Raw genomic sequence first — 50,518 nt, 5'->3', positions numbered from 1 at the left:
TCTTCATCATGTCAAAGAACCTTGCTCCGGCTTCCCAGAACTCGTGGCAGCGACCGTTTTCGCTACCGTTATTCCCGATTGGGAGTGCAAAAGTGCAGGGTTAATTTTTTAAATGCAAGTGCAAGACACAAATATTTTTGAATCTTTTTACCCGACTTTACCTAAACACCTGATAACGAAAATAATATACCCTCAAAAAAATCGAAAGTTTTTGCAGGATCATTCCGAAGCAAAACATGCTGCACATCTCACGACGAATAAGCATCTGCGTTTGTGGATAAAGCCCGATCAGTTATCAAAAGGGAATAATTTAAATAATCGATTCATAATCAATCAATTAAATTACCTATAAATAAATAGACCCTACATTCTACAATTCCTGCAAATTAAAATATATAGGTTTGCCAAGGTTGTAACATAGCGTATCGCTAATTCTTACAACTACACCTACTCAGCTTCCATCACTCTTCATTCAATTGCCCCGACGGGTGCCAGAGAGCACCAAATCTAGCCAATAACCCGCACTGGGTGGCTCCATATACATCTATATCAATCCGTATTTCATGCTCGGAAGGAGCAGTGGCAGCGCTGTGCCCGTTCCGCTCGCGATCACACATTTCATTCACCACTATCCAAATTAAACGCTTTGCGTATGAACAGACCCTACATTCCCAATACACGATTAGCAGCGACATTAAATCATGTTCACACGTTGTTTTGGCTCCTGACTATTTTCACACGTTTGAATTTGTCCGCCCAAAACGTCGTGTATCAAACCCTCTATACAGGTGCGACGTTCGAAAGCCGGGCAATTAACCAAGGTTTGCCGGTTGGAAGCATAGCAGGCAGTGGCAGCACAGTCTCGGGAGGCGCAAGCTACTCGATAGCGATCGTGGTACCTCCCGGGACAAATGGCATTAGCCCGGCTGTTTCGATAAATTACCATTCCATGACCGGTAACGGTGTTCTTGGCCAAGGCTGGGAGATCGGTGGATTGTCAAAAATCACACGATGCACACGGAATATGTATTTCGACAATGAAACGAACCCGGTCGTTATGACGAATAGCGACAGGTTTGTTTTGGACGGTGCCAGGCTGATAGCCAAAGTTGGCAACTATGGCGAACCGAATACGACCTATGGAACTGAAAGCGAAAATTTTGCAACCATTACCTCTAAAAGCACACAAGGGAATGGGCCGCAATGGTTTGAAGTAACTACAAAGGACGGAGTGAAAATGGAGTATGGCAACACCCCGGATTCCAGGCTTACCGGCCAATTTGCTACCGTGCTTACCTGGGCGCTTTCGCGCATCCTGTATCCCGACGGGAATTACATCACCTTCAAATACAACACCAACGCCAGTTTCGCATTGCTCATCGATGAAATCAACTATACGGGCAATGCAGCGCAAGGGTTAGCTCCTTATAACCAAGTCAAATTCGATTACAAAATTCGCACTGTCGATGAAAACGCTGGTTTTGAAAACGACACAAAGATCGAAAGCAAGTATTTACTGGATAAAGTCACCACAAAAGCCGAGGGATCGACCGTAAGAAGTTACCAGTTCAATTACGGCCACGATAATATCAATTCCTATTTAAAAGACATCATCGAGGCAGGCTCAGACGGAACACAACTCAATGCTACCATTTTCAAATACGGCAATCCTCCCGCCGATTTCAGTACCGTTACCACAGATGGATATGATTACCCTTCTTCAACGACCATCACAGGAGATTTCAATGCCGATGGGTTAACAGACTTTCTGGAAGCCAGTCTCATCCAGAATCCTGCCGTATACAGGATGATCGTTTACGCCAAGTATCCAGCCTACAATGCGAAGCCGAACGATTTTTACGTAGTCAACGTGACGGACGCGCCCGTTACTTACTCGGTGGTGAAGAAGCAAAGCATTCCTAATTCGTTCGATTTCCTGGCATATGATTTCACGGGTGACGGCGCTGATGACGTTTTAATGACCAATATTGCCGGTTCGGGCCAGAATCGCACTTTGACCAGCTTGCGCATTTATCGTACTGTTCAGAATTACGATTGGCAAACCAATGCACAACCTGAGATCCAGTTTGATCCGCTGACCATATCCCCGTACACCGGCTATTCTAAAATTCATCCCACCGGGCACTTCATTTTCCCGGGTGACTACGATGGCGATGGCATACAAGACATACTGACCATGTTGGGAAGTAGTGCCCTCAACTACAATTGTCATCTATATAATGGAAAGGTTCAGCCCGATTTTGGATCCATCGTTATTTCAGGCGTATTCTCATTAGCGGTCAGCGATTGGCCCACCGCCGACAAAGTCCACGTCGTGGATTTCAATGGCGACGGCAAAAGCGATATCATGCTGATCAAAGGGACCAATTGTGAAGTTTTTACATTCGACGGTTGGACCGCACGCCGCATTCACTACTCAACCAATTATTTAACCAAAGACCATCTTAGCTATTTCGGTGATTTCAATGGCGACGGCAAAACGGACATTCTTGCCAAATTAACCACCTCTGGCGCGTGGAAAGTAGCAATCTCCAATGGTGTAGGTTTCTACGAATCACCCTTTACATTTAATACAACTCCTGATACCGATCCTTTCACGGGTGACCAGCTGGGTATCGCCGATATCAATGGGGACGGCAAATCGGACATTTACCATGGGTGGCAAACAGCGGCACCTTCGAATTTCGATGTCTACTACGCCAAGGGCTATTCGAGTGCCGGGGTTAGTTTTTATCGTATAAATAGTAGTTACGCAGTGAATTTGGGTGCCCCGCCTCCGATGATTGGTGATTTCAACGGCGACCGCCGCGCCGACATTATCAACTTCAAGAATACTGCCATACCAATGGACGTCTTCTATTTCAAAAAAGAAGGCAGGGAAAATTTGCTCGAAAAAGTCAAGAACGGCTACAACCACGTTACTGAATGGGTTTACAAAAAGCTCACCGATGAGAATGGCTTCCACATCCGCGGAAACCTGACGGCCTATCCGTTTAATGCGATACAGCCGGCGCTGTATGCTGTTTCCGATTTCAAAATGCAGAACGGAATTGGTGGCTACAACACCATTCAATACACCTATGAAGCGAGTAAGCTGCATCGTGCAGGCAAAGGCTTTCTCGGATTTGGCAAAATAACGGCCAACAATCTGGCAACAGGGATCAAAACCATTGCAGAAAATGAATTCAATACCACTTATTACACAGCGATCCCCTACCGAACTTCGATTCACCTTGCATCAACCAATGCCCTGCTTAGCCAGACAACCAACACCAATGTAGCCGTTTCTCCGGCCGCCAAACGTTTTTGGGTAAAAACAACCAATATCCTTGAAAACAAGGTACTGGAAGGCAGAACGACAACTACCATAAATGTGTATGACGATTTTGGCAACGTCAAGCAAAGCACGGTCAGTAATGGAGTAGAAACTGTTTTCACTGATATCATTTACGGAGCCTATCCGGCCGGGGTAGTAAACAAGCCGACGTCAGTAACCGTTACAACTACCCGGTCGGGGCAACCTGCCTTCACCGTTTTGACAGGGTATGGTTATAATGGTATTGGGCAACTCACTTCGAAAACAGATTTTTCGGGCCAGCCTAAAAACGTTGTCACTACCTATGAATATTTCCCATTAGGAAACCTGAAAAAGACGACTATTACACCGAATGGCCCAAGTGCTTCTCCTCCACGCTTTACCTCGTCCATATACGATCTGAAAGGCCGCTATGCCGAATCCAGTGTGAACGAGCTCAGCCAGAGTTCCACTGCTACATATGATCCCAAATGGGGCAAACCATTGACCTCAACGGGCGTCGAGGGGCTCACTACAACTTATCAGTACGATGTATTCGGAAGGCCGACCGTTACAACGATCGCTGCGCCAGCCGCCTATAACATCATGCAAAGCTACGGATGGGACCTGGCCAATGGCTCGGTATGGTACAGCCTGGTTTCACATCCTGGTAAACCGAATGTTAAAATATGGTACGACCTGCTTAGCCGCGAAATCAGAAGAGAAACCGAAGGTTTTGGTAACCAGGCCGTCACACAGATCCAAACCTATGATGCGAGGGGTAACGTTGTATCCAATACCCAGCCATACAAGACAGGCGAAACATACATCACCACTACCACCCAATTCGATGAGTACAACCGGCCTTACAATGTCAACAGCGGGGCGATGGGCACGAAGACGATCAGTTATACCTACGCGGCGGGCGACCTTACCACCACTACGACTACCCCAACCGGTACGACCTCTCAGAAGACCGACGCCAGTGGAAAGGTAACCAGCTCGACGGATGATGGCGGAACATTGGCGTACACCTATTTCAGTCACGGTGGCGTAAAGGACATCAAGAACGGCGCAGTTACACTCGCCAGTAACCAATATGATGCTTATGGCCGTCAAACGCATTTGACCGATCCGAACGCTGGCACCACCCAGTACGACTACAATTCGTTAGGGGAGCTCGTCAGCCAAACCAATGCCAATGGAGCGACTTACACATTAACCTACGATGTTGCGGGAAGGATAGCCACCAGAGTAAAAGCCGGCGAGCCCGCAACTATTTACCAATATCGGGCCTCGGGCAACGGCATCAATCAGATTGAAAAAATAACCGGTTTTGCCGGGAATGTGGAAGATTACACTTACGATGCCTATGATCGGGTAGCCACTATCACGGAAACAGTCGATGGCTCCGCATACACCACTACGTATACTTACAATAATTACGGGGATATTGCCTCGGTGCTGTACCCTTCCGGGTTTGGCACCAATCATGCCTATGATGCAAATGGTTACCCGGCAACCATCAAGAACACCAATAGCTCGGTAACCCTTTACACTAATACCGGCATGAACGGCCTGGGCCAGAACACAGCTTACACGCTGGGCAATGGCAAATCTTCGGTGATTAACTACGACTACGGCATTCCGAAGCTGTTCTCCACAGCCGGGGTCCAGAACCTGGAACTGACTTGGGATTATCCCAAAGGCAACCTCACCAAGCGCAAGGATTACATCAAAAACAAGGAAGAAAGCTTTACCTACGACAACCTCAGCCGCCTGCTAACGGCCACCGTGGCGGGCAAGCCCGTGCAGACGATTACCTATGAACCTTCGGGCAACATAGCTTCAAAAACCGATGCCGGGCAGCAATTCAGCTACCACCCTTCAAAACTCAATGCGCTCGCGGGCATCATCGCGCCTACCACCGCATTGCCCATGCTCACGCAGGACGTTAGCTACACGGCCTTCAACCAGCCCGAAAAGATTACCGAAAATGGTTCCGGCCAGCCTTACGAGCTCACCTACACCTATGATGCCGGTTACCAGCGCATCAAAGGCGTGATGAAAAAGAACGGCGCGCTGATCAACACGCATTACTATTTCGGAAACTACGAAAAGGACATTACCACAGGTGTTCCCGACAAGCACCTGCATTACATCCACACGCCCGCAGGCCTCTCCGCCATCGTCATCCGCGAAAACGGCGCCGACCAATATTACTACACCTACACCGACCACCTCGGCTCGCTCCTGACATTGACCGTCCTCAACGGCACCGTCATTCTCGATCAAAACTTCGACGCCTGGGGCCGGTTGCGCCATCCTGCCAATTGGGATTACACCAACGTCCCCGCGCCGACTAGTTACCTGTACCGTGGATTTACGGGGCATGAGCATTTGACGAATTTTAATTTGATCAATATGAATGGGCGGATGTATGACCCGGTGGTCGGGAGGGTGTTGAGTGCGGATAATTATGTGCAGAGGCCATATTCGACGCAGTCTTACAATCGGTATAGCTATGTGATGAATAATCCGTTGAAGTATACAGATCCGAGTGGGCATACCTGGTTGAATCGGTTTAAGAATTGGGTTGATAAACAAAATCCGGTTTTTAGAGCCTTGGTAATGTTGCCAGCATTGGCTGCCGTTGATCCAATATCATTCACCGGTTTGGATGCCATGAGTGGTGGGGCTCTATCTGTAGGTTTCATAAGGGGCGGATTCGCCGGAGCAGAACGAAACGCTAGTAATTCTCACAAAATATACGCCGGTCTAATCAAAACAGACTCTGACAAAAGCGGGCGTAAAAGAGCTTGGGAGTTAATTTCTCGATTCACTTGGCAAGGCCCTCAGACTACCGCAGGATTAATGTACTCTCAATTTGCGAACACAGCATTCGACGCTCAACGTGTGCAGTACTATGGAGGTGCAACATTTACGTCCAACCCTCGCTTTAGTAGTTCAGTAACATTAGGTTCCTTCATAAATCTGGGAGAAGATGGTCAGGCAAATGTCGGAACTCTTGGAGACGGTGGCTATACATTCATGCATGAGTATGGGCACTATTTGCAAAGCCAAGAAATGGGGATAATTTACTTAAGCAAGGTTGGCCTAGCCAGTATTACCGGCTCCACGTGGACTGAACTAGATGCGAATTTTAGGGCCGCGGAGTACTTCAATGGACAACAAGGCTTTACGTGGGACCCCAACTTCTATCCTCCTAATACATCAATGCATAAATACTCCGAATTGCCTGAAAAAAAAGCAAAGATTGAATTAGGCGAGTACCTAGTCCCTTTTGGACTCGCCATTATTCGCCTTTTCTAACAAGCACCGATATTATCAATATCTTAAAATATCGTATCATGAACTACCTAATACTTTTATTACCCCTGTGCTTTCTCGCCTGCAACGGCAATCCGAATTGTCCAAAGGGAAGTCATTCGGCTATCACTATTACGAATCAGTCCTCCAAACGAATCTATTATCAGATTTACTGGAACTATCCAGATACAGCTATCGGTCAATACAATCCTGTACATAATAACGGTATTCTTAAACCGGGTGACAACGCCATTCGAACGATAAGCCCAAATGGGTCTAAAAGCTGTTGGGAAGAAATTCTCATGAAATCAGAGGCTGAGAATATCTACTTTTTTGACGCTGACATCATCGAAAACGTGCCATGGGAGGACGTCCAAAAAAACAACACAGGCCTATTGGAGCGGAGAAAAGTTGATTTAGAATATTGCAAAAAAAATGACTGGACTATCATCTATCGATAACTCTTAAAACTCACTAAGTCGATAATACTTAACAAATACCCAAGCTCGGTTTCTGGGGAAGAGCCGGTACGTTACTCTCCCGGTTTACCTGGGAAGCTCCACAGACCGTCTTGGGTAACCTGTATTCTCACTTTAGAAATGGCACGAGACAAGTTGATAACGTGGAATATTGGCATGGGGCTACCTTAGTCAATTCCAAAAAACAGGGCGATGAGTGGGGCCTAACCCTAGGCCCTTATATCAACTCACAAAACATGATAGTTGGTGACGACATGTTTCGACACGAGTATGGCCATACACTTCAAAGCAAGTTACATGGTCCGTTGTACATTAGCCACGTAGGTGTCCCAAACTTCATTGGAGCAACACTGGATCAACTTGGTTTGCACAGTCATGACAACGAGTGGAGCGAAATTCAGGCTAATAAAATGTCCTATAAGTACTTAATGAAACGCGATCCGGAAAGTCTTAATGAAAAATTGGGGGGACAGCCTTGGAGCGATGAATACAGGCTCACCTATGTAGTAGATTGGTACTTCGCCATGTTCCCACCATCTTACCTTTCCCTTCTAAATTTTTAAATTTTAAGTGATATGAAACTACATCCACTCATTTCAATTGTTAGTATTTTGGCCTCGTCCTGTTCAAACTCCTGTGAAAAGCCAATCGGACTTCCAGTAGTATACCCACTTCGCGTTCAAAACAACAGCAGCAGCCTTATATTCTACCAGATAAGTAAGATTTATCCTGACACTTCCATACAGGATTCGCTCGTAAAAGGCGGCATTCTGCCTTCAAAACAGCAATCGTACGAGTCGCGCAAAACCTGGCCGAAATTTTTCGAGTCTCTACCAGCTGATACGCTTAGCATCTTTTTCTTTTCTCCTGATACCATTTATAAATATGGCTGGAAGCAGGTACAGAGTAAGTATCTGGTGTTAAGGCGGAAAGATATCAGCTTGAAGGATTTGGAAACCAACAATTACATCGTTACCTATCCATGAAATCCAAGCTATTCTCACTACTACTGGTCACGCTATCCACGGCAAGCACTTGTCATCGCGAGGGACCCGATTGTCACCACAATATCATTTTCAAAAATGATTCAAAAGGCACCATAATCTACGCATTACCATTTACAGACCTCAGTGGTTGTATTTTGGAAAATCGCTTTAAAGCGGAGCCAGGTGAGGAATTTGCCCTTGACCTGCCCAGATATTGCTGGGAACAGGAGCTGGCAAAAGGAAAAACCGCTGAACTGTATGTAATAGATCCCGCTAAGTTTAATGCGGGTTTCCATTTCTACGATTGTGATTCGATACAGATCAAAAACAAAGTATTGAAGCATTACGAGCTCACTCTTGACGATTTAAAGAGAAACAATTTTACTATAACCTACGAAAACTGAACATTGAACTACATTCATGAAATTTACACTATTCTTATTACTACTATCGACCATGCTTTCTTTGGCAAATAGTTGTCATCGCGAAGGTCCATCACAAGAAGATAATCTAGGAGACAACCTGCTGTTATATTGTTGAATGTTGGCCAAAAGGCACGATGGTTCTCGGCGGCGGGATAAAAGCTGTTGTCTGCAACAAAACTGCAAAAATAGTGGACTACATCTCATATCAATAGATTCTCATTAATCAATTCAATCAACTCCCCTATGAAACACACTATCCTCGATCTATCATCAAACAAAGTCTGTCTCCGATGCTCCCAGTCTGGTGAAGTGATAATGCCAGAATACCTTCCGATCAGTCAACTGCTAGTTGATAATTACAAATATTGGGTACAGAGATATGAAGAAATAAATCAAAGCGGGTGTGATAATTACTCCGTTATAGATTCCCTAGAAAAAGAAGGCATAAAATTCATGCTAAATATAAAGAAAGAGGCCTCCCACATCAATCTAGTATTTCAATCAGACACATTGACAATTGAGCTCTTTGGCGATCCTTCATTTGACATACTAGAATAACCAACTAACCAAATTAAAAGAAAATATACTGCAATCACTTAACAAACAAGATATTATCCACACTGTGAAGTATCTACTGTGCTTGGCCTTCCTCACACTAGTTCATGGACATTATTCATACGGCCAAAATCAATGTCCAACTCCCGGCTTTTCCTGCAATAGCAATCAGGCAGAATATAGCGTTGTTTCAATTGACCAAATAAACAATACCGAACCGCTTGGTTACCTACCTGCCAAAGGACACACCGGTCTGCAGAAGTTAAGTTTAAAGGCTGTCTTGCCGACAGTATGGGGAATTTCTTCTCGAAGCAATCCATCCCTGCCAGCAAATCCGGTGTGTTTGTCCTGGAAAACTTCTTTCTGAACGGTGGTTCCAATCCTGCAAAGTTGATACTTTCTATGTGGGTCCGATTTCTATTATGATCGTCCAGGATTTTTCTATGAACAACCAAATGCCTTTTCACCGTATTATTTTCCTGGCGGTGGGAGAATCGGAACGACAGGGTCAGGCGATTTCGCAATTCGAATAGGAGGTCCCAAACAGATAGATATAATTCCAATTTATCGATTCAAAATCAACCATAAAAAAGGAAATTCGATCCCTCTTGGTCTCGTCAAATAGCTAATGCATTTCCGATTGGACATCCATCGTGTCATTTTGATCATCGGTTTTGTAAATCAAACATAAAATACCTGAATTTGGTCAAGTCATACTCTCGCCTCGGTTGAGTGTAAAGTGAATTTCATTTTCCGAAAATTCATAATTATTAATAACTATACCACCATCATCATGAAAATTATACTACCCTTCGCGCTAACGGTTCTTTTGTCCCTTTCAAGTTTAGCTCAGGCTCCTACCGATTCAATGGCGATCGTGCAAAATCCACAGCTCTACACATTAAAGCAACCCGAAGATCTGAACATTAAAGGCCAGATCGACGCAGCCAGGCACTATAAACGATACAAAGGCGCGGCAACGGGTACGTTGTTAACCAGCCTGCTTTCGCCGGTAATCGGTCTTATTCCAGCCATCTTATGTTCTGCCACAAATCCTAAAATTGAAAACCTGGGCTATCCGAATGAAGAATTATTTAAGCAAGCCACATATTATAAGGCATACACCAAAAAGGCAAAGAAAATAAAACAGCGAAAGGTTTGGTCGAATTGGGGGATTGGCTTGGGAGTAAACCTGGTTGTGATTCTGGTGTTGGCTAATTAATAGTTATCCTTTCGGAGCGATTCTTTTTTCGATAAGTAGTTTTTTGAATATATATTCATAAGCCATGATATAATCCAGTCTCGATGAAAAAGAAAATCTCACTTATCTTCCTAATCGCATTTACTACGCAATTAATCATTGCTTGCTGCGATTGCCATGAGCCGTACAAGAACGAGTACAAATTCGAATACCTGTCTGCATTTAACCTGGATAACTCCGAGGCAAACTCCGTCATTTCGGAAAGTCCCATTCCGAGAAACGCCTATGGAATCAAGCTCCAACTAGGCTTGCGTGAATTGTCATTGGACCGCAATCACTTCTCTCTTTTCAGCCAGGCCAATGCTATGTGTTGCTTGTGCGGCGCTGATACAACAATAACCCCACGGGATACGATAACGTCATTAAAGATTACAACCATAAACAGATTCGACGATAATCATCTGAAAGGCAGTGATGTTACAGAATTATTTAAAGTATTAAGGCATGGAAACTATGTGGGCATCGATAGCATCATTGCACATCCCGACATCTATTTTAAAAGGACTGAGACAGAGTTTATCGAGCTATACCTTTTTACGCCACCCAGGGAAGCAGATGAATATAGCTTTAAAGTTGATTTAGCTATTTCAAATGACACTCATTTGTCAGCGCAGACAAGTGCGGTTAATCTAAAATAACATGAATAGATTACCACTCCTTCTCATACTTCTGTCGGTTTTACAAAGTGCGACGTTTGCCCAGTCGGAATACAAACCTATCAGGTTTTTCTATCGACCCTCAGTTGGAGCTGTGTTCCCTACCCGTTCGTTTCCAACTAAGGACATCCCCAGCAATTTGATAGGAACTGCATTTCACAACATATACTTCCAACCTTTCGCCCTTGGCTTTTTTTATCGGAACATTGGTATAGAAGGGCAGGTCATGTTATCTCCCGCACTGAATCCGCAGAACAGGCGTGATCACTTTGCGAAGGAGATTGGCTTAAAATATGGCAACAAGTATTATACGAGTATATCTTCCGGCTCTATGGATGATTATATGAATGATAATCCCGATCCGATAGTTCGAGGGAGTGCGGGCCCGTCGTATAAAATCGAGCGAAATTGCTTGGTTTTTATCGGACGTATGATGGTAGGCGTCGTATCCATCACGAGCGACTGGGGAAGTGTTCGGTTAAAAGAAAAGGGAACAAACGAGTTGCTGAATGTCCGTTGGGACACTCAATACCCCACCAAGGATTGCTTCTCATTTCATCCGTCTCTCACATTCGCTTACAGAGTGAGCCGAAGAATAACGTTTAATCTGGATCTGGATTCGTGGTTCTACAAGGCGGACATTACTTACAAAGAAACAACTAGAAACGCCCTCTCGGGCAATGTGACGACCAACCAATATCGATACAGTCATTTTATGAGTGATTTGAGCGCAGCAATGGGCATCATGATCATATTCAAATAGATAACCCACTGGTTCAAGCAATTTAAACTATCAACCATATGAAAAACACACTAATACTCTTCATTTTCCTGCTCATTTCGAGCGCCCAAACCTGCGCTGCGCAAGACGCCTCAAAAGTTGCCGCCCAGGAATATGAATCCTGCTGCGGCACCCAGCCCGTCGAGTTCTCTTACGAAAAGAAACGGATCTACGTCCCCAATGTATTCACACCTAATAGGGACGGCGTGAATGACTACTTCTTCCCTGTCGTAAATGATGTCGTTACGGATGTATGGGGCTTTGCCGTATACAGTATTGAGGGAGACACGATGCTCTATCAAAAGCCCTATTTCAATTCCAAAATGCCTGTGCAGGAATACGGCTGGGATGGATTAAGGCCCGACGGCTCGCGGTATAAGGGGGCATTCCGGTACAAAATGCGCGTGGACGATATGCAGGCGAACAAGCACATTGTCGAGGGGCGCGCATGCGCGATCATATGCGGGAGCGGATCGGAAGTATTTCAGACGAAAAGCGGGTGCTACTTCCCCGTTCAAGCCGGGAAGGATGGCACATTGGATAAATCGATAGCCAGCGGTGAAAAAGGCTGCTTTTGAATCAATATACGAGTATATCACACTATAAACTTTCCAGATCACATTGTATGAACACACACCTTATCAAAACTGCGCTTTTGGCCATCCTGGCCACCTTACCGGGCATGATCAATGCGCAGATCAAATTTACGTATGACAATGCCGGCAACCGGATCAAAAGGGAGCTAAATAACAGCCTTGTGCAACTCGATGCCAAAGTCCTTCTCAGAGGCGCGTACCGCCCCGGGCAGGCGAATATGGCCAGCGACTTACAAACCTATTTCAGCGCGAATTCAGGCTTATTGCCTGCCACGGACCCCTATGGAGGGAATGCGGTCTACAACAACATCGGCAATCCGGCGGGAGTAGCCGGTTCGGTGGTAGATTGGATAAAGATCGAAATTCGCGATGCTGCTAGCCCGGCGGTGAAACTTCAATCGAAAAGCCTGCTGCTGAAACCCAATGGAAGTATCGTCGACATAGACGGAATGCTTCCGAAATTCGTCGGGCAAAGTTCGCCGGTGCGGGTAGCCGTTTTCCACAGGAATCATGTTGCTATTCTGAGCACTCCCATTGCTTCTTTCAGTGCTGGCACGGCAGTCTACGACTTCACAACAGCCCTTAACAAGGCCAGTCAGCTCCCTGGCGACGCCGCTCAAATGGGCCTCATCAATGGAAAGTGGTACATGTGGGCAGGTGATGTAAATAATGATTTGGCCGTCGACTCCTCAGATATGTCGATCGCTAATAATGATTTTCTGAAAGGCACCTATGATCAGTATCTTTTTACTGATGTAAGTTTGGACGGTGGTGTGGATGCCACAGACGGGAGCATTATGAATAACGCATTTATTAATGGCTACTTTTCGACACTAGTCAATTACCTGCCATAAAGTTTTCCATGACGCGCGTGCAATCAAACAATTAACTTTCCATAGAAGTAATTTTTATATTCTGTGCGTAGTTAATCCAACCTGAAACCCGGGAAATTTCATGGCTCATCTCAGGATTCTCGTCTTCATTATAGGGTGTTCATTGCAAGCCCCTTTCCTGTTTGGGCAAAGCGCTGGCTGGTATAGTTTCAAAGGAACCGCCAATCTCAATATCAACTACAAGAATAGCCCCGGCGGCAAAACCTGGTTCATTCGCACCATTAAATTAGTTCCCGATCAGGAGACCAGGCTTAACGATACAATTCCCTCCGGCTCGGGAAGCAGAACTTATGTTTTGCCGGTAAGCTTACCGCAGAAGGTTACCCTGGCAACTTCCGGCAAGACGCTCACGCTGTTACTGACACCCGGCTCTACTTTGACCTGCAACCTGGATTTCGCAGACATCACTAAAACAAGTTTCTATGCAGCAGACAGCCTCGCCGCTATCAATGAATACTTGATGAAAAAAGACTTCTCCGCTGGCATGCCGTTCAGCGCACGGCGAGCTGGTGCAGTGCAAGCAGCAGCCAACCTGCAAGAATTTCGCCTCCAAATGGATGCACTTTATCTTGACGAACTCCAATTCTTCAACAAGCACATTAGCAGATTACCTAAGTGGTATCAGCAGTACGAATATTGGGATATTCGATATGCCGATGCGACTAGCCGAATAAATGCGATTACTACGCGGGAATATTCACAGAATGTAAAAGAGCAGCTGCCAGCACATTATTATCGCTTCTTGGATTCTCTCAGTATTGATAATCCAGCGGCCAAAAGCTGCTCTTCATACTATTACTTCCTGTACGAAACATTTAACAAAAGAATGAATGAGCATGACCTCGCAAATGGTACAAAATCCAGTTTTATAGATTACCATATTAATCAAGCAAGCAAGGAGTTGACGTCAGAGGTATCTGATCTGTTCAAAGCGTTTATTATTCAGCTGACGTTCAACCATTATAAAAGAGAAGTAGCTACCGAATATCTCAAAATTCACCCGGATATTTTCAGCAACCCTATTTGGAAGGCAGAGCTGGACGCGTACTTTAATGCGAAAGTGATCCGTGCCGCGAAGGGTAAAATACCCCCAAACTTTGTTCTGGCCGACACGAAAGATTCCCTCACGTGGCTAAAATCTTTGAAAGGGAATGTGATTGTACTGTCTTTCTGGTTTGCGGGCTGCAAGCCTTGTATCGAAGAATTTCCTGCCGAAAATGCATTAACAGAAAAATTCAGGAACAAACCTGTCCGAATCGTTAGCGTATGCTTGAATACCTCCAAGGATGTCTGGAAAGTATGGAGTAAGCGTTTTGGTCTAAAAACCATCAATCTTTGGGCAAATACAGAGTGGGAGAAGACTATTATTGAAAAGTATGACTTAGCTGTATTCCCGAGATACGTACTAATAAACAGGGATTACGAGATTGCTGAAATGAATGCGCACAGGCCAAGCCAGGGTCTGGAAACCCAAATTAATTCATTGTTGGCGAGATAAACTGAAGTTTTCAGACTGATCCCTGATCACGAGTACTGTAATTCTTATGCCAACAAAAGAAAAAAGCACTTAACAATTTCTTGCTAAGTGCTTCATTTTCAAGCTCCCGAAGCTGAGGCACAAAATAGAAATCAATGCACTCATTATCAGTAATTTACAAGCGCAAGGCTTATAATTTTTTGAGATAGGGTTTTGCCTCAAATAACATTGCGATGATACAGCATTGACTTTCAGTCAATTATATGCAACTAATAACAATATAGTGTACTTCATTTTGTGCTCCGTAACGACTCTGCCCGAAAAACGACCTAGGAGCTCGGCATAAAAATTCATTAAACTAGACCCGGAAGACCTGAGTTTCGACGCGCCAACCCCACGGTTTTTTCTCAGTTGCACTTGTGTCATTATCATTAGAAGAATGGGATAAAAAATTATACCTTGTAGGTTACTAAAATCTTCACGTCAAAGCCATATCGTTCCAAGATATCGATCATCTTTTTGTAAAATTTCGCCATGCCGCGGTAAGTTCTCTTTTTTTCTCTTGGCAGGAAGCTCCATTTAAATATTTTCCATGAACCTGGTAAAAGTCTCTTGTTCGTCGAGAATGTTTTCGTACTTCAAATTCAGCTCTTGTATGAATATCATACAAGTTATTCAGCGGCTTTTTTTGTGATACCTGATTTTTTATATTAATCGACTCTTTATGTCAGTTTTCCAAAACCCAGGTCGCTAATGAGCTTATACCTTCGAATATCACCCTTTATATCAACTTATGAAAGTATTTACGTCTCTATGGGTAAGCATATTGCTGACGACAATATCTAGCTGTTCGCCACACCTAACCGTTTCCCACCGAAATTTTGAAAAACTGAAGTATATCCGAATCGTCGACGCGTCTGGCATGAGAACTAGCGACATCATGAAGCACTCAAATCGATAAGGAAACAAACTATATTACATACTCGTGTGAAGCTAAAATAGCCGATATCGATGTCTCCAAATTCAGCAGGCCCGACAAGAAAAAGATGAAAGCGATCTTTGGCAAAAAACACAAGGAGCTGGAAAGCAACGCAGAGTCATTGTTCGAAAGCTTTCAAAAAACGCTTCTTGCACCGTAAAAAATGGTAAACATTCCGTCTCGCTTAACGATTAGAATAATTAATGCAACGGGCCCTCATGAACACCTGTCAGTATCGAAAACTACGTCCCCTATATGAAAAGCATTTTTCCAGAACAATTCCCGATCACCGAAGACGAAGCGAGGGACCTTTGGGGCAAAGCAATTTTTGCTGTCGACACCAACATCCTAATACATCTATATCGATATTCCGATGCGGCAAAAGATGAGCTCTTAGATGCACTCCAAGCTTATAAAGATCGTCTCTGGGTCCCTAACTGGGTGGCGAAAGAGTTTATCGATCAACGCCTCGACCGAATCTCAGATCACATAAGGGCTTACACCAAAGCCGATAAAGATTTAAAAGATATATTGCAATCATTCAAAAACGACCGACATCCGTTTTTACCAGAAGATCTGCAAAGTGAGTTTGACGAAATTGTTGGCCGCGTTACCTCCACGTTGACTCAGTCTTCCAAAGAGCATGAAGCGAAATTGATGAACGATGAAATCCTGGATAGAATAAATGACCTTGTAGGAGACAGCGTGGGCAGCGAATATGATCAAGAAACGCTTGACAAAATTGCAATTGAAGGAGAAGAACGTTTCAAGAACAAAATTCCTCCTGGATATAAGGACAAGGGCAAGAATGACCCAACTAAACCGTTAGAAAAATATGGCGACCTGATCATCTGGAAACAATTGATCGACAAGGCCAAAGAAACAACCACGCCTATAATCTTCATTTGCGACGATAAAAAAGAGGACTGGATACTGGAGAAGCACGGAAACAAAATTGGTCCGCTTCCTGCGCTCCGTAAAGAATTTACCGATTTAACCAAACAACAATTTCATTTGTACAACGCTGATCGGTTCGTGCACTACCATAATACCTTGACAGGAAAACCGGTCAACGAAGAGATACAAGCTGAGTTTAGAAAGGTCCAAGAAGAAACGAATATAGACTCTAAAGACAAATTTACGTTTCTTCGAACTTGGCTCTATTCGAGTAGAGGCGAAAAAGATCCTATCATCGAAATTGTAGGAAATGATGATACCGATGACTATGTATGGGAGTTTTTTGCAGGCGGATCTACCCCTTTGCTTGAATCACACTCATCATTTCCCAATAGAGATGCCTGTGAAGCCAACCTACGATTTGTTCAGGACATAGCAACCTCGCCAGAGAATATTCGGATAATACAAATGGGGTCCGGATATGAGTTGTCAGTTTTTCATCAACATTATGGCCCCATATGTCAGTCGTTACGAGAATTCTCCACCAAAGAGGAAGCATTTGAATCTAAATTAATCATTGCAGACAAATTCAAAACCGCTGCGATCGCTTATCGCCACCTTTAAACGACTGTTCCGCTCCGCAAACCGCCCGCTTTGTCCTCAAATTTCTCAAACCTAATGTGATTCGAAACCTCTCCCAGCGCAAAGGAGTTGGTTCGTTTTATCCAACCATCCTTAACTCCTATGGTGCTACTCCGCCGTGAGTCTCATCTTTCCAAATATCGTTTAATACCTTGAGGTCTGTGTCTTCCAGTGCAGAAGAAGCCTCCGGCCGCACTTGGCATGAGTATTTTCTGGGGGCGCAGTAATAATCGGTACTTTCACTCACCTGCTGGAACACCCCCTGAAATAGCCTAGCGCCTACTGTTAGATTGATTGGCGTGAAGTTGTTATTCGTTAACTCCAGTGAAATACATCCACAATACCCCGGCTGCACGATGGTCGAAACTGCAAGTCCTAGTCGGCTATACGAGCTTCGCATAAATAACATCAGCATCACATCCGAAGGAAGCCGGATATATTCCAGGCTCGTAGCAAGAATGGTTTGCGAAGGGTGCAGGATAAACGTTTCGCCAATTTGCCGACGGGATTCTTGAAAATGGTATTTGAGACCTCTCACGTTATACCCTGACTCCCCATTGTGCGATGCATTCATATAGGCTTCCCTTCCGTGAACACTCACGAGGAAGTCGTATCCGAGCCGAAAATCGAATCCCGTATTATTGAGTTGCTTCTCCGGCTCTAAAATTGGACGAATAACAAGATCGTTCGATTCCAGGCGTTGCTGTATCCTAACTTTACTCAGGATCCCGCCGCCGTACCCCGGATTAAAAGCCTCCTCATACATCAATCCCACCTCTTCCATCAAATTAGCGACCTCTCAATAAGCACAAATACGCTTATAATCAAATACTTACTTATTTGTTCTTTTTAAAACAACAACCATTTATTTAAAGGCAATAAGTTTTTAATTCGCTGATTATTAGACAATTAATAGACCGACAAATAAATCTCTGCCGTATTCTACAATTCTCACAAAATAAAATATATACGTTTGCTAAGGTTGTAACAAAGCGTATCCTTAACGCTTGGCAACCACATCTACTCAGCTTCCCTATCATTCGATTGATTTGCCCCGGCTTAAATAGAACAAAGCTACGAACCGCCAGTAGTGAATGCTCTATGACGCACCCCATCATTTTCTGAATAAGGCCTTAAATCATTTCAACGATCTGAAAAGACGATGGATTCTTTGCGTCCGTGTGAACTGCCCAATCAACTTAAATGCCCACAGAATATCCTTTCATCCACCACTATCTAAGTTTTAAACCCTTCGGACATGAAAAAATATTGCAGCCCAGAGCCACCCCTATCAGCAACATCAAGTCACATCTGCGCACTTCTTTTGAGCCTGATGGCCTTTACAAGCTTTTACTCAACTGCCCAGAATGTTACTTACCAAACTCTTTATACAGGTGCGACCTTCGATAGCCGGGCGATTAATCAAAGCTTGCCCGTTGGAAGTATCGTCGGCAACGGTAATGTCGCCTCGGGAGGTGCAACCTATTCGATAGCGATTGCTGTACCGCCTGGAACAAATGGCGTTAGCCCGACCGTATCGATCAATTACCATTCAATGGTGGGAAACGGCGTTCTGGGGCAAGGCTGGGACATTGGCGGATTGTCGAAAATCACCCGCTCCACGCGGAGTATGTATTTTGACAATGAGACAAATCCTGTCGTGATGACCAACAGCGACAGGTTTGTTCTGGACGGCACCAGGTTGATAGCTAAAGCGGGCAACTACGGAGAACCAAATACTACCTACGGGACTGAAAGTGAAAATTTTGCCACCATTACTTCTAAAAGTTCGCAGGGGAACGGTCCCGAATGGTTTGAAGTGATTACTAAAGACGGAATAAAAATGGAGTATGGGAATTCCGCGGATTCCAGGCATACCGGCCAATTTGCAACGGTGCTTACCTGGGCGCTCTCCCGTATCCAGTACCCCGACGGAAATTACATCACTTTCAAATACAATACCAACACCAGTTTCGCATTGCTGATTGACGAAATCAACTACACCGGTAATGCGGTACAGGGGTTAGCCCCTTACAATCAGGTCAAATTTGATTACAAGATTCGCACCATCGATGAAAATGCGGGGTTTGAAAACGATACGCGTATCGAGAGCAAGTATCTGCTGGATAAAGTGACGACCAAAGCCGAGGGGGCGACCGTCAGGACTTACCAATTCAATTACGGGCATGATAACATCAACTCCTATTTGAAAGAGGTCATCGAGGCAGGCACCAACGGCACACAGCTCAATGCCACCATTTTTAAGTACGGCGACCCGCCTGCGGAATTTAGCACCGTCGGTACGGACGGATATGAATACCCTTCATCGACAACGATCACAGGAGATTTCAATGCCGATGGGTTGACTGATTTTCTGGAAGCAAGCCTTATTCAGAATCCTGCCGTATACAGAATGATGGTTTACGTCAAGTACCCTGAATACATGGGACAATCCAATAGCTTTTTTGTGGATAACCTAACTGATGCGCCCGTCACATATAGCGTTGTCAAAAAGCAAAGCATCCCCAATTCATTCAATTTCCTGGCGTATGATTTCACGGGCGATGGCGCCGATGACGTCTTGATGACCAACGTTGTAGGTTCGGGTCAAAATCGCACCCTTACCAGTCTTCGTATTTACCGTACTCTCCAAAACTATGACTGGCAAACCAATGGGCAGTGGGCCATTCAATTCGATCCGCTGAACATTTCCCCTTACTCCGGCTATTCCAAAATCCACCCTAGTGGGCACTTCATTTTTCCTGGTGATTATGACGGGGATGGCATACAGGATATACTTACCATGCTGGGAAGCAATGCGGTCAATTACAATTGCCACCTGTACAATGGAAAAGTCCAGCCCGATTTCGGGTCAATTGTAATTTCAGGCGTATTCGCGCTTGCGGTAAGCGACTGGCCGACCGCAGACAAGGTATACATCGTGGATTTCAACGGCGATGGCAAAAGCGATATCATGCTGATCAAAGGGACTAGTTGCGAGGTCTTTACATTTGATGGATGGACTGCACGCCGCATTCATTACTCTATTAATATCCTCACCAAAGACCATCTCAGTTATTTCGGTGATTTCAATGGCGACAGAAAAACGGATATTCTTGCCAAATCAACCACGTCTGGTGCATGGAAGGTGGTAATCTCCGGCGGGGTTAACTTTTACGAATCACCCTTTACATTTAATACAATACCGGATACAGACCCTTTCACTGGCGACCATCTGGGTATTGCCGACATTAATGGTGATGGTAAATCAGATATTTATCATGGCTGGCAAGTGTCCCCTTCACCGACTTCGAACTTCGATGTCTACTATGGAAAGGGCTATTCGTGGAATACCGGGGCCAGTTTCTACCGAGTAAACAGTACATTCACAGTTAATCTGGGCGCCCCGCCTCCCATGATCGGCGACTTCAACGGCGACCATCGGGCCGATGTTATCAACTTCAAGAATATTTTCAATCCAATGGATGTCTTCTATTTCAAAAAAGAAGGCAGGGAGAATTTGCTTGAAAAATTAAAAAACGGCTATAACCATGTTACCGAGTGGGCTTACAAAAAGCTGACGGATGAAAACGGGTTCCATATCCGCGGTAATCTCACGGCTTACCCATTCAACGCGATCCAACCACCACTTTATGCTGTCTCCGATTTCAAACTGCAAAACGGAGTTGGTGGCTACAATACAATTCAATACACCTACGAGGCAACCAAGTTACACCGCGCGGGAAAGGGTTTTCTGGGATTTGGCAAAATAACGGCCAATGACCTGGCTACGGGCATGAAAACTGTCGCCGAAAACGAATTCAACACTACCTACTTCACAACCATTCCCTATCGGACCTCTATCTATCTCGCGTCGACAAGTACCCTGCTGAGCCAGACAACCAACACCAACGTATTTACTTCTCCGGCTGCCAAACGCTTCTGGGTGCAGACTACCAACATCCTTGAAAACAAGGCATTGGAGGGTAGAACGACGACCACGGTGAACGTGTATGACAATTTCGGCAACGTTACACAAAGTACCGTCAACAACGGGGTCGAGACCGCGGTAACCAATACTGTTTACGGAGCCTATCCAGCCGGGATATTGAACAAGCCGACATCGGTAACGGTTTCCAATACCCGGTCAGGCCAGCCGATCCATACTGTTTCGACTGGTTTTGCGTATAACGGAATTGGCCAGCTTACTTCGAAAACCGATTTCAATGGGCTAGCCAAAAATGTGGCTACCACCTACGAGTACTTTCCACTGGGGAATCTGAAAAAGACGACTGTTACACCAAATGGTCCGGGGGCATCCGCTCCGCGAAATACGTCGTCTGTATACGATCCGAAAGGCCGCTATGCCGAATCCAGCATCAACGAGCTTGACCAGACTTCCAGCGCTACCTATGATTCCAGGTGGGGCAAGCCGTTGACTTCGACGGGCATCGACGGACTAATTACTACTTATCAATATGACGTATTCGGAAGACCTACGGTTACCGCACCACCGGCACCTGTTGCATATAATATTACACAAAGCTACGGATGGGACCTGGCCAACGGCGCGGTATGGTACAGCCTGGTTTCACATCCCGGTAAGCCTAATGTCAAAATATGGTACGATCTGCTGGGCCGCGAGATCAAAAAAGAAACCGAAGGTTTTGGCAACCAGCCGATCACACAAGTTCAGGCGTATGACGCCAAGGGTAATATTATTTCTAATACCCAGCCATATAAAGCAGGCGAAACATATATCACTACCACTACCCAATACGACCAATACAACAGACCTAATAACATCAATAGCGGCGCGTTGGGTACCAAAACAATCAGTTATTCCTATGCCAGCGGGGAACTTACCACTACCACGGTTACCCCAACAGGCACGAGCTCCCAAAAGACGGATGCCAGCGGAAAAGTAACCAATTCGACCGACGATGGGGGTACATTGGCATACACCTATTTCAGCCATGGCGGGATCAAGGACGTTAAAAATGACGCTGTTACCATTGCCGCCAATCAATACGACGCCTACGGCCGCCAAACCCAACTGACCGACGCCAATGCCGGCACCACCTCGTATGATTACAATTCGTTGGGAGAACTGGTCAGCCAAACCAATGCCAACGGGGCAACCTACACACTGACTTACGATGTGACCGGGAGGATCCTCAGTAGAACAAAAGCAGGTGAACCCGCAACAACTTACCAATACCGGGCTTCCGGGAATGGGATCAACCAGATTGAAAAAGTGACTGGTTTTGCCGGGAACCTGGAAGAATACACCTACGACGCGTACGGGCGAATGCTGACGATCAAGGAAACCATAGACGGCAGTCCTTACACAACCACCTATACTTACAATAATTACGGGGATATTGCCTCTGTGTTGTACCCTTCCGGATTTGGTACCAATCATGCCTATGATGCTAACGGCTATCCGACGACCATCAAAAACACTAATAGTTCGGTAACCCTTTACACAAATACGGGTATGAATGGGCTGGGGCAAAATACGTCTTATACTTTGGGGAACGGGCAGACGACAACCATTAATTATATCAATGGTTATCCTACCCAATATTTGGCAGGAACAAAACAAAATCTCAACTTGGTTTGGGACTACTCAAAAGGGACACTTACAAGCAGGAATGACGCCATAAAAGCCAAAACGGAAAGTTTCACATATGACAACTTAGCACGCTTAAAGAACACAACAATTGCAGCGAATACCCTTACTACTAATTATGCTGCAAACGGCAACATTGTTGACAAATCCAATGTTGGCGCTTATTCCTATCATCAAACAAAGTTCAACGCTGTTACAGGCGTTACTAATCCCCCACCGAGCCCTGTGCCGTTACTGCAACAGGATATTACCTATACACCTTTCATGCAACCTGATAAAGTGACCGAAATCGGCACAGGAAACGTTCCTTGTGAACTTACTTATACCTACGGTGCGGATTACAATAGGATAAAAAGTGTTTTGAAGCAAAACGGCAACATCATTAACATCAAATACTACTTCAGCGGATTCGACAAGGACATAACCGGAGCTGCAACCAAATATGTTCACCACATAGGTTCCCCTGCGGGACTAATCGCCATTGTAACAGGGGATGGCTCAAACTTATCTGATTACAAATACACCTATTGTGATCACTTGGGCTCCATTCTAACTGTTACAAATAATTCCGGTACCATCGAGGCAGAACAAAGCTTTGACGCATGGGGAAGAAGGCGAAATCCAACAACCTGGGCACTGCTTCCCCCTACTGCTGCCACCGGGCTACCCTATTGGTTATATCGCGGCTATACTGGCCATGAGCACCTTGATAATTTTGGGCTCATCAATATGAATGGGCGACTATATGACCCTGTAGTAGGACGGATGCTCAGTCCCGACAACTATGTGCAGGCAGACGGTTCGACACAATCTTACAATCGGTATAGTTACGCGGGAAATAATCCGCTACGTTACACTGATCCGGATGGAGAGGTCTTTAAACTAGCCTTTTTTAGCGCTGTCTTAACCACAGACTTTATTAGTAACCTACTGAATGGTGTAAGCAACCCTTTGAAAACCGCCTATCGAAACTCGAACAATGTAATAAATGCTTTCAGCAACGCACTACAGGTACCCATTTACAGCAAAGGAAACACTTCAGTTACCATAGGGATTGACATGCTAAGCTTCGGAATATCGGCCAATTTCTACCATACAGTGGGCAACCTTACTTCCACCGCAAATGTGGGAGTGGGATTAATGAGCGGGGCAATGTTCAACTGGAGCGCCTCTTATGCCGCGGGGTCACTGAACATCGGCATTGGCGGCGGCATAGGGGCAAGTTATGAAATGAGATGCATTAATAACGTAGAAACGGGCAGTTGGGCATTTAGTTATTCAGCGTTCGGTGCCTCGATCAAATATAAAGGGTACGGAGCAGGTTATTATCAAACTCACTACGGCAATGTACTGGGGCCGGATGGCAAGCCTAATAATCAAGTCGTAGGCGGGGTAAATGTATTCCTGGATGATATTTCCATAAGACTAGAAAATGACTTTTTAGCCTTCAAGGATGAGGACAGATGGCGCTCAAATTCCGTGGAAATTGGGGTTGGCAATTTAGTCATTGGAACAAGGCTCTATAATAATGATCCTGACGGTGAAGGGCAAAAAACTAAGATGGGAGTGACAGATCGGATGGGATTTTCAAATAAGGGTAAGTTTGGAGCCTGGCCGAGTGGGAAAGTGTACTCGAGTCCTCTCTGGATAGGGGCGAGATTCGGTAATACGGTAGACAGGATCGGATACAGCCATCCTATGGTCCAGGATAGAACGCAAAACTGGGTGCATCGCAATGGCTTCTTTTACCTCCCTTTTGGCCATCAGAATTTTTATGTGGACTATAGTCAATTTAGATTCGGAATGTTCTTACAGACAGGGTATTATAACCCTTATTCGTTATGGGGAAAATGACTAATATACTGTACTTCTTCACACTGATGAGCTTTGAATACATTGCTCTTTCATGTCAACCAATTCGAAGTACGCGAGATAGTTTTCAGTTTTCCGCCTATTGCTATAATGGAGCGTATACCGGTCTCGATACGTTGGTCGAAACAAGGGGATACTATAAATTCGAAAAAAAATATACTAGAAATGTCGGCTATCCGTCTGTGCCAACCCCTGATACATTGACCTTTACCGCTCTATTCCTGAATGATGGAGTTTTTATCTACAACTTTATTCCAGACTATTTCGCGTCCACATCAAACAACAGATTTGGGTTTTATAACCGAGGAACGGAGTGGGGTAAATATTACATATCTGGTGATACGATAAAGGCTCAGTTTATTGAATCTCCCGGTGGAATGTCTTGGGAAATGGGGCAGTTCTGGTTCCAGATCGTGAATCAATCAACGATTCGGGAGCTAGCTTTTCAATACAGAAAGCCGATTACACAGCAAGACATGGCAGTATATCAACCAAGCGAAAATGGAAAAAATACTTCGCTTGGCCATTTCGTCAAATACGATAGCCTTCCAGACTCAAATAAAAGTTGGCTAAAAAAAAGAAGATGGTTTTGGTGTAGCAAAGCTCAATACACCGGATGGAAAAGTAGCTTATAGAAATAGAGTATTCATCTTAAATCGTTCAGAATGAAGTGTATATTTTACCTAACTCTGTTGACAATAGTCTGTTGGCATTACTCCTTCGGGCAAGACCAATATCTAAATTTTGATTTCACTTGCAAAAGCAAGCAGGCACAAAATAGCATCATTTCGATTGACCGGCGGACAAATCCCCAGTTGCTTGGATACATGCCTATTAAAGGCTATTCTGGCTTGGCAAACGTTAGATTTAAAGGCGCTCTTGCCGATAGCATTGGCATTTTCTTCGCGAGTCCGTCTGTTAATCAAGATAAAAAACGTGTTCTGATCCTGGAAAACTTCTTTTTAAACTGCGGCTCCAACCCGGCAAAGCTGATATTGTCACTGAGATTATACTCCCAAATCAGCAATGACGCCTATGCACCGGTTTGTTCAATCGATTCAATTTACCAACTAAGCGGCGATCCCTTTGGCCGGATAAGCGAACTATTCTGTGAAATATCGAATCTTGCTGATAAAGAGATCACAAAAGCAACGCCAGATACCGCGTTTGTTTCTAGGGACGGGCTGAATCATCTGGATAGTCTGGAAAAGCTTAACATACCTATGTACGTCTCAACCAAACCTGTTCCCGGTGTTTATAAAGATTACGCACATTTTAAAATGAATCAGCCGGATATCAGCACTGATATATTTATCACCGTTACCAAAAGAGGTGTCGTAGAGGTAGACAGAACATACAAAGGTAAAAAGAGAAGGGTGAAGTTAAACCCCTCAGGCATCTACGCGGTTTCTGACGGTGATCGGATACTAAAGGTTACGCCGTCCGGAGAATATTTCGAGATAGTCAAACGCGGATTTGACTTCTACTATGATCGCCCGGGGTATTTCTACGACCAACCAAATACCTATTCACCGTATTATTTTCCTGGCGGCGGGAGAATCGGAACAACAGGGTCAGGGGATTTGGCTATTCGAATTGGAGGCCCAAAGCAGATAGATATAGTCCCGACTTATCGATTCAAAATCAACTATAAAAAGGGTAGCTCAATCCCGATTGGCCTAGTCAAATAAATGGTCATGTAAACTGAAAACAAATGGGAACACGCTCATCTTCTTTAATCTGCTCTTCATCTAAGGTGCTTAGGCTTGCCCATGCTAAGAAGCGTTGCAATCCATTGGCAAAGAATACAAACCTTGCTGCGGTGTGCAGCAAACATCAATTTGAGCTATGAAAAAATACTTAAGGTTGACCCTTGCGATCATTGGAATGATCCCATTTCATGGATGCGACAATCCCGTCCAAACCTCGGCAACTGAAACAATTCAGGGAGATATCGTGTGGGATAAAAGCTTTGGAGGTGAAAACTCCGAAGAACTCTCCGTAATAATACCAACCCCGGACGGCGGATACCTGCTAGGTGGGGACAGTTTCTCTAATGTTTCCGGCGATAAGTCCCAAGGCCATTTTGGCGGAGGAGACTATTGGGTTATCAAGATAGACGCCAAGGGCAATAAAGTCTGGGATAAGACTTTTGGCGGATTCAGGAGCGATATCCTAAAATGTCTCGTAAAAACTTCCGACGGAGGGTATTTACTTGGAGGATATAGCCAATCCGGGCCAACCGGAAACAAAACGACGGGCAGCAACGCCAAAATAGACTATGACTATTGGATCATCAAAATTGATAATAACGGCGATAAAATTTGGGAAAAGACCTTTGGAATGACCGACAATGACTATTTGAGAGGTATGGTCGCTACCGAAGATGGTGGATATCTGTTGGCCGGGAATTCAAGTATCCCTGAGACGGGGGAGTCTTATGGTTCTGATGATTTTTGGGTTATTAAAATAAACGCCCTGGGTGAAAAGGTTTGGGAAAAGTCCTATGGGGGCACACAGTATGAAGCCTTGTGGAGGATAATCCCTACGAATGACAAAGCATTTTTATTGGCAGGTCACAGCAATTCCAACGCATCGGGCGACAAATCCCAGGATTCAAAAGGTGATTTTGATTTTTGGATTTTAAAAATCGACTCCGATGGCCACAAAATTTGGGACAGCTCAATTGGTGGCTTTAAAAGTGAGAGTCTGTTGGGGATAGCACCCTCATCTAACGGAGGATATATTCTTGTTGGGGCAACCGACGCAGATTCGTCTCCGTCAGGTGATGTTTCTGGAGCATCCAAGGGCTTCTACGATTACTGGGTAGTAAAGGCCAATGAACAAGGCGTGAAGGTCTGGGACAAGACGTTTGGTGGAAATCTGAATGATTTCCCGGATTGCCTACCTATTTCTTACAACGGAGGTTATTTAATAGGGGGATACAGCTTTTCCGACAAATCTGGTGATAAAGAATCGCCACTCTTCGGTGATAAAGGCGACTTGGACTTTTGGGTTATCAATCTCGATTCCAAGGGCAACAAACTATGGGACAAATCTTTCGGAGGAACAAGCTCTGATTTTCTATTTTCAATAATTCCTGCACATGATGACGGCTATCTGCTTGTCGGCAGTAGCGGCTCTCCCAAAGCGGGACAAAAAACTTCTGAAACAAATGGCTCCACAGATTTCTGGATAGTCAAAATTAAGTAAGGCAAAAAGCTTTGAATTTATCACCAAAACATGCACTTGTATGAAAAGTCCAACTTTACTTTTACTTCTATTGGGAACTGTCAATAGATTTCCAGATCAATCTAATGCAAAGACTTCGTTTGAAGGTTATGAATCCTGCTGCGGCACCCAGCCCGTCGAGTTCTCTTACGAAAAGAAGCGGATCTACGTTCCAAACGTATTCACTCCCAACAAAGACGGCGTAAATGATTACTTCTTCCCTGTTGTAAATGATGTCGTCACCGACATCTGGGGCTTTGCCATATACAGTGCTGAGGGAGACACGATGCTATACCAAAAGTCCTATTTCAATTCCAAAATGCCTGTGCAGGAGTACGGCTGGGATGGGTTAAGGCCTGACGGATCGCGGTATAAAGGAGCATTCCGATATAAAATGCGTGTGGACGATGTACGAGCGAAAAAGGACATTGTCGAGGGCCGCGCATGCGCCATCATCTGCGGAAGCGAGGCGGAGATATTCCGAACAAAAAGTGGATGCTATTTCCCTGTCCAGGCCGGTCAGGATGGCACACTGGACAAGTCGGTAGCGAACGGAGAAACCAATTGTTTTTGACGCGTCACAATATCAATCTTAACTATCTCACATATGAACACACACCTCACGAGAATGATGATTCTCGCCGTCGCAATAATTTTTCCCGGCATCATTCACGCACAGATCAAATTTAACTATGACAATGCCGGCAACCGGATCAAAAGGGAGTTGAATAGCAGCCTTGTGCAACTCGATACCAAAGTCCTTCTCAGAGGCCCGTACCGTCCCGGGCAGGTGAATATGGCTAGCGATCTGCAAACCTATTTCAGCGCGAATTCCGGCTTGCTACCCACTACCGATCCCTACGGCGGAAATGTCGTTTATAACAACATTGGCAATCCGGCGGGAGTAGCCGGTCCGGTGGTAGACTGGATCAAGATTGAAATTCGCGATGCCGCAAACCCTGCTGCAAAACTCCAGTCGAAAAGCCTCCTATTGAAACCTAATGGAGCCGTCGTCGATGTGGATGGTACTCTTCCTAAATTCGTTGGGCAAAGTTCACCGGTACGGGTAGCCGTTTTTCACAGAAACCATGTTGCCATTCTGAGTAATCCTATTGCTTCTTTCAATGCAGGCACAGCTGTTTACGACTTCACGACAGCCCTTAACAAGGCCAGCCAGCTGCCTGGCGATCTTGCCCAAATGGGCCTCATCAATGGGAAATGGTATATGTGGGCAGGGGATATAAATGGTGACGGGGCCGTCGATGCCACCGACATGACCATTGCCAACAAGGATTTTCTGGACGGTCTTTATGATCAATACCTTTTTACCGATGTAAATCTGGACGGTGGTGTAGATGCCACAGACGGAAGCATTATGAATAACGCATTGATAAATGGATACTATTCAACTTTGATAAATTATGCGCCCTAGAGTCCGCCTGTCCACCAAATATGCAACAAAAAATGCCCGACAACCCTTTGATTATCAGGCATTTAAATTCAAGTTGCTCCCGAAGCTGGGCTCGAACCAGCGACCCTCTGATTAACAGTCAGAAAAAATCGGTAAACGTCAGAAAATCGCAGTAATCGTCAATATACATATCACTGAATTCCAATGTATTATATTTTTCATGTTACCGGTGTTTACTTATATTTACTGAAAATGTTTGCAAATTGTTTGCAAATTTTCTCTCACAGAATCGCGCTTTATGGCCACTGTAACACCGAAATTGTCGCTCATCCTGGATAAAAGGTATGCAAAAAAAGATGACGTATATCCTATCAAGCTAAGGATCACTTTTAAACGTCAATCAAAATACTATCCCACCGGATATGACATGACCGAACAGGAATTTGTCCGCCAGCGGGATTGTGAGCTGCTTCGCGCCAACAAGTACATCGGCACCAAGGAATATGCGCAGCTTTCCCAGGTCAACAAGAAGCTCGAGGTGCATCTGGTCAAAGCCCAGCAGGTCATTAGCCAGATGAAGGTTTTTAACTTTGACCTTTACGAGGAGAAACGATCCGGTGGGCAGGCTAGCGTGGATGGCATTTACTCAGCCTTTCTGGCCAAAATAGCATCCCTTGAAGCAGAGGAACGGATCGGGACTGCGATAACCTACCAATGTGCGCTAAAAAGCCTTCAAAACTTCTACCCCAAAAGTAAGCTTCCCCTGGAAAGCATCACCATAAAATTCCTGCAATCCTACGAAAGGTGGATGCTCGAAAACGGAAATTCGCTAACTACCGTAGGTTTCTACCTGAGAAACCTACGTGCGGTTATGAACTCGATACTGGATAACAACAAGCAGAAAATGGATGAATACCCGTTTGGGCCAAGAAAATACATTATCCCTACCAAGAAAAACTCCAAACGTGCCCTCTCGAACGAAGACCTTAAAAAACTGATCAGCTACCACCCGGACGAACAGGAAGAAAAGTATCTTTCATTCTGGCTCTTTATGTATTTGGCCAATGGAATGAACCCTACGGATATGGTCAGGCTCAAGTACAAAGACCTGAGGTCAGACCGGATTGTGTTTCTCCGTGAAAAGACCAAAAGGACCAATCGGGAAAGCACCCTGATTGAAGTTCACCTCAATCCTGTGCTCAAAGAAATCATTGAAAAATGGGGCAATTATCCGGATCCAGACAACTATATCTTTCCTGTGTTAAATGATGTGACGAGCGCGGCAAGGGCTAAAAAAATAATTACTCAATTCGTCAAGCAAATCAACAAGTACATGCGCCGGATCGGCGAGAAACTCGAAATCGACAAGCAAATCACCACCTACGTCGCGCGCCACAGCTTTGTGACCAAACTTATTTCGGAAGGTGGCACTTTGATGGAGGTCAAATCGATGACCGGCCACAAAAGTATCACTACCACCGAAGGATATGTGGGCAGCATTGAGGACGAGCGCTTAAAGAAAATCACCAGTCGTCTTTTAAATTTCTAGCAATGAACACTATTAATCCCAAGCGTCTGGTGTTGCTGGAAAAATACGGCTTCTTTCGGTTCTTCGACCGCGATGATCTAAGCATTGCCGAATTTGCGAATAGTGAATGTACGACCCTGGAATGGTGGGGGCTAGACCTCGAGCTCGTTATCAAAGAACTTGGCCTGCTTTTAGCCGAGTGGTCATCTATCGTAAGCTTCCGCTCGCGGCTACTCGCTGAGCATACCGATTCTCAACAAATAGCGTTAGCTGTATTTTCCGAGCGGATATCCGGCATCACTTTCTTTGGCAAGTATGACCCGGATTTTGATCGTACAGAGCTTCGGGAAGTTTTATACTATGTCATTTACGGCAAGCCGTGGCTGCATTCAAATGTCTGCCTTTTCGATTACTGGATTGAATCCTGCCAACGTGCTTTGACCAAGCTCGAAGGCGAGCAAGCCCGCCATTATCTTGTTCAGCTGCGCGTGCTGGAAAGTAAATTTCACCCCATAGACGGATACAGTAAATATCCCAGAATGGGGCTTCAATTCTGGCAAAGGGCTATTGATCTTGCCTCCTATAAATCAGCGGAGTCCCAGGGCCAGCCGACAACCGTTGAACACCTGGTGCCCCGAGGCCCTCGCAAAAAGCCTCTTGGAGATATTTACGATTACTTGAAAGACCTTAATGTAGAGAAATTCAAAGAGCAACTTTACCAGCGTGGGATCCTGAGTAGCTCATATCATTTCATTCCAAGGAAAAACACGTTCCACAAGCTTACGCACATCCTGGCTTTGCCCTATATCTTGCAACACCACAAAGTAATCGACAGCAGCTTTTTTGAATGTACACAACTGGAACGGGTCGATATTTATGCAGCCAGCTTCTCTGTCGAATTTGGCAGGAACCAGCTTTCTGGCCTGGCCATCACAGACTTTATGGTCCAGCTGGAAAAGAAAAATCGGAACGATGTCGCCTGGGATTTTTATAATGAGGTGACCGCATCAGTTGAGGCTTCGCGGATTAATATCTAACGCCTGTACTCCAAATTATTTACATCTGCTTACCAAAGTCTGTTTCTTGGTCATGTCAGATGACCAAATTTGGCTTTCCCCCAGTTTTTATTTGCCATTGTTTTTCAACCGTTACCAACAATTGGCACTATGAGAACTTCACATCCAAACATTGGCCCAAAGCCATACAACACGGAAGAGGCCACCTTTGACGGCCTTGTCCAAAGGCTTGTCGAAAAGGCATTGCTTAACGTTTCTGAGCCGCTGATCGAAACAGTAGTAGAGCGGGTCATCACCCGAAAAATTAACGACAACGCCGACCATCCCATGGAAATCGAGGAAGCGGCCTTGCTGGTGAAAAAGTCAAAGCAAACCCTGTACAATTACTGTTCGCAGGGTAAGATCCCTTTTCACAAAAGCGGCAGCCGTAATATTTTCTTCCGTAAGGAACTGATCGAATGGCTCCGTTCCAACAGCTAAACCAGGGTCAAGATGAAAGCCAAGAACGAGCAGGATATTGCGGCAGCGATATCCAGGACCGGATACGTCCGGATCGCGACCAGCTATTACAAATTGGTAGACCGTCCGAACCTGGATGGTTCATTCGAAAGCAAACTGGCTCTCTGGTCGGTTGAATGCATCAAAGCAGATTATGGGAGGGATTTTGTTTCCGGGATCCCGAAACTTCATGGTTTTTGCCTGTTCCCTGACCATTTCGGTTTCAAACAGGTGATCGGCAAGTTCTATAACCTCTACCACCCGTTTGAGCACCAGGCAAATGCCGGAAGCTGCGAAACCTGCCTGGAATTCGTCCGTCACATATTTGGCGATCAATATGAATTGGGCCTGGACTATCTGACGCTGCTGCTGAAAAAGCCGCTTCAAAAATTACCTATCCTTTGTCTGGTCAGCAGGGAACGGAGCACGGGCAAGACCACCTTTCTGAATTTTCTCAAATCGATCTTTGGCCGGAACATGACTGTCAACACCAACGAGGAGTTCGGTTCCAACTTCAACGATGACTGGGTGTCGGCGCTGCTCATCGCGATCGACGAAACGTTCCTGGAACGAAAACAAGACAGCGAAAGGATTAAGAACCTGAGCACGGCCCTTAAATATAAATCCGAGGCGAAAGGCAAGGACCGCAACGAGGTTGAGTTCTTCGGCAAGTTCATCCTGTGTTCCAATAATGAAGACGGCTTCGTTTTCATCGAGCCGGGCGAAACCCGGTACTGGGTCAGGAAAATCGAGCCTTTTGCAAAAGAGAACATCGGGCTGCTGGCGGAATTGAAATCACAGATCCCGGCGTTTCTGGATTTTCTGATCAACCGCCCACTTTCGACCACCAACCAATCCAGGATGTGGTTTGACACCCGGCAAATCCAAACCCCTGCGCTGCTCAGGCTGATCAAACGGAACCGAAGCAGGGTCGAGCTCGAACTGATGGAGTCCATTCAGCATGTGATGGATGCCAAAGAGCTTTCCCAGCTCTGCTTCTGCACCGGCGATGCGTTGAACTGGCTTTCCATGCGCGGCTTGCGCGGCATAGATTCTGCGCAGATCAAACGTGTACTGCAAACAGAATGGGGGCTTAAACCCAGTCCCAATTCCAATGCATACACCCGGTACACACTGCTTTCGGATAGCAGTGTTTTTGAAAGCCAGCATCGCGGCCGCTACTATCAAATCAGTCAGCAGCAACTCGAAAAAATGATGATTTGATGAAAATAGAAGGTAAAATATTGATTATTAAGCAAATATACTTCATCAAACTTTCATCAAAGCTTCATCAAAATAAAAAAATGATGAAGGTGTGCTGTTGAAAGAGCAAAAATCTGATGAAACTGATGAAGTTTTGATGAAATACAACTAACTAATAAACAGAACGTTAAACCTAATTTTCATCATTTCATCAAAAATCAGGGGTACCTCACCCCGTAAAAAATCAAGCGCCGGAATTCCCGGTCTTCATTCACCAAAAACCATTGATCATGACTTGCGAGCAAGCCAGAGAGATCCCTATTGTGGAACTCTTGAAACACTGCCATATTCACCCCCGGTATGTGAGGGGACAAGACCATTGGTACCTCTCCCCATTCCGGGATGAGAAGACACCTTCGTTCAAGGTCAACGGCAAGCTGAATCTGTATTACGACCACGGAAGCGGCCAGGGAGGGGATGTTATCGATTTGGGCAGGCAACTGTTCCGGTGTGATACCAAAGAGCTCCTGGAAAAACTGGGCTCCGATTTTTTTTCTTTTCAACCGCAGCATGTCAAAGAGACCGGTTTGCATATACACCGGAACGTTACACAAGCACCTGATCAATCCCCTATCCAGATCACCGGTACAAAGGACTTAGGCAACAATCCTGCGATTACCCGTTACTTGGTATCGCGCAGAATCGATCTGGATATTGCGAGGCCCTATTGTCGGGAAGTTTATTATCAAGTGGGTGATAGAAACTATTTCGCCGCTGGTTTTGAAAACCGGTCGGGCGGCTATGAGCTCAGAAGCGAGTACTTCAAAGGCAGTTCTTCACCCAAGGACATCACCCATATCGAGCGCGGCCACAAATCGGTCTGTGTATTGGAGGGCTTCACCGATTTTCTCTCCCTTCTCTCACTGCGAAAACCAGAGCCAGTGCGCAGCGACTTTGTCGTTTTGAACTCGGTGAATATGGCAGAGCGAAGCCTGGATATCCTCAGAAATTACCGCACGGTTTTCGTTTACCCAGACCACGATGCTGCCGGAAACAGGTTGCTGGAAAAGTTCGAGCATGCCCAGATCAACTGTGTCGACGCTTCCGGGATTTATCAAAATTACAAGGACCTGAACCAGATGCTGGTCGCAAGCAAACAGCGTGAAGAGCAGGTCAAACAGCAAGGGCTCAAAAGATCGCGGGGACTGCGCATGTGAGTTTTATTTTCAGCGGTTCCCTAAAACCGTCCACAGATCAACTGGCGGCGATAGCTGCCAACCGTGTCCTTTTCTTGCCAAAGAAAAGGAGCAAGCGGAAGTTGGGCAGAGCCCTACTTTGCTTGCCATTTGCGCTGCAAATGGGGTTTTGCGTATCCTCCGGGGATACACCGCTGTGCTTTCGCGGGTGAAAGAAAAGAAAACAGGATACCATAGGGTATTCTCGATACACAAATTAAGGCATTTAGGCCTGTCTGGCCTATTACCATCAAACAAAGCCAACATAATGGAAGATATCAATGTAAAATCGGTCAGGTACCCTGCCACTGTCGACGAGAAGTTCGAAAAGATCGCCCTTAAACTGGGGCGGACAAAGCGGCAAGTCTTCATCCAGATGGTGGACTATTTCTATAAAAGCAAGAAAGACCCCTCGGATTTGAATGACGAGCTTTTGAAGAATGCCTTGATGAAAAGCCACAAGGATTACATTGGCTTTATCCGCAAGCAGGAAGAGATACTGCTCATCCCGATCAAGACTGAAATGGAGCGGGTAGCTGAATCGCAGGACGAAATTGTCCAGCGCTTTAACACCCAGGTGGTCAAAGCTAACGCGGACCTTCTCGACGGCCAGAACGACCTAGTGCGCAAGTTCAGGGAAACCGATGCGCTGATGGAAATGATCAGAAAAACCCAACGGAGCAAGGAGCTCTTGAAAGCGCAGTTCCTATATATCCTGGACAGCTATATCAAATCCAGGGACTCGTTTGGCATGATGACACCGGCCAGGGAGAAAGATGAGTTGATCGCTGCTACCAAAAGGCAGGTCAATTTACTGTAAATTAACAGGCCATGTTTATCAATATCACTGACAACAAGGAAGCCAACAACAAGGGCAGCAGTGGCGGGCTCGTTCATTACCTGGAAAAAGAGAACCGGCTTGACCAAAAGCAAAAAATAGAGCACTGGTTTAATGGGCAGCGAACCGGGATTCGCCCTTATGAGGTCGTCAGCAAGATCGACAACAATATCGCCAAGCTAGGCCGGGGTGATGCCAAATTCTTTTTGGTCAATATCAGTCCTAGCCAGAAAGAGATCGCGTTCCTGAAAAAGCAATATGGCGAGGATGGTGCGAAAGAACAAATGAAAGAATTTGCTGCCAGTGTGATGGATGCCTATGCCCGGAATTTTAATCGCGATGGTATCGACAGTCATCGAGACTTGGTGTGGTTTGCCAAACTCGAAAACTACCGTTACTATGGCTATAATGATCCCGAGGTCAAACAAGGGATCAGAATCCGGGGGGAACGCAAGGAGGGCGAGCAGTTGCATGTGCAGGTCATTGTCAGCAGGAAAGATGTCACGAATAAAACCAAGCTTAGCCCTATGAATACCTCGCGGGGAAAGAACGTGGAGCATTCCAAAAAGATGGGCCAATTTGACAGGGTCGCTTTCAAGCAAAGCGGAGAGAGCCTTTTTGATCGCAAGTTCGGGTTTGACAGGCAGCTTAAAGAGACGCTTGCTTACGCTAATATCCAGAAAAACGGCAAATTGGTGCAACGGGAACAGTTAAGCGTTCTAACCAAAGCTGCTTCACGTAATTACCAGAGCAAGTCAGTGGCCAACGAGCTGGCACAGGGTGTTTCTCAACGCTTGTTTGCTAACACGGCCGATATGCTGGCCGATACAGGCAAATCAACCGCGGATTTTTTGAAAATATTGCTGGAACCGTCCTATTCAGCCGGTACTGACCTTGTTCCAGCTCACCTAAGAAAAAAAGAAAGGAAAAAATCGAAAGGGCAGCAGATTTCGCGCCGAAATCTGCCTCTCGTACGCTATGACTAATATTCTTTCGTGGCCCTGATAGCTATCGCATTGCAGATCCAGGGGAAAACAGGCGTGGTTCTGATAACAATGAATTCACAATTTCCACAGACTACTCTCAAGAAACAATATGTAGGATCTTTCCTGACCGTTTCTGACTCAATCTTACTTCTAAAAGATTTTTCTGGATTACTTTTTTGGCTCTTTGGAGCGCTTTTCGACCCTTATACATCCTTCTGGAGCGAATTCGGACTTTTTCGCATCTCTTTACGACACTTTTTTCATCATGTGCTTTTAGGGTGTTTGAGGAAGTGGGGCAGGTACCACATACCGTTATCAAAACCATTTGTATTTTACCTGCGGATGCTGATAAAACACTTTACACTAATTATTGACGTTGGCAGGGATATTTCTTTTATTTGTAACCATGAGCACAGCAACAAAAACCAGTCATATTGGTCACAAGATCAGCCGGATTCGCGAACTGCGGGGACTAAAGCAGGAGTTTGTAGCCCACGAACTGAGGGTGAGCCAGCAAACTGTATCGAAAATCGAGCAGAGCGAAACGATCGATGCTGAACTGTTGGAACAGATCAGCAAGATTCTGGGAGTTCCTGCGGAGGGCATTAAAAACTTTAATGAAGAAGCTGTGTTCAATTATATTCAGAACAACTATGAAGGAGCCAGCGGCAACTACAGCGGCCTCTATAATTGCCAATTCAACCCGCTGGACAAGCTCATAGAGGCATTCGAAGACAACAAGAAGCTTTATGAACGTCTGTTGCTGAGCGAACGAGAAAAGATAGAACTTCTGAAAGACACGAAGGGCTAATATCGTTACTACTGTATAACTGGCGCAATCCGATCTATCTTTAATATGTAAGTACATAAAGCGTCTTTCTTGTGAGCCGCGTTGCTGTATTGCAAATCCTCATCAAAACCCCGCACAAGTTTTGGTATTCTCACGGTAACATATAGTTACTTAAAAACCTGAGTCCCTTCCGAATGAGTACGGGCCTATGGGCGATTATCCTCATAAGCCGAATAAATTTACTAAAATTAGGATCAGTGCTCTCTTCGTACAAGACATTGATTATGAGTAGGCAACATACTCAAGTAGTTAATAATCTAGCTCTGTTTTACAACAACATGCTCCTTTGTTTTACTTAACTGAAGCAACGGAATTCGCGAGAAAATAATGTTAAACTATATTTGCACACCTAGGCAGTGACTACTTAATTATATAAACCCTCTTTAACCTAATGGAGCACGACAACTCTAAACAACTCAAAATCAGGTTTGCCGGACGACTAATCGATCTTTTAGGTCAGCAGATGTATGGAGGAGCCGTTCCCTCGGTAGCAGAGCTGGTTGCAAATGCGTGGGATGCCGACGCGCAAAAAGTCGAAATAAGTATTCCAGCTAACATAACTGATGAACATGCTGAAATAGTAGTCAGGGATTTTGGCTCAGGTATGACTTTCGAAGAACTGAACAACTTCTATCTACACGTCGGATACGAACGGCGCCAAAGAGGCGATAGAACTCCTGGAGGTAGACTTGTGATGGGACGGAAAGGTATAGGAAAACTTGCGGGATTTGGCATCGCTGAGGATATTATTGTTACCTCGATTAAAGATGGCAGGTTAGTGGAGTTGAGGCTGAGTTACACCGAGTTGAGGCAACAGACAACAACCACCGACTACGTAATCCCTACACTTCGCGACGAGGACAGTACCGAGCCAAGTGGCGTCAAGATCACTTTTAAAGGCCTAAAATTAACCCGAAATATAAATCCAGAAGCTTTCAGCCAAAGCATGGCTCGAAGATTCGCACTAGGCTCCGAACAGATGCAAATCTTTGTAAATGGAACTGAGATTTCGAAGGAAAATATCAATCTTGAATATCGGTATCCACAAAGCGGCTGGGAGGAAATTGAAGTAGAAGGGTTCGGAAAAATCCAATGCTGGTTTGGATTTCAACGAGAAACTATCAAGGATTCAGAATTAAGAGGTATTTCAATTTTTGCCAGAGAACGAGTTGCCCAATTTACGCCATTCTTCTTCAATCTTTCGGGAGGGATAAATGGCCAAGTAGCTCTCGAGTATTTAATGGGCCAAATAAAAGCGGACTTACTTGACCAGGAAACTGATTACATCGCGACAGACCGTCAAACAGTAAACTGGCAATTTGGCAAAGCGCCAGCTCTCGAGGAATGGGGAAAAAATAAAATCAAGAGCTTGTGCGCTGATTGGAAGAAAAAACATGAGCAGAAAAATGTTGATCGATTTCAACACAACCTCGGTGACTTTTTTCAAAGAATCGATAGGCTTTCTACAATTCAGGAGAAGCAAGACTTGACATCTGCGCTTACAAAAATCGCTGGAATTGAACGAATTACCGAGGAAGATTTCAAAGTGATAGCAAATTCCATGGTTTCAGGCGTTGAAAGGGAAAGCGTGAAAAAGGTCATACGACGGATTAATGCGGCTAGCGACGAAGCACTGCCCGAATTATATGAAGCCATAAAAGAGTGGGATATCATCAGTGCCGTTGCCACTGCGGAAGTAATTTACGGTAGGATTCAGATAATTGATCAGTTTCAAATACACATTAAGAACCGAACGCCTGAAAAATCTGCTGCTGGCAAAGAGGATATGCAATCCTTCATCAAAAATTATCCTTGGCTACTTGGACATCGCTATGAACAATTGCTGCCCGCGGACTTCCATCACGAAAAGGGGCTCGACAAATGGATTGAAGATATCATCATAGGGACCAATCAAGAATATGGAGAAGCCAATAGACGTGATGGCAGAAGGTTCGACTTGCTTTGCATCAAAAATGACTGGCTAATAGTTATTTTGGAATTAATGAGACCAGGAATCCCTGAAGACTACGACCATGTCATGAGATTAAATAGGTACGTAACGAAGATAAGAACTGCGATAACGGAGAACTCCTCTCGTCCAGAATTTAGTAACAAAAATGTTTTCGGATTGCTAATTGCCGATGAGCCAAGCAAAGATGCCTCTTTAAGCGATACCAAAATAGCATTAAGAGGCAATCTAGAGTCAATAACGTGGAATGGCCTTTTTACGACGGTGAAGGCTAACTATGGAGAATATTATGAACTTCTTAAAAGTAAGGCTCCCGAAGATCCGCGATTAAAAGGTATGGTGACTTTTTAAATAACTATGAAACTGATTTCAATTGACTTATTCTCAGGAGTTGGAGGACTGACTGAGGGACTTCATCAAGCCAAATTTTCAACAAAAATTGCCTTCGAGCTAGATAAGCTTGCAGCAGCAGCCTATACATTAAATCATAAGAAAACCGAGGTAATAAATGACGATATACGAAATATTTCGATTGATCAGATAAAACGCAAACTCAAGGGAAAAACCATTCACTTGTTGGCTGGTTGCCCTCCTTGTCAAGGCTTTAGCTCGATAAGAAGACTAAACAAACCGCAACCGGTCGAGGATGAGAGAAACACTTTAATAAACGAATATGTCAGGTTCGTCGAAGGTCTCAGACCATATACGTTTATGATGGAGAACGTTCCTGGACTTGCTCTTCATTCGTCATTCCACGAGGCAAAGCACTTTCTAGAATCCGTTTTAGGTTACTGGGTCGATTTTCAGGTGATTAACGTCAAAGATTACGGAGTGCCGCAAAGTCGCAAGCGACTGGTCCTCGTTGGTTCAAGGCTTGGTAAAATTCAAGTTGCTCCACCTACTAACGAAAGAGCGACAGTTAAATCTACGATTGGCGACATGGAGCTGCCGGAAGACAGCGATGACGCACTTCATAGAATCTATCCCACCCACACACAAAAAATAAGTGACTTGATATCTTCCATCCCTAAAAATGGTGGAAGCCGAAAAGATCTAGGCTTTGATAAACAGTTACGGTGTCACCAAAAGGAAAACATTGGCTTCAACGATGTTTATGGACGACTTAGGTGGGATGATTACTCAACGACCATAACTGGTGGCTGTTTAAATCCGTCTAAGGGACGATTCCTGCATCCTGAACAGGACAGATGTATCTCTGCGCGAGAAGCAGCCTTGTTACAGTCGTTTCCAAAAAATTACCAATTCCCTACTAACGCGCCCGTTGAAAAAATAGCTCTCATGATTGGGAATGCGCTCCCTCCGACCTTTTCAAAAATCCAAGCGATAAACATTCGGAAACATATCAAGCAATATCTCGACCGATAATCCATTGTTGGGGCAACCTGTGTTGGGCTGGTATACTTCCTAATCATTTAGCCGTTACCGGCATTGTTATGAGGGTAAAACTCGTTGCCTATACATGTTCCGCGACGTCAGGGAGTCCTTCAATTCCATCACGCTCAACAGATTCGGGTTCAAAAAGTTAATCACCCGATTTCAACCATCTACTATTTTTTCAACATTAGTGGCTTAGCACTTTCAACATATGACATTGATTATTTGAGTTCAATTCTTACCACGGTTATAATTTGTGTTCAAGCCGCGGAATTTTTATTCGCACGGAGTACGTTCTTAAATTTAAATTGCGCGTGGGTGTATCACGCTACCAACCCCCAGCCAACTTATGAGCTTTATTGATAAAATAAATTCTACATTGCGACCATCCAGCAGTACTTCTTGGACAGCGCTTGACTTATTTGCCGGATGTGGAGGGCTTTCATTAGGCTTCGAATCTGCTGGCTTTCAAACAGTTGGATATGAAATAGAGAAATACGCCGCTGAAACCTACAGCACCAATTTGCGGGGAAATTGTTTCACGGAGAAATTAACCAAGGACACAAAATTTTCAGAAAAATTCGACATTGTTATTGGAGGCCCACCTTGTCAGCCGTTCAGCGTTGGCGGCAATCAAAGAGGTATCGAAGATGACAGAGATGGGTTTCCCGCCTTTATTCATGCCATAAGGATGCTAATGCCCAAAGCATGGCTTTTTGAGAACGTACGAGGAATGCTTTATTCAAATAAGTGGTATTTTGATGAAGTCATTGAAGAGTTGCAGTCGATTGGATATACCGTTGATTTTAAACTACTTAATGCGGTACATTTCGGAGTACCGCAAAATCGGGAAAGGCTCTTTGTGGTTGGGCACTTTGGAGGTTACAACTTTCCAAAACCCAGTGGCATTACAGTGACGGTTAAAGATGCGATCAGCGATTTGATCGATTCCATAGAGGATGAATCGAAAATATTGAATGCGTCTATGGATCGGTATATTGCTAACTATGAAAAGGCTTCAAAATGTATCAATCCCAGAGACCTGCATTTATCCAAACCTGCCAGAACGTTGACATGCCGAAATTTAGCAGGCGCTACAGGCGATATGCAACGTGTTAAGTTAAAAGATGGTAGACGCCGCCGGCTGAGCGTACAAGAAGCGGCCCGGCTTCAAAGCTTCCCAGACTGGTTTTCTTTTTCAGGGACGGAAACAAGCCAATTTTACCAAATCGGCAATGCTGTTCCTCCGTTATTAGGATACCAACTGGCGTTGTCTCTGAACGAATATTTGGTTAAGTTCGACCCAAAACAAATCGTTGCGCCTAGAAGGCCCAGAAAGAAACCCGAGCAACTATCGATATTTTAAATGCGTCAACTAACAAAAAGCCGTAAATCCAAACCAGTTGTAGATATCATCAACCAAGCCATCGAAATCTTGGCGGCTGTAGGCATCCCTTTTGATGACAAGACTGAAAGAGCCGTCGAAAAATCTGCGATGGCATTTTTAGCAGTTGCAGGTATCACAAGTTCTCCTCAACAAGCGCAAGGGTTTGTTGAAAAGCGTTACCTAAAGACTCGCGATATCATTAGATATGTAAATACTCATTTTGAAGAAAATATTTCTTCAGGATCTTATGATGATGTGCGAAGGAAGGATCTAAGGCTGCTTGTTCTCGCAGGTCTAGTAATAAACAGTGCAGAAAAAGCAAACGCGGCTACCAATGACCCTACTAGGGCATATGCGATTTCGCCATCATTTACAGAGCTTATAAGAACGTTTGGAACAGCCAACTGGGCCACCGCGCTTCAACAGTTCTTAACCGGTAAGCCGACAATGCAAGAACTTCTTGCAAGAAAGCGAAATTTAGAAGTTGTACCGGTGACGCTGTCAGAGGGCAAAAAGTTGAATTTGAGCGCAGGCTCGCATAATTTACTACAGAAATTGATTATTGAGGAGCTCTTACCTCGCTACGGTTTTGGCGCTAAAGTGCTGTATGTCGGTGATACCGCGAAAAAGCTTCTCCATGTTGACGACAAGACGTTGAAATCTCTCAATTTCTTCGAATTAAATCACGATGAATTACCCGACGTAATTGCATATTCCCAAGAGCGTAACTGGCTATATCTTATTGAGGCGGTTCATAGCAGCGGACCGATAAATGAAACTAGACGGCTGGAACTCTTGGCCCTAACCGAAAAATGCACCGCTGAAATCATATATATCACTTCATTCCTTAACAGACCGGAATTTAAAAAATGGGCGTCCGAAATCGCTTGGGAAACGGAAGTTTGGATTGCCGATAATCCTGATCACCTCATACATTTTAATGGTGATAAGTTTCTTGGTCCTTATTCATCATAATCTTTCACTATATTATTTTCATGAATATTCATCATAGGGAATATGACCGACATCCATTCACGTGAGATTCGAAGCTTTAATATGAGTAGGGTTCGTGGGAAAAATACGAAACCGGAGATGCTCGTTAGAAAATTCATGTTCGCAAACGGTTTGAGGTACATTCTTCATGACAAACGCCTTCCTGGCAAACCCGACTTAGTCTTTCCAAAATTAAAGACTGTCATCTTTGTAAATGGCTGTTTCTGGCATGGACATAAATTATGTAAGTATTTCTCCATCCCTAAGACTCGAAGTGAATGGTGGACTTCCAAGATTGAGAGCAACATAACAAGGGACTCTGTAAATCAGTCAGCCCTAGAACAAGCGGGTTGGAAGGTTCTTACTATCTGGGAATGCCAATTGAGGATACAGCATCGGGATATCTTTTTGAACAACCTGTTAAGGGAAATGAATACACCTTAACAATACACTATCACCCGCCTAATATGGACTTGTGAGCAACATCCCATGGCATGACAAAACAACAAGAGGCGAACCAAATTTGATTGCATCAGACACGAGCCCTCATACGCTAAATGTCGCACGATAACAAAGTATATAGGTACTCAAACCCCTTTCCCGCAAAGAACTTCAATGCTCGCTCCGACTACGTGGCAGTACCTCAAAACATAACGAATAACATCTTCCAGAGTGCCGTCGGTTGATTTTATTGCAATCTATAAAGTCTAACGAGCCGAAGATTTTTGAGATTGATCTGGATCAGTCCGAAAACTTGGGGGGCGGAGAAAAAAGTAGTTGTTTTGCGATGAATCAACATTGAATGCATTGCAAGAGTCCTATTTAGCCCTAGTCCGCTTCCTTTTACCCGAGGGTATCCTCGATTACTTCGAACTTTCCAAAATCGTTGAAGGCCTCACCGGCCTGCACATCTATCTGGAAGAGAAAAACCTTCCTCCTTCCGAATACAAAGACCAAAAGTTAGAATCAAAAGGCTTTCTGCCTGAGATATACATTCAGGATTTTCCAATTCGCAATCAGAAAGTTACGCTATGTATCAAGCGACGTCGATGGGAAGTCAAGGACACAGGCGAGATTATCAGTAGAGATTGGAATGTAGTGCAACAGGGGACTCGGATGACCAAGGAGTTCGCTGATTTTTTAAAAGACTTGTATTGATAATAATTCAGTCAGTTGCTCTCAATTAGGGAAATACTTTCATTTAGACGGCAAACAGCTCCAAGAACAGTATAAAAATCATATCAGCGATTACAAGGACTGGGACCAACGTGAGCATGCAGCAGACTGGCTTTTATATCCGCAAAATGTTGGGCCGTACCTAAGCATCGATGAAACCTCGCTCTCCAATGGCGAGCTGTACACGATTGTGACCAATAAGGGAGCCAAAGGGCGTAATGGGTCATTGGTAGCCATGGTAAAAGGCACGCAAGCCAGCTCGGTCATCGAAGTTTTGAGGAAAATTCCCAAGCGCATTCGTGGTAAGGTTCGAGAAGTTACGCTGGATATGGCCGCTAGCATGGGACTTATCGTAAGCCGGTGTTTTCCAAAGGCATCAAAAGTTATCGACCGTTTCCATGTTCAGAAATTGGCCTTTGATGCCGTCCAGGAAATTAGGATACAACATCGTTGGCGGGCACTGGATCAAGAAAATCAAGCTATTGAAGAGGCCAGACAATCCGGTTTGGCATATCAGCCCGAGATTCTTTCTAATGGCGATACACTAAAACAACTACTAGTCAGAAGCAGGTACTTACTTTTCAAGCATCATGACAAATGGACTGCCTCGCAGGTTCACCGTTCGAGGCTGCTTTTTGAGCGTTACCCGCTTATCGAGCAGGCCTACAAGCTCGCAACAGGCTTAGGAACCGTTTTTCGGGTTTGCAAGTCGAAAGAGCAGGCGTTTAAAAGACTGGCGCTATGGTATAATGTAGTGGAAGATTGCGGCTTAGATTCCTTTAAAACCGTTGCCAGATCTATTCAAACACATTATCTGGACATCCTTAATTTCTTCAATAACAGAAGTACCAATGCCTCGGCCGAGTCTTTCAATGCGAAGATCAAGGCTTTTAGGTCATCATCCAGAGGTGTGAGGGATATACCATTCTTCCTATTCAGGCTTACCAGACTCTATGCTTGACTTCCCCCCAAGAATTCTGCTTGATCCATTGATCTCAAAATGTTTGCAAAATGTTTGCAAATAAAAAAAGCACTTACAAGTTTTATCTCGCAAGTGCTTGATTTCGAGGCTCCCGAAGCTGGGCTCGAACCAGCGACCCTCTGATTAACAGTCAGATGCTCTAACCGGCTGAGCTATTCGGGAATCATTATCCGGTTGTTGTACTCGAATTGTGGTGCAAATCTAGTAATTCAAGTTATACGGCGCAAGTATCGGCATTAAAAAAATATTACGCTTGCACTTTTGCGAGGATTAACTCCTTGACTTTCTTGGCATCTCCCTTCGTAAAATTATTGATAATTATTTCGGGGCGCATGCGTGGGATGATCCGAATGGTTGAAAAAAACATCCCGCTGTCGATCTCTACGCCGGAGATGTCCGAGTAAAACACGAAATTATCGTTGCTTCTGAAAAGTTTCCTGACTTTGAAGGTTACCCCTTTTTCCCCGAAAGTGATTTCGTCCGGGAAAAATGGGTTCATGAGCCCGCTGGCGCTGAATCGCTCGTTCATATTTTGAATAGGTTATTAAATGAATGCTTACAAAGGTACGTATACGACTTTCTTAGTTTCAAAGAATTCTTCCCCGAAAAAGTCGGAAAGCTCGTAAACCTGCGGCTTTTCTTTGATCTCAGAGAGTTCTTCGGTTAGGTCGCCACCTTTGAGGTATAAAATTCCGTTCCTGCGGTCGTGGAAGGAGTTGCGGCTAATGTTTTTTTTCACCCAGCCGACAAACGGTGCCATGCGCGTCACGGCGCGGCTTACTACGAATTCGTAACTATCGTCGAGCTTCTCGGCGCGCACCTGCTCAGCGCGTACGTTGTCCAGCTTCAATGCGTTGACGACTTCCTGCACAACGCGGATCTTCTTACCAATGCTGTCGACGAGGTGAAACTGCGCCTCGGGGAACATAATAGCCAGTGGAACGCCGGGGAAGCCGCCGCCTGTACCCACATCGAGAATAGCCGTACCGGGACGAAACTCCTGAACTTTGGCAATGCCCAGCGAATGCAGTACGTGGCGCTCATATAATGTATCGATATCCTGCCGCGAAATCACATTCACACGCGCGTTCCAGTACTCGTACAATTCACTCATTTGCCCGAACTTGTCGCGCTGGTCGGCGGTGAGGTTCGGGAAGTATTTATCAATCAATTCCATGATTTACGGGGTTTTCTGCTCGTCATGGTCAAAAACCCGAAAACGAGGTAATAAACAAAAAGTGCAAAGTCCATCAGTAAAAAGCTGAACCACTCCACGGTTTTATCCAGCTTTACATTAATAATGATCAGCAGGAACCATTGGATGGCCCATCTTACTCCAAAAACGATACCGAGGTATTGCAGCAACAGCATGTCTTTCGTGATCAGCCCCCAGGCGAGTGTCAGCAAACCAAGGAGCCAGGTAGCAATGTGCGCGCCCGAAAGCATCCCGAGCAAGATCTTGTTCCGGGGCTTATAATACCGGCTTACGGAAATATGTCGGCGTTTCTGCCTGAACCAATCTTTCCAGTTGGTTTTGGGAAGCGAGTAAACGAAAGAATCTTCTTCGATGGAAATGGTGGTATTCGAGCTCGTAGCTACTTCATTCAGGAAAATATCGTCGTCGCCGCCGAATACGTGCTTGTGCGTATAAAAGCCCTTGTTGGCAAAAAATACGGAACGCTTATATAATATGTTACGTCCAACCCCCATGTAAGTCATTCCGGCCAGCGTGAAAGACAGGTATTGAACGGCCGCATAGAAGGTTTCACAGCGAATAAACCAGTTGAGGAAACCCTTTTGCTTAAAATAGGGCGAAAAACCTAACACAATATTCTTATCCTCGGTTACCCGAGAGGTCATAGCGGTGATCCAGTGGCTGGACGCAGGACGGCAATCGGCGTCGGTCATGAGGGCGATCGGGTATTTGGCCTGCTTCATTCCGACGGTCAATGCATACTTCTTAGGCGTGACATGGTCGAACTGGTCGTTGATGCGGATGTAACGAATATTTTTCCAGCCATTGATATGCTCACGGATAAACTCCTCGCTGCCGTCGTCGGAGCGGTCGTCGAGCAGGATTACCTCGTATTCGGGATACTCCTGTGCATCCAGCAGCGGAATGAGCTCCGTCAGGTTCTCTTTTTCATTCCAGGCACACACCAAGACGGTTACTCCGGGCATGGCATTACCATAATTAGCGCCCTTTCCGTAAAATGCCAGCCGTGTAAAAAAGAAGAGATAATAGAATAACTGAACAGCTACGAACGCTCCCAGCGCATAGAGTAAAGAATCGGCCACAACAGAAGAGAGATGTAAAATTTTACCATATTCATGCAAATATACTGTCATTGACAGGAATCTTCGAGGCGTTACCCCTATTTTTGCACACCAGCAATTTAAAACCTTTTAATGAAGTTTACATTACAAGTTGAGGATCCCCATTCGAAAGCGAGGGCCGGATTGGTCGAGACGGATCATGGGGTGATCCAGACGCCCATCTTCATGCCTGTGGGCACTGCGGGGACTGTAAAAGCGGTTCATCAGCGTGAATTAAAGGAAGATGTAAAGGCACAAATCATATTAGGAAACACCTATCACCTATATCTCCGTCCAGGGCTCGATATTCTTGAAAAGGCCGGCGGGCTGCATGCATTCAACGGCTGGGACAGGCCGATATTGACCGACAGCGGCGGTTATCAGGTGTATTCGCTTGCAGGAACCGGCCGTAAAATAAATGAAGAAGGTGTGGTATTTAAGTCACACATTGACGGTGGCGTACACACCTTCACGCCCGAAAACGTGATGGATATCCAGCGTACGATCGGCGCGGACATCATCATGGCATTCGACGAATGCACGCCTTACCCATGCGATTTCACGTACGCACGTAAGTCCATGGAGATGACGCATCGCTGGCTTACGCGCTGCTGCAACCGGTTCGATAGTACCGAACCGCGCTATGGCCACAGCCAGACGTTATTCCCGATCGTACAGGGAAGTGTATATAAAGATCTCAGAAAGCAATCTGCTGAATTTATTGCGTCCACGGGCCGCGAGGGCAATGCGATCGGCGGCCTTTCGGTAGGCGAGCCGGCAGAGATCATGTACGAACTCACCGAGGTGGTTTGCGATATTCTGCCCAAGGATAAACCGCGCTACCTCATGGGTGTAGGCACGCCCGCGAACATCCTGGAATGCATTTCACTGGGGGTAGACATGTTCGATTGCGTAATGCCAACCCGGAATGCACGCAATGGCATGATTTTTACAACAGAAGGCATTATTAACATCCGCAACGAAAAGTGGAAGGATGATTTGTCACCGATCGACGTCGGCCTAGGAGGGCACGTTAGTACATTTTACAGTAAGGCCTATCTGAGGCATCTTGTAAAATCCGGTGAGATGCTCGGAGCGCAGATTGCGAGCATCCATAACCTGACATTCTATTTGTGGCTGGTTAACAGTGCGAGAGAGAAAATTATCGACGGAACTTTCGCTTCCTGGAAGCGGGAAATGGAAAAAAAATTGAATCAACGGCTTTGAAAGTTCAAAAAAGGAGGTTTCTTTCGGGTAAAATTTGAATTAAATATCAGGAAACTTTTCCATTTGTATCAACTTGCGGTTGATTAAGTGATATTGATAACCTATTTTTGTGCGCACTAGGCATTTGGTTAATGTTGCGATTAGCCGTGAAAACAATATATAACTTTACTCATAAAATTGGATATAGATCAATCCTAGTTAATCTTAATAACGCTAACTTGAATAGTATGAAAAAAGTATCCCAGTTGATTGGTTCGTTTGCCTTGGGAGCAATGATGGCGCTGCCTTCATTCGCACAGCCGCTGGTGCAACCGAATTCTCCGGATTACAATCCAAAAGCGACGTACGATGGCCCTTACAAATTGAACACCTGGTCAATTTCCGCACACTTTGGCCCAACGCTGTTTTTTGGTGACTTAAGAGAGTATGACTTCTGGCCTGTTACCAAAACCAACTCTGACAGCCACAAGGAATCCGGAACTTTTCAAGGAGGCCTCACTTTGAACAAACAACTTTCATACCTTTTCGGCGCTCGTCTGGACGCGTCTCTGGGTAACCTGAGAGGTATGAAACGTCGTAATTATAACCGCTATTTTGAAGGAAGCTACTTCGATGTATCGCTTTCAGGAACTGTTAACCTGAAAGGACTTTTGATGGGCCCTAACAAAATGAAGCGCTGGAAAATCGATGCGTATGCAGGTATCGGTCAGGTTTTTTACGATGCTACCGCATACGACCTGGCGGGTGGTGTAGAACTTCGTAAAACAGGCAAAATGAACGACTGGATCGTTCCAACCGGCTTGAACATCAATTACGAAGTGACTCCAAGAATCGACATCGGTCTTGACTTCCGTTTGACTCACACTAACTCTGACTACCTCGACGCTACTTACGGCGGCGACTACGACAGAACTCAAAACAAGGTTGAGATTAAAGATCAGGTAAAAACTTCCCACAAAGGAAACTCTGAGCTTGACAGCTACGGATACGGTGCAATCCAGGTAACTTACAAATTGGGCAAAAAGCCTTTGAAAGTTCAGAAAGTGGATGGCAAATGGGATTACAAACCAGAAGAAGGCGGTTACTACCACCTGCGTTACACAGACCCACGTGTACTGGTTAAGCCTCCGAAAATCCTTACACTCGAAGAAATGGACTCCGTTGCAAAAGCAAACCGTCCAAAAGATATCGACCCACGTTTGTTGCTTGATACCGATGGTGACGGTGTATCCGACTTCTTCGATAAAGAGCCTAACTCACCGGCAGGAAGCATTGTTGACGGTGCTGGTCGCGTGCTCGACTTCGATTCTTACGTGAAAAACGCATTGGCAACAGGTGCAGCTTGCTCCGAGATCTTTGCTAACGTAACATTCGATACCGACAAAAACGTATTGAAACCTGAATTCCAGGAATTGCTGAAAAACGTAGCAGCACTGATGAACAAAAACGGATGCCGCTTGCAACTGGCTGGTCACACCGACCGTCGTGCATCTGACC

38 protein-coding genes and 1 tRNA gene (1 of these 39 only partly in view) are annotated in these 50,518 nt (G+C 45.0%); 34 read left to right on the top strand and 5 right to left on the bottom strand.

All coding sequences use genetic code 11. From position 1 onward, the window contains the following. Window positions 1-652 precede the first annotated feature (652 nt). The 11 genes from J2Y43_RS25665 to J2Y43_RS25615 all read left to right on the top strand — a co-directional run bounded on the left by J2Y43_RS25665 (window position 653) and on the right by J2Y43_RS25615 (window position 17,255). Complete coding sequence (locus J2Y43_RS25665; RefSeq protein WP_309987940.1) at window positions 653-6,649, top strand: FG-GAP-like repeat-containing protein; 5,997 nt, start codon at window positions 653-655, stop codon at window positions 6,647-6,649. A 38-nt stretch (window positions 6,650-6,687) separates the two neighbouring features. Continuing rightward, window positions 6,688-7,107: a hypothetical protein gene (locus J2Y43_RS25660; RefSeq protein ID WP_309987942.1), complete on the top strand. Its 420-nt coding sequence runs from the start codon at window positions 6,688-6,690 to the stop codon at window positions 7,105-7,107. A 593-nt stretch (window positions 7,108-7,700) separates the two neighbouring features. Further along, window positions 7,701-8,111: a hypothetical protein gene (locus tag J2Y43_RS25655; RefSeq protein ID WP_309987944.1), complete on the top strand. Its 411-nt coding sequence runs from the start codon at window positions 7,701-7,703 to the stop codon at window positions 8,109-8,111. Beyond that, entirely contained in the window at window positions 8,108-8,515 is a 408-nt protein-coding gene (locus J2Y43_RS25650; protein WP_309987945.1) for a hypothetical protein, read from the top strand. Before J2Y43_RS25655 ends, J2Y43_RS25650 begins: the two co-directional genes overlap by 4 nt. A gap of 1,369 nt (window positions 8,516-9,884) precedes the next feature. Then, window positions 9,885-10,313, top strand: a complete 429-nt coding sequence (locus J2Y43_RS25645) for a hypothetical protein (protein WP_309987946.1) — start codon at window positions 9,885-9,887, stop codon at window positions 10,311-10,313. An 83-nt stretch (window positions 10,314-10,396) separates the two neighbouring features. Next, a complete protein-coding gene (locus J2Y43_RS25640; RefSeq protein WP_309987948.1) occupies window positions 10,397-10,990 on the top strand; it encodes a DUF5034 domain-containing protein in 594 nt (197 codons plus the stop codon). Between the two features lie 244 nt (window positions 10,991-11,234). Continuing rightward, the gene (locus J2Y43_RS25635; RefSeq protein ID WP_309987950.1) at window positions 11,235-11,771 is read left to right on the top strand and encodes a hypothetical protein; all 537 of its coding nucleotides are present in this window, start codon (window positions 11,235-11,237) and stop codon (window positions 11,769-11,771) included. A 38-nt stretch (window positions 11,772-11,809) separates the two neighbouring features. After that, the gene (locus J2Y43_RS25630; RefSeq protein WP_309987951.1) at window positions 11,810-12,367 is read left to right on the top strand and encodes a hypothetical protein; all 558 of its coding nucleotides are present in this window, start codon (window positions 11,810-11,812) and stop codon (window positions 12,365-12,367) included. Window positions 12,368-12,414: 47 nt separating this feature from the next. Beyond that, window positions 12,415-13,239, top strand: a complete 825-nt coding sequence (locus J2Y43_RS25625; RefSeq protein WP_309987952.1) for a dockerin type I domain-containing protein — start codon at window positions 12,415-12,417, stop codon at window positions 13,237-13,239. Between the two features lie 100 nt (window positions 13,240-13,339). Continuing rightward, window positions 13,340-14,776, top strand: coding sequence for a redoxin family protein (locus J2Y43_RS25620; protein ID WP_309987954.1), 1,437 nt, complete (start codon window positions 13,340-13,342; stop codon window positions 14,774-14,776). Window positions 14,777-15,989: 1,213 nt separating this feature from the next. Continuing rightward, window positions 15,990-17,255: a PIN domain-containing protein gene (locus J2Y43_RS25615; protein ID WP_309987955.1), complete on the top strand. Its 1,266-nt coding sequence runs from the start codon at window positions 15,990-15,992 to the stop codon at window positions 17,253-17,255. 118 nt (window positions 17,256-17,373) lie between these two features. Here the strand turns inward: J2Y43_RS25615 and dcd are convergent, their stop codons facing one another. After that, a complete protein-coding gene (gene dcd, locus J2Y43_RS25610; protein ID WP_309987957.1) occupies window positions 17,374-18,057 on the bottom strand; it encodes a dCTP deaminase in 684 nt (227 codons plus the stop codon). Between the two features lie 549 nt (window positions 18,058-18,606). Here dcd and J2Y43_RS25605 point away from each other — a divergent pair. The 21 genes from J2Y43_RS25605 to J2Y43_RS25505 all read left to right on the top strand — a co-directional run bounded on the left by J2Y43_RS25605 (window position 18,607) and on the right by J2Y43_RS25505 (window position 45,457). Further along, window positions 18,607-24,762, top strand: coding sequence for a polymorphic toxin type 23 domain-containing protein (locus J2Y43_RS25605; protein ID WP_309987958.1), 6,156 nt, complete (start codon window positions 18,607-18,609; stop codon window positions 24,760-24,762). Continuing rightward, window positions 24,750-25,415, top strand: coding sequence for a hypothetical protein (locus J2Y43_RS25600; RefSeq protein WP_309987959.1), 666 nt, complete (start codon window positions 24,750-24,752; stop codon window positions 25,413-25,415). Before J2Y43_RS25605 ends, J2Y43_RS25600 begins: the two co-directional genes overlap by 13 nt. A gap of 30 nt (window positions 25,416-25,445) precedes the next feature. Beyond that, window positions 25,446-26,471: a hypothetical protein gene (locus tag J2Y43_RS25595; protein ID WP_309987961.1), complete on the top strand. Its 1,026-nt coding sequence runs from the start codon at window positions 25,446-25,448 to the stop codon at window positions 26,469-26,471. 157 nt (window positions 26,472-26,628) lie between these two features. Continuing rightward, window positions 26,629-27,993, top strand: a complete 1,365-nt coding sequence (locus J2Y43_RS25590; RefSeq protein WP_309987963.1) for a hypothetical protein — start codon at window positions 26,629-26,631, stop codon at window positions 27,991-27,993. 40 nt (window positions 27,994-28,033) lie between these two features. Further along, complete coding sequence (locus J2Y43_RS25585) at window positions 28,034-28,585, top strand: hypothetical protein (protein ID WP_309987965.1); 552 nt, start codon at window positions 28,034-28,036, stop codon at window positions 28,583-28,585. A gap of 33 nt (window positions 28,586-28,618) precedes the next feature. Next, complete coding sequence (locus J2Y43_RS25580; protein ID WP_309987967.1) at window positions 28,619-29,443, top strand: dockerin type I domain-containing protein; 825 nt, start codon at window positions 28,619-28,621, stop codon at window positions 29,441-29,443. Window positions 29,444-29,849: 406 nt separating this feature from the next. Beyond that, window positions 29,850-30,971 (top strand): site-specific integrase, encoded by a 1,122-nt coding sequence (locus J2Y43_RS25575; RefSeq protein ID WP_309987969.1) that lies wholly within the window; start codon window positions 29,850-29,852, stop codon window positions 30,969-30,971. Between the two features lie 2 nt (window positions 30,972-30,973). Beyond that, window positions 30,974-31,987: a hypothetical protein gene (locus J2Y43_RS25570; protein ID WP_309987971.1), complete on the top strand. Its 1,014-nt coding sequence runs from the start codon at window positions 30,974-30,976 to the stop codon at window positions 31,985-31,987. Between the two features lie 129 nt (window positions 31,988-32,116). Further along, window positions 32,117-32,446, top strand: coding sequence for a helix-turn-helix domain-containing protein (locus J2Y43_RS25565; RefSeq protein WP_309987972.1), 330 nt, complete (start codon window positions 32,117-32,119; stop codon window positions 32,444-32,446). A 12-nt stretch (window positions 32,447-32,458) separates the two neighbouring features. Further along, a complete protein-coding gene (locus tag J2Y43_RS25560; protein ID WP_309987973.1) occupies window positions 32,459-33,688 on the top strand; it encodes a DUF5906 domain-containing protein in 1,230 nt (409 codons plus the stop codon). A 269-nt stretch (window positions 33,689-33,957) separates the two neighbouring features. Continuing rightward, complete coding sequence (locus J2Y43_RS25555) at window positions 33,958-34,884, top strand: toprim domain-containing protein (protein WP_309987975.1); 927 nt, start codon at window positions 33,958-33,960, stop codon at window positions 34,882-34,884. Between the two features lie 286 nt (window positions 34,885-35,170). Continuing rightward, on the top strand, window positions 35,171-35,722 hold the full coding sequence (locus tag J2Y43_RS25550) for a BfmA/BtgA family mobilization protein (RefSeq protein ID WP_309987977.1): 552 nt from the start codon (window positions 35,171-35,173) through the stop codon (window positions 35,720-35,722). 11 nt (window positions 35,723-35,733) lie between these two features. Next, entirely contained in the window at window positions 35,734-36,726 is a 993-nt protein-coding gene (locus J2Y43_RS25545; RefSeq protein ID WP_309987978.1) for a DUF5712 family protein, read from the top strand. Between the two features lie 406 nt (window positions 36,727-37,132). Beyond that, a complete protein-coding gene (locus J2Y43_RS25540) occupies window positions 37,133-37,537 on the top strand; it encodes a helix-turn-helix transcriptional regulator (RefSeq protein WP_309987979.1) in 405 nt (134 codons plus the stop codon). A gap of 430 nt (window positions 37,538-37,967) precedes the next feature. Then, window positions 37,968-39,896 (top strand): ATP-binding protein, encoded by a 1,929-nt coding sequence (locus J2Y43_RS25535; protein WP_309987980.1) that lies wholly within the window; start codon window positions 37,968-37,970, stop codon window positions 39,894-39,896. Between the two features lie 6 nt (window positions 39,897-39,902). After that, entirely contained in the window at window positions 39,903-40,931 is a 1,029-nt protein-coding gene (locus J2Y43_RS25530) for a DNA cytosine methyltransferase (RefSeq protein WP_309987982.1), read from the top strand. Window positions 40,932-41,289: 358 nt separating this feature from the next. Beyond that, window positions 41,290-42,306, top strand: a complete 1,017-nt coding sequence (locus J2Y43_RS25525; RefSeq protein WP_309987984.1) for a DNA cytosine methyltransferase — start codon at window positions 41,290-41,292, stop codon at window positions 42,304-42,306. After that, on the top strand, window positions 42,307-43,302 hold the full coding sequence (locus J2Y43_RS25520) for a BsuBI/PstI family type II restriction endonuclease (RefSeq protein ID WP_309987986.1): 996 nt from the start codon (window positions 42,307-42,309) through the stop codon (window positions 43,300-43,302). It begins immediately after the preceding gene. Window positions 43,303-43,344: 42 nt separating this feature from the next. Next, a complete protein-coding gene (locus J2Y43_RS25515) occupies window positions 43,345-43,764 on the top strand; it encodes a very short patch repair endonuclease (protein ID WP_309987987.1) in 420 nt (139 codons plus the stop codon). 354 nt (window positions 43,765-44,118) lie between these two features. Further along, complete coding sequence (locus tag J2Y43_RS25510) at window positions 44,119-44,478, top strand: transposase (protein ID WP_309987989.1); 360 nt, start codon at window positions 44,119-44,121, stop codon at window positions 44,476-44,478. Window positions 44,479-44,560: 82 nt separating this feature from the next. Next, complete coding sequence (locus tag J2Y43_RS25505) at window positions 44,561-45,457, top strand: transposase (RefSeq protein WP_309988951.1); 897 nt, start codon at window positions 44,561-44,563, stop codon at window positions 45,455-45,457. 109 nt (window positions 45,458-45,566) lie between these two features. Here J2Y43_RS25505 and J2Y43_RS25500 read toward each other — a convergent pair. The 4 genes from J2Y43_RS25500 to J2Y43_RS25485 form a co-directional block, all read right to left on the bottom strand. Next, window positions 45,567-45,640: transfer RNA gene (locus J2Y43_RS25500), tRNA-Asn, on the bottom strand. A gap of 85 nt (window positions 45,641-45,725) precedes the next feature. Beyond that, on the bottom strand, window positions 45,726-46,007 hold the full coding sequence (locus J2Y43_RS25495; RefSeq protein WP_223410766.1) for a hypothetical protein: 282 nt from the start codon (window positions 46,005-46,007) through the stop codon (window positions 45,726-45,728). Window positions 46,008-46,034: 27 nt separating this feature from the next. Further along, window positions 46,035-46,655 carry a 16S rRNA (guanine(527)-N(7))-methyltransferase RsmG gene (gene rsmG / locus J2Y43_RS25490; RefSeq protein WP_309987991.1) on the bottom strand — a complete coding sequence of 207 codons (621 nt, stop codon included), beginning with the start codon at window positions 46,653-46,655 and terminating at the stop codon, window positions 46,035-46,037. Next, entirely contained in the window at window positions 46,646-47,776 is a 1,131-nt protein-coding gene (locus J2Y43_RS25485; protein ID WP_309987993.1) for a glycosyltransferase, read from the bottom strand. The genes rsmG and J2Y43_RS25485 overlap by 10 nt, the downstream gene beginning before the upstream one ends. A 111-nt stretch (window positions 47,777-47,887) precedes the next feature. Here J2Y43_RS25485 and tgt point away from each other — a divergent pair, with 111 nt between their 5' ends. Next, window positions 47,888-49,021, top strand: a complete 1,134-nt coding sequence (gene tgt / locus J2Y43_RS25480) for a tRNA guanosine(34) transglycosylase Tgt (protein ID WP_309987995.1) — start codon at window positions 47,888-47,890, stop codon at window positions 49,019-49,021. 227 nt (window positions 49,022-49,248) lie between these two features. Then, window positions 49,249-50,518: the 5' portion of an OmpA family protein gene (locus J2Y43_RS25475; RefSeq protein ID WP_309987997.1), read on the top strand. The gene runs 188 nt beyond the window's last position; 1,270 of the gene's 1,458 nt are visible here — the first part of the coding sequence; it begins with the start codon at window positions 49,249-49,251; its stop codon lies off the right edge, out of view.

Source organism: Dyadobacter sp. BE31, assembly GCF_031457695.1.
Lineage (GTDB): Bacteria > Bacteroidota > Bacteroidia > Cytophagales > Spirosomataceae > Dyadobacter.
The sequence above is the reverse complement of the archived record's forward strand: the minus strand, read 5'-3'. Positions and strand labels throughout refer to the sequence as shown.

Excerpts from the sequence above, each read along its gene's own strand:
- J2Y43_RS25665 (WP_309987940.1), top strand. The coding sequence starts at position 653 with ATGAACAGACCCTACATTCCCAATACACGATTAGCAGCGACATTAAAT.
- J2Y43_RS25530 (WP_309987982.1), top strand. The coding sequence starts at position 39,903 with ATGAAACTGATTTCAATTGACTTATTCTCAGGAGTTGGAGGACTGACT.
- J2Y43_RS25595 (WP_309987961.1), top strand. The coding sequence starts at position 25,446 with ATGAAGTGTATATTTTACCTAACTCTGTTGACAATAGTCTGTTGGCAT.
- J2Y43_RS25600 (WP_309987959.1), top strand. The coding sequence starts at position 24,750 with ATGGGGAAAATGACTAATATACTGTACTTCTTCACACTGATGAGCTTT.
- J2Y43_RS25555 (WP_309987975.1), top strand. The coding sequence starts at position 33,958 with ATGACTTGCGAGCAAGCCAGAGAGATCCCTATTGTGGAACTCTTGAAA.
- J2Y43_RS25570 (WP_309987971.1), top strand. The coding sequence starts at position 30,974 with ATGAACACTATTAATCCCAAGCGTCTGGTGTTGCTGGAAAAATACGGC.
- J2Y43_RS25495 (WP_223410766.1), bottom strand. The coding sequence starts at position 46,007 with ATGAACGAGCGATTCAGCGCCAGCGGGCTCATGAACCCATTTTTCCCG.
- rsmG (WP_309987991.1), bottom strand. The coding sequence starts at position 46,655 with ATGGAATTGATTGATAAATACTTCCCGAACCTCACCGCCGACCAGCGC.
- J2Y43_RS25575 (WP_309987969.1), top strand. The coding sequence starts at position 29,850 with ATGACCGAACAGGAATTTGTCCGCCAGCGGGATTGTGAGCTGCTTCGC.
- dcd (WP_309987957.1), bottom strand. The coding sequence starts at position 18,057 with ATGGAAGAGGTGGGATTGATGTATGAGGAGGCTTTTAATCCGGGGTAC.
- J2Y43_RS25625 (WP_309987952.1), top strand. The coding sequence starts at position 12,415 with ATGAACACACACCTTATCAAAACTGCGCTTTTGGCCATCCTGGCCACC.
- J2Y43_RS25585 (WP_309987965.1), top strand. The coding sequence starts at position 28,034 with ATGAAAAGTCCAACTTTACTTTTACTTCTATTGGGAACTGTCAATAGA.
- J2Y43_RS25590 (WP_309987963.1), top strand. The coding sequence starts at position 26,629 with ATGAAAAAATACTTAAGGTTGACCCTTGCGATCATTGGAATGATCCCA.
- J2Y43_RS25635 (WP_309987950.1), top strand. The coding sequence starts at position 11,235 with ATGTTATCTCCCGCACTGAATCCGCAGAACAGGCGTGATCACTTTGCG.
- J2Y43_RS25560 (WP_309987973.1), top strand. The coding sequence starts at position 32,459 with ATGAAAGCCAAGAACGAGCAGGATATTGCGGCAGCGATATCCAGGACC.
- J2Y43_RS25660 (WP_309987942.1), top strand. The coding sequence starts at position 6,688 with ATGAACTACCTAATACTTTTATTACCCCTGTGCTTTCTCGCCTGCAAC.
- J2Y43_RS25580 (WP_309987967.1), top strand. The coding sequence starts at position 28,619 with ATGAACACACACCTCACGAGAATGATGATTCTCGCCGTCGCAATAATT.
- J2Y43_RS25545 (WP_309987978.1), top strand. The coding sequence starts at position 35,734 with ATGTTTATCAATATCACTGACAACAAGGAAGCCAACAACAAGGGCAGC.
- J2Y43_RS25645 (WP_309987946.1), top strand. The coding sequence starts at position 9,885 with ATGAAAATTATACTACCCTTCGCGCTAACGGTTCTTTTGTCCCTTTCA.
- J2Y43_RS25540 (WP_309987979.1), top strand. The coding sequence starts at position 37,133 with ATGAGCACAGCAACAAAAACCAGTCATATTGGTCACAAGATCAGCCGG.
- J2Y43_RS25655 (WP_309987944.1), top strand. The coding sequence starts at position 7,701 with ATGAAACTACATCCACTCATTTCAATTGTTAGTATTTTGGCCTCGTCC.
- J2Y43_RS25535 (WP_309987980.1), top strand. The coding sequence starts at position 37,968 with ATGGAGCACGACAACTCTAAACAACTCAAAATCAGGTTTGCCGGACGA.
- tgt (WP_309987995.1), top strand. The coding sequence starts at position 47,888 with ATGAAGTTTACATTACAAGTTGAGGATCCCCATTCGAAAGCGAGGGCC.
- J2Y43_RS25515 (WP_309987987.1), top strand. The coding sequence starts at position 43,345 with ATGACCGACATCCATTCACGTGAGATTCGAAGCTTTAATATGAGTAGG.
- J2Y43_RS25615 (WP_309987955.1), top strand. The coding sequence starts at position 15,990 with ATGAAAAGCATTTTTCCAGAACAATTCCCGATCACCGAAGACGAAGCG.
- J2Y43_RS25620 (WP_309987954.1), top strand. The coding sequence starts at position 13,340 with ATGGCTCATCTCAGGATTCTCGTCTTCATTATAGGGTGTTCATTGCAA.
- J2Y43_RS25525 (WP_309987984.1), top strand. The coding sequence starts at position 41,290 with ATGAGCTTTATTGATAAAATAAATTCTACATTGCGACCATCCAGCAGT.
- J2Y43_RS25565 (WP_309987972.1), top strand. The coding sequence starts at position 32,117 with ATGAGAACTTCACATCCAAACATTGGCCCAAAGCCATACAACACGGAA.
- J2Y43_RS25640 (WP_309987948.1), top strand. The coding sequence starts at position 10,397 with ATGAAAAAGAAAATCTCACTTATCTTCCTAATCGCATTTACTACGCAA.
- J2Y43_RS25550 (WP_309987977.1), top strand. The coding sequence starts at position 35,171 with ATGGAAGATATCAATGTAAAATCGGTCAGGTACCCTGCCACTGTCGAC.
- J2Y43_RS25520 (WP_309987986.1), top strand. The coding sequence starts at position 42,307 with ATGCGTCAACTAACAAAAAGCCGTAAATCCAAACCAGTTGTAGATATC.
- J2Y43_RS25650 (WP_309987945.1), top strand. The coding sequence starts at position 8,108 with ATGAAATCCAAGCTATTCTCACTACTACTGGTCACGCTATCCACGGCA.
- J2Y43_RS25605 (WP_309987958.1), top strand. The coding sequence starts at position 18,607 with ATGGCCTTTACAAGCTTTTACTCAACTGCCCAGAATGTTACTTACCAA.
- J2Y43_RS25630 (WP_309987951.1), top strand. The coding sequence starts at position 11,810 with ATGAAAAACACACTAATACTCTTCATTTTCCTGCTCATTTCGAGCGCC.